Origin of the sequence: Streptomyces asoensis, assembly GCF_013085465.1 — a bacterium.
Classification (GTDB): Bacteria; Actinomycetota; Actinomycetes; order Streptomycetales; family Streptomycetaceae; genus Streptomyces; species Streptomyces cacaoi_A.
The window spans coordinates 7,145,206-7,202,876 of the sequence record NZ_CP049838.1; the positions used below are offsets into that span (position 1 = coordinate 7,145,206).

The window sequence follows — 57,671 nt, forward strand, 5'->3', positions numbered from 1 at the left end:
GTTGCCTCGTAGCCCTCGTCCAGGGACGCGAACAACTCGTCGGGGGAGTAGACGAAACCGCGGTACGGGTCGAAGGACAGACCCGGTACGGGCGGGAAGACCAGGGCGCCGGAGGCGCGGGACTTCGTGGCCGCCGCCGGGTCCATCGGGCAGCCGAGGAAGACGGCGCCCGAGGTGTCCAGGGCGAGGAGGGCGTCCGTACGGGCCGTCAGGTCGACGGACTGGACGCGATGGGGGTCCCCCCGCTCGAGCGAAGCCGAGAGTGGGGGAGGGAGAGCGTGCCGTGGGTGCGGACCACCTCGTCGAACTCGGCGAGGGACTCGATCTCACGGTCGTGGGAGCCGTCGAACGGCTGGGCGGGTGTCGTCGGATGCACCCGCCCATGCTAGGCAGCGCCGGACGGGCGGTGGGTCAGCTCTCGATGGCCGACGGGTCCATCCAGACGACCTCCCAGGTGTGGCCGTCGAGGTCGTCGAACGAACGGCCGTACATGAAGCCCATGTCCTGCGTCTCGCCGCTCGGCGAACCGCCCAGCGCGAGCGCCCTGTCGACGAGTTCGTCGACCTTCTCGCGGCTCTGGGCGCTCAGGGCGATCAGGACCTCGCTGGTCTTCGAGGCGTCCGCGATCTCCTTCTTGGTGAAGGTCGAGTAGAACGGCTTGGTGAGCAGCATCGCGACGATCGTGTCGCTGATCACCACGGAGGCCGCGTTGTCGTCGCTGAACTGCGGGTTGATCGTGTAGCCGAGCTCCGTGAAGAACTTCTTCGAGGCGCCGAGGTCGTTCACGGGCAGGTTCACGAAGATCATCTGCTGGTAGGCCGGGGTGGTCATCGGGTCTCTCCCAGGGGATTCGCGTTGCTGGTGTGTGGTGTTCGATGGGGTAGACCGGGCGGCCGCGCGGAACTCATCGCGGTGCGGGGATCTTTTTCGAGCACAGGGGCGCGGGCCGCCGGCGCGGGCGGGCTTCAGCGCGTCAGCGGGAGGGCCGCCAGTTCGGCCACGATCAGGGTGAGCGGGACGAAGAGGGCGAGCAGGGCACCGGTGCGCAGGGCGGCGGCGCTGCGCAGCGTCTTGGCCGGGGCGCCGAGGCGGAGCAGGGCGGCGGTGGTGTCGGCGCGGACCTGCCGCGCCTCCACGGCCGCGGTCAGGAGCGTGGCGACCGTGCAGCCCGCCACGACCAGGGAGCCGAGGGTGGTGAGCGGGCCGAAGGCCGGGTCGGCCGGGTCGTACAGCGCGGCCATCGTGTACGCGCCGGACGCCACCGCGCAGACCACGCCCAGCGGCTGTCCGATCCGGGCCGCCTCCTGCATCAGGCCGCGGCCCGCGAGGAGGCGGAGGGCGCCGGGGCGGGCCGACTGGAGCAGTCGGCCGCAGAGGTGGGTGAGGCCGGGGCCGGCGAGGGCGAGGCCCACGGCGGTCAGGGTCCAGCCGAGGAGGACCGCGGCGGGGCCGGTGGGAAGGCCGCCGGGGAGGGGGAGGGTGCTGGGGTTCGTGGTGCCGTTCGCGTACGCCTCCACGGCCAGGCCGGCGGCGAGGAGGGCCATGCCCCAGGGGAGGGCGGTGGGGTGGGGCGGGTGCGTCTGGGGCGGTGTCTGTGTCTGTACCTGTGTCTGTGCCTGTGTCTCAGGGGTGCCGTCGGCGGAAGTCTCCGCTGTGCCGTCGACGAGGGTGGGCGCTGAGGCCGAGGGCAGGGGCGTGGTGCCCGGTGCTGGCGGGATGCCGTCCGCCGCCGGGTCGGGAGCCGTCTCGGCGAGGCGGGCGTCCGTGGACGGGCGTGTCGGCCGGTCGCTTCTCGACCTCGCTCCGAAGCGGCCGTACTCGCCGAACCTGGCGCCCGGGCCCGTCCTGCCGAAGGCGCCGAACCGGCCGGACATCCCCGGGGCGGCCTGGGCCGCCACGCGCGTGTCCCTCGGGCGGAGCATCAGGGCCACCGCGAGGGACGAGGTCACCGGGACCAGGGACAGCAGGGTCAGGGCCGCCGGCAGCGGGAGAGGCTGGTTCGCGGCCAGGAAGTCGTCGGCCGCTCCGTCGAACGGCATGCCCCTGAGGTCGCCGCGCAGGTGCAGGAAGAGGAGCAGGGCCAGCATGGAGCCGAGCAGCGTCGACAGGGCCGTCGTCATCGCCGAGACGGCCATCAGCCGGGTCGGGCCCAGGCCGATCGCCGCCAGGCCGGGGCGCGGGCGGGTGCCGGGGTCCGTGCGGGCCACCGCCAGGGCGAAGTAGACCGTCGCCGCCAGCGGGACCGCGCACCAGGCGAGGCGGAGCACGGACGCTGCCGGGGCCTCGGGGTGGGTGAGAGCGCGGCCCAGGGTGCACAGGAGGAGGAAGCCGGTGCCCCCCGAGGCCGTCGCCACCAGGAGGCGGCGGAACTGGACGGCGGGGTGGGCGCTGCGCGTCAGACGGAGAGCGAGCACGCGGCCCCCCGGCCTTCCGGCTCCGTGACCGGCGGCAGATGGACCGTCTTCACCCGGCGTCCGTCCATCAGCGGCACCGTGCGGTCGGCGAGGGCGGCGGTCTCCGGGTCGTGGGTGGCCAGCACCACGGTGATGCCGTGGGAGCGGGCCGCCGTCGTCAGGGTGCGCAGGACATGGGCCCGGTCCGCGCGGTGGAGGGGTGCCGTCGGCTCGTCCGCGAAGAGCACCGAGGGGGCCGGGGCCAGGGCGCGCGTGATGCAGACCCGCTGGCGCTCGGCCTGGGTGAGCTCGTACGGGCGGCTCCGGGCCTTGTCGCCGATGTCCAGGCGGTCCAGCCACTCCAGCGCGGCGGCCTTGGCCCGGCGGCGGCTGGTGCCGCGCAGCATCAGAGGGAGTGCCGCGTTCTCCCAGACGTTGAGTTCGGGGACGAGGACCGGTGCCGGGTCGACCCAGCCGAAGCGGTCGCGGCGCAGCCGTTCACGGGCCATCGGGCCCATCGTGTGGACGGGGACGCTGTTGAACCAGACCTCGCCGCGTTGGGCGGGCACCAGGCCGGAAAGACAGTGCAGCAGGGTCGTCTTGCCGCTGCCGCGCGGTCCGCTGACGGCGAGGATCTCGCCCTCCCGCACGCCCAGCGAGACACCGCCGAGCGCCGGTGAGCCGTCGCGGTGCGTGAAGTACAGGGAGCGTGCCCACAGCACGTCGTTGTCCGGCGGGGCCTCCATGGGCGTACACCTCGGTTCAGATCTGTGGTTCCCGTGCGAATCCCCCGTGCGGGGGAACGAAGGCAGGGCCGATCGGTCACTCGCACGCTAGGCAGCCAGGAGGGGAAGGCCGGACAGCACACGGCCCCGGGTCGCCGTTTCTCACTCGAACGGTCGACACCGGGGCCGGTGTTGATCAGCTGATCAGGCTGACGATCACAGCTTCGTCCACGCCTCCGTCAGCGTCGCGCGCAGGATCTGCTCGATCTCGTCGAAGGTCTCCTGGTTGGAGATCAGCGGCGGGGCGAGCTGGACGACCGGGTCGCCGCGGTCGTCGGCACGGCAGTACAGGCCGTTGTCGTACAGCGCCTTGGAGAGGAAGCCGTACAGGACGCGCTCGGTCTCCTCGTCGTTGAAGGACTCCTTGGTGTGCTTGTCCTTCACGAGCTCGATGCCGTAGAAGAAGCCGTTGCCGCGGACGTCGCCGACGATCGGCAGGTCGTGCAGCTTCTCCAGGGTCGAGCGGAAGGCGCCCTCGTTGTCGAGGACGTGCTGGTTGAGGCCCTCGCGCTCGAACAGGTCGAGGTTGGCGAGGCCGACCGCCGCGGAGACCGGGTGACCGCCGAAGGTGTAGCCGTGCAGGAAGGTGTTGTCGCCCTTGTAGAACGGCTCGGCCAGCTTGTCGCTGATGATGCAGGCGCCGATCGGGGAGTAGCCCGAGGTCATGCCCTTGGCGCAGGTGATCATGTCCGGGACGTAGTCGAACTTGTCGCAGGCGAACATCGTGCCGAGGCGGCCGAAGGCGCAGATGACCTCGTCCGAGACCAGCAGGACGTCGTACTGGTCGCAGATCTCGCGCACGCGCTGGAAGTAGCCGGGCGGCGGCGGGAAGCAGCCGCCGGCGTTCTGCACCGGCTCCAGGAAGACCGCGGCGACCGTGTCCGGGCCCTCGAAGAGGATCTGCTGCTCGATCTGGTCGGCGGCCCAGCGGCCGAAGGCCTCGGGGTCGTCGCCGAACAGCGGGGCGCGGTAGATGTTGGTGTTCGGGACCTTGTGCGCGCCCGGGACGAGCGGCTCGAAGGGGGCCTTCAGGGCCGGCAGGCCGGTGATGGACAGGGCGCCCTGCGGGGTGCCGTGGTAGGCGACCGCGCGGGAGATGACCTTGTACTTGGTCGGCTTGCCGGTGAGCTTGAAGTACTGCTTGGCGAGCTTCCAGGCCGTCTCGACGGCCTCGCCGCCGCCGGTGGTGAAGAAGACCTTGTTCAGGTCGCCGGGGGCGTGGTCCGCGAGGCGCTCGGCGAGCTCCACGGCCTTCGGGTGGGCGTAGGACCACACCGGGAAGAACGCCAGCTCCTGCGCCTGCTTGAACGCCGCCTCGGCGAGCTCCACGCGGCCGTGGCCGGCCTGGACCACGAACAGGCCCGCGAGACCGTCGAGGTAGCGCTTGCCCTTGTCGTCGTAGATGTAGGTGCCCTCGCCCCGGACGATGGTCGGGACGGGGGAGTTCTCGTACGAGGACATGCGGGTGAAGTGCATCCACAGGTGGTCGTACGCGGTGCGGCTGAGGTCCTTGGTGCTCACGGTTATCGGGTCCTCACGATTATCGGGTTCCCCACATGTAGGTCTGCTTCTTCAGCTTCAGGTAGACGAAGCTCTCGGTCGAGCGCACGCCCGGCAGGGCACGGATGCGTTTGTTGATGACGTCCAGCAGGTGGTCGTCGTCCTCGCAGACGATCTCGGCGAGGATGTCGTACGAGCCCGCGGTCATCACCACGTACTCGACTTCCGCCATGTCCGTCAGCGCTTCCGCTATGGACTCGACATCGCCCTCGACGTTGATCCCGACCATCGCCTGTCGGCGGAAGCCCACGGTCAGCGGGTCCGTGACGGCGACGATCTGCATCACGCCCTGGTCGAGCAGCTTCTGGACGCGCTGGCGCACGGCCGCCTCGGAGAGGCCGACGGCCTTGCCGATCGCGGCGTACGGCCGACGGCCGTCCTCCTGGAGCTGCTGGATGATGGCGAGGCTGACGGCATCCAGGTGAGGGGTGCTGCCGTTCCTGGACTCGCGGGAGTCCCTGTGCTCTGCGCTTCGACTGGCCACGGGCTCACTGTGCACGACGTCTCGACAGTTCCGCAAGGCCGGGGCGATGAAATTCGTTGTTTACGTAAGGGAGATCTGCGGATTCCGCAGCCTCGACGGGATCAGGGGTGTTGAAAACGTCGGGGCAAGGATTAGTGTGGGTGTCTCAGTCAATGGACACCGAACCTGGAGGGCCGGCAGTGAGCACCGAGCTGGGACGGCTGCGCAAGCTACGCAACTACATCGCCGGCGAGTTCCGGGACGCCGCCGACGGACGGACCACCGAAGTGGTCAACCCCGCGACGGGCGAGGCCTACGCGACCGCGCCGCTGTCCGGCCCCGCGGACGTCGACGCCGCGATGGCGGCCGCCGCCGAGGCGTTCCCGGGCTGGCGCGACACGACGCCCGCCGAGCGCCAGAAGGCCCTGCTGAAGATCGCGGACGCGTTCGAGGAGCGGGCCGAGGAGCTCATCGCGGCCGAGGTGGAGAACACGGGCAAGCCGATCGGGCTGACCCGCTCCGAGGAGATCCCTCCCATGGTCGACCAGATCCGCTTCTTCGCGGGCGCGGCCCGGATGCTGGAGGGGCGCAGCGCCGGCGAGTACATGGACGGGATGACCTCGATCATCCGCCGTGAGCCGGTCGGCGTCTGCGCGCAGGTCGCGCCGTGGAACTACCCGATGATGATGGCCGTGTGGAAGTTCGCCCCGGCGATCGCGGCCGGCAACACGGTGGTGCTCAAGCCGTCCGACACCACGCCGGCCTCCACCGTCCTGATCGCCGAGATCATCGGTTCGATCCTGCCCAAGGGCGTCTTCAACGTCGTCACCGGCGACCGTGACACCGGCCGGCTGATGGTCGAGCACCCGACCCCGGCGATGGCCTCCATCACCGGTTCGGTGCGCGCGGGCATGTCGGTCGCCGAGTCGGCGTCGAAGGACCTCAAGCGCGTCCACCTGGAGCTGGGCGGCAAGGCGCCGGTCGTGGTCTTCGAGGACACCGACATCGCCAAGGCCGTCGAGGACATCTCCGTGGCGGGCTTCTTCAACGCCGGCCAGGACTGTACGGCGGCCACCCGCGTCCTCGTCCAGGAGGGCATCCACGACGAGTTCGTGGCGGCGCTCGCGAAGGCCGCGGCGGAGACCAAGACCGGCCAGCCGGACGACGAGGACGTGCTCTTCGGCCCGCTGAACAACCCCAACCAGCTCCAGCAGGTCACCGGCTTCATCGAGCGGCTGCCCGCCCACGCCAAGGTCGAGGCGGGCGGACAGCGGGTCGGTGACAAGGGCTACTTCTACGCCGCGACCGTCGTCTCCGGGCTGAAGCAGGACGACGAGATCATCCAGAACGAGGTCTTCGGGCCGGTCATCACCGTCCAGTCCTTCACGGACGAGGAGCAGGCGGTCGAGTGGGCCAACGGCGTCGAGTACGCCCTCGCCTCCTCGGTGTGGACCAAGGACCACGGCCGCGCGATGCGGATGTCCAAGAAGCTCGACTTCGGCTGCGTGTGGATCAACACCCACATTCCGCTGGTCGCCGAGATGCCCCACGGCGGGTTCAAGAAGTCCGGCTACGGCAAGGACCTGTCGGGCTACGGCTTCGACGACTACACGCGCATCAAGCACGTCATGACGTCCCTCGACGCGTAGCGCTCCGCTGGGTTGGGCGATCTGTGCGGGTCCGGGGCCGGTTCGCTGTGCCGGTGCCGGTGCCGGTGTCGGTGTCGGTGCCGGTGCCGGTTGCCGGGTGCGGGTTCGCTGTGGCTGGTCGCGCAGTTCCCCGCGCCCCTTGGGGAGTTGGGCTGGTCGTGTGGTTTCCCGCGCCGCCCCTTGGGGGGTTGGGGTGGGCGCGCAGTTCCCCGCGCCCCTTGGGGGGTTGGGCTGGTCGTGTGGTTTCCTGCGCCGCTCCTTGGGGAGTTCGGCCCTCGGTTCTTGGACCGGGGGCCGTTCCGTTCGCCGCTCGCCGGACCGGTGGTCGACAAGGTGTCGGTTCGCGCGTGGTGTGTTCGACGCTGCGTCGATTGTCCGGGGGGCGTCCCCACGGCATGCTGACGGCGTGCTCCAGACTCCCTCGCTCTCCCGCGCCGTGTCCCGCCGTTCCCTGCTGCGCGCGCTCGGGGGCACCGCCGCTCTCGGCGGGCTCGCCGGCTGCGGGGTGCCCGCCGCGTATGTGCGGCCCGGTGACCGCGCCGGGGCCGACCTCTCCGCCGACGACAAGCGGCTGACCTGGTCGAACTGGCCGCTCTACATCGACACGGACGACGACGACCCCGACCGGCGGCCCACGCTCGACGCCTTCCGCAAGAGCACGGGCATCTCCGTCGACTACGTCGAGGAGATCAACGACAACGACGAGTTCTTCGGCAAGATCAGCCCCGCGCTGATGAACCATCAGCAGACCGGCCGCGACCTGATCGTCATCAGCGACTGGATGTGCGCCCGGTTCGTACGGCTCGGCTGGGTGCAGGAGATGGACCGGGCCGCGCAGCCCCACGTCACCGAGAACCTCGACCCGCTGCTGCGTTCACCCGCCTTCGACCCCGGACGCGCGTGCACCGTGCCGTGGCAGTCCGGCATCACCGGCATCGCCTACAACCGGCGGAAACTGGGCCGGGAGATACGCAGCGTCTCGGAGCTGTGGGCCGACGACCTCAAGGGGCGGGTGACGCTGCTGTCCGGCCTGGACGAGGCGTTCGCGCTGCTGATGCAGGGCAACGGTGTGGACGTCACGAAGTGGACGGCCGACGACTTCCACCAGGTCTGCGACGAGGTGGAGAAGCAGGTCGACCGCGGCCAGATACGCCGTTTCACCGGCAACGACTACACCAAGGACCTGGTCAGCGGCGATGTCCTGGCCTGTCAGGCGTACTCGGGCGATGTCATCCAGCTCCAGGCCGACAACCCCGACATCCGCTTCGTCGTGCCCGAGGAGGGCGCCGAGCTGTGGGCGGAGTCCCTGATGATTCCCAACCTCGCCCGGCACAAGGCGAACGCCGAGAAGCTGATCGACCACTACTACCGGCCCGAGGTCGCCGCCGAGCTCGCGGCCTGGGTGAACTACGTCTGCCCGGTCCCCGCCGCACAGGCGGTCCTCGCCGACTCCGACGACGAGGAGACGGCGGCCCTCGCGGAGAACCCGCTGATCTTCCCGGACGCCGAAATGCGGAAACACCTCGCGATCGCGCGCGACATCACCTCCACGGAGCGACTGGAGTTCGCCAGGCGGTGGAACGCGATCGCGGGGCTCTGACGGGGGCCGCTCCGGGTCGTGACGAGGCGGGGCGGGGTGTGTCAGCTACGGACGAGGAGACCCGTGAGCAGTGTGTGCAACGTCTGGTGCAGGGCGTCCGGGAAGTTCGAGTCCATGAACGCGAAGCGCGGGTCGGCGTCATAGACGGCGCGCACCGCGGGCGCGGGGTGTGTGTGGGTCCACAGGCCGCAGATCAAGACGATGATCAGGTTGGCGCCCTGTTCGGAACGCGGTCGGTCGAGCTCGGGAAAGAGACTCCGCAGCAGCTCGGCCAGTCCGAGCAGGCTGTCGCGGGCGCCTTCCTTGTATCGGGTCGCGACCTCGATGGAGATGTTGTGCTCCAGTACGCCGGCCTGCGCGCTGAGCAGTTCGCACAGCATCGGCCGGGCAGCGAAGGACGTGGCCAGCCCGGATGCCACGGCTTCGGTCCTGACGTCCAGAGGGTCGCGCGCGTCCACCAGTGAGCGAAGTTGTTCGCCCGCTTCTGTCAGGAAGTCACGGGCGCTCTGGTCGAGCAGGTCGAGCAGCACGGCCTCACGCGTCTCGAAGTAGCGCAGCACGTTGGACTTGGCGAGCCCGACACGGCGGCTCAGCTCATTGAGGCTCAGTGCGGAGACCGGCATCTCGGCGAGCATCGCCGCGGCTGTCCGCAGGATGGTCTGCCGTCGCGCCAGGCGCTGTTCCTCACTCCTCGCCCGCTGGAACGTGGTCATGCCCGGAGTCTACAGACTGGCAGTCTCTTGATTAGAGACCGCCGTCCTCTTGTGTTCAGACCGTCGGTCTCTTATGTTTGTGGCAATGCGAAGCCCACCCGGCCGGCGGCCCGCACGGCGGGCCTGCCACGAACAAGGGAACTCTCATGCCGAACAAGGCGAACAAGGTTGCGCTGGTCACAGGCGCCTCCTCCGGGATCGGTGAGTCCACCGCACTCCGGTTACTGAAGGCGGGATTCATCGTCTACGGCGCCGCGCGGCGCGTCGACCGCATGGGCGCGCTCGCCGCCGCGGGCGTACGCACACTGCCCCTGGACGTCACCGACGGCATGTCGGCGAAGTCCGCGATCGACAGGATCATCGAGGACGAGGGGCGTATCGACGTCCTGGTCAACAACGCCGGATACGGCTCCTACGGAGCTCTGGAGGACGTACCCCTGGACGAGGCCCGGGCCCAGATCGACGTCAACCTCTTCGGCCTGGCCCACCTCACCCAGCTCGTACTGCCCCACATGCGTGCCCAGCGCAGCGGCACGATCGTCAACATCAGCTCCATGGGCGGGCGCTTCGCCACCCCGATGGGTGTCTGGTACCACGCAAGCAAGTTCGCCGTGGAAGGGCTCAGCGACGCACTCCGGCTCGAACTGAAGCGGTTCGGCGTCGACGTCGTCCTCATCGAGCCCGGCTCGATCCACACCGAGTGGGGCGCCATCGCGGCCGACAAGCTGCGCGCCGTCTCCGGCCACGGCCCCTACGCCGAGCAGGCCGAGGCCATGGCCAAATCCCTGGAGAGCAGCTCCAGGGAGGGGGCTCGGATGACCTCTCCCCCTTCCGTGATCGCGGACGCGGTGGCCAAGGCCGCCACGGCCCGCCGCCCGCGCATCCGCTACCGCGTCGGCTTCGGCGCCGGCCCGCTGATTCTGCTCAGCCGGCTCCTGCCCGCCCGCGCCTTCGACGCACTCATCAAGCGCGGCTCCGGGGTACCGGCCTGACCCTCGGCTCCATCAACAGAAGGAAAGGCCCTCTGGTGTCCAGTCCCGCCGAGCCCCGCCCTCGAGCCCTGTTCGTCCTGTCCTCCGCCCGGACTCTGCCGCTGAGCAGACCGGCCGGCCACCCGGGGATCCCCACCGGCTTCTTCCTGGTCGAACTCGCCGCGGTCATGGCCGCGTTCGAGTACGACTACGACTTCATACTCGCCACTCCCGACGGCAACCCGCCCCAGCTCGACATCAACGGACTCGCCCTCAACTTCCACGCCGCAGGCAACCTGGGCAGCGCCACCGCCCGCACCACCATCCAGAGCGCGGCAAAGCACTCCAGCCCCCAGACGATGCGCGCCAAGAACCCCGCCCTGCTGGAACGCCGTAACGCCGAACTGGCCCTTGCGCGACGGCACCTCGGACGCATCCCGGTCTCCCAGCCCCTGCCCAGAACCGACCGTGAGGCCGCCTCCATCAGGGACGACGTCGTCGCGAGCTTCGAATCCCTGCCACAGCACCACTATCACTCGATCGCCGACCTGATCCGCCGGCACCGCGACCCGGGCGACGACTTCTCCCTCGACGGCCTCGCGTTCGTCCACATGCCCGGCGGACACGCGCCCATGGTCGACTTCCACGACAACCCGTGGATGGGCGAGCTGCTGCACACCCTCCGGGAGAGTGCCGTGCCCATCTCCCTCATCTGCCACGCGCCCGTCGCGTTGACCTCCGCCCGCTACCGCGTCGATGACGAAGGCACCGTCACCACCGATGAGCAGCACCGGTTCAAAGGCGCACGCGTCACCACCGTCCCCCGCCACGGCGAGCGCATGATGCTGGAAATGCAGTACCCCAAGGTGCCCGGCGAAGCCACCCGCCTGCCCTACTACGTCGACGTCGCCCTGGACGCGGCCGGGTACGACGTCGGTCTCACCCTGAACCCCGCCGCCGCCAAAGTCGTCTGGGACGACGAGCACACTCTGCTGACCGGCAACGGCCCCCAGTCCGTCGACGCCCAGACGGAACACCTCGTCCGGATCACACGGCGCACCCGCACACCATGACCCCGCCGGGCCGGCCGGACGCAGTCCGGCGCGTGGAAGACCCGTGCTGACCTTGGTGTCCGGTGCCCAAGCGTGACTTTGCCAGTTCTTTACAACCCGTTGCCCGGCTGTCTCGTCTCTTCGCTCGATCCGTCAACGGACCGATGAAAGAGAGCGATTCATGCGACTCATGCCGCGAACGGGCCTCGCCGCCCTGGTAGTTGCGGGCACCGCCCTGTTGGTGGGCGCGGCGCCCGCGCTGGCCGACGGCGGGACGCCGACGCCCGTCCCCTCCACCGCGGACCGGACCGCGTCCCCCACCGAGGCCGGCAGCGACGCGACCCCGGTCCCGGCACCGACCGAGGCCGGTACCGCTCCGTCCGCCGTTCCGAGCCAGGTCAGCGTCGTGCCGCGGGGTGGGGCCGACACCGGGGTCGGCGAGCCCTCCGAGGGGCATGGCGGGCTGATCGGCGGCAGCGCGGCCGCGGTGTTCGCGGCGGCCGGCACGGGCTTCTACGTCGTACGGCGCCGGAGGGCGACCGGCGCATGAGCCCGCTCTCCAGGCGCGCCCTGATCCTCTCGGCCCTGGCGGCGCCGCTGGTCGCGGGCTGTGCCGGCGACCCGGCCGACCCGGCTGCCCCGGGCGCCGCCGCACGTACGCCGGGCACCTCCTCGGCCCCCTCCGTCCGGGTGGCGCATCCCCTCGCGCGCTCGGTGCCGGTCGGGCTGCGGATTCCGGCCATCGGGGTCGACACCCCGGTCATGCGGCTGGGGCTGGCCGCCGACGGCAGCGTGCGGGTGCCTCCCGTCGAGGAGCACGACCGGGCGGGATGGTACGAGAACTCGCCGACACCGGGACAGACCGGACCGTCGGTGATCCTCGCCCATGTCACGGTCGGCACGTACGGGGACGGCGTCTTCCGGCACCTCGACCGGCTGCGCCGGGGCGACCGGATCGGGGCGCGTCTGGAGAACGGCACGACGGCCGAGTTCGCCGTCACCGAGGTGACGACCGTCGACAAGGCGGAGTTCCCGACCGAGGAGGTCTACGGGAACGTGGACCGCCCCGAACTGCGTCTCATCACGTGCGGCGGCCCGCGTACCGGCGACGGATACCGCGACAACGTGATCGTCTTCGCCGCCCTGACTCCCGCGGGAGAACGTTGAAACGGCCTGCTCGGTCCCGTGAGAGGGCGGCGTCCGCGTTGTTCGCCGCCCTCTACCCGCGCCTCGCCGGCTGGTGCCGCCGTCTCGTCGACGACGACGAGACGGCGCACGAGATCGCCTCGGAGGCGTTCACCCGGCTCTGGGCCCGCTGGACGGCCGTGGCGGAGCCCCAGGGCTTTCTCTTCGTCACCGCCGCCAACCTGGTCCGCGACCACTGGCGCAAGCTCGAACGCGAGCGCCGGGCCCTGCGCCGGGCCACCGTCGAGGCCGCCGTCGCCCCGCCCGCCGAGCAGGCCGACCCCTCGGTGCGGCTGCTCGTGCAGTCCCTGCCCGACCGGCTGCGCGTCCCGATCCTGCTGCACTACTACGCTGACATGCCGATCCGGGAGGTGGCCGTGCTGACCGGGCGCAAGGAAGGAACCGTCAAGGCCGACCTGCACGCGGCCCGCGAACTGCTCCGCGCCCACCTGAGGAGAAGCCTTGATCACACCCGCTGACGACTTCGACGACGGCCCGGACCTCGACCCCGACGACCCCCTCACCGTCATCCTGGGGCCCGTCCCGGGCCACCTCGGCCCACCGCCCGGACGCTACGAGGAGATCCGCCGCGGCGCGATCCGCCGCCGGCTGCTGCGTACCGCGGCCGGGGTCGGCGCGACCTGCGGGATCGCCGCGCTCGCCGTCCTGCTGCCGCTGCACCTGACGGCGTCCGACGCACCCGCGCGCCCGGCGGTCCCGCTCGCCCCGCCGCCGGTGAGCGGCCCGTCGACCGTGCCCCCGCCGTCGACCTCGCCCGTACCGGCCACCGAGCTCCCTACCGAGGGGGCCGCGACCCCGGCCCCGGATCCACGGACGCCGACTGCCCGCGCCGCCACCGCTGTCCCGACCATCGGCCGCGACGACCGTAACGAGTCGCCGGAACCGACCACGGCGAGCGAACCGAGCAGGTCCTCGGTGGAGCAGTCCACCCCGTCCGTCGCGCCGTCGGCGTCGAGTGCGGGCCGTTGAGATCGCCATACGCACCGCAGCCCTCGACGTGCGGTTGCCCTTGATCCGGTGATTGCTCCGTCAGACGATCCAGGGCGAGGATCGCGCTTTTTACGCCCGGTTCCGCCGTTTGGTCTCTACTTGCGCGGGTAATGATGCGCCGTGGCGCACGGTGCAGGTATCGCGACACAGGGTCGGCAGGGCGGAGGGGGAGGGTGACTTCTGTGCGGACGCGGGCGGTTTTCCGTTGGCTGGGCGCGAACGCCGAGGCGCTCATCGCACTCGTCATGGCGGTGATCGTCGGTATTCTGGGGATTACCGGTTCCGTCTCGGCTGCCGTGGTCAACAGCGCGATCCTGGCAACTCTCGCCGCTCTGGCACTTTCGGTATTGCGCAACAGGTGGGACTTCGGCGCAGAGCCCGATGCCCGCGCAAGATTACGTTCGGCCCAGCAGTCGTTGGACGAACTGCCGCGACACATCGGGCGGCTCAGCCAGATCGACGAGATGGTCACGGACTTCAGGGCGACCCTGGACGAGGAGTCCGCCATCAGAATCCTCCGGGGGAATGAGATCACGCAGTCTCTGACGGAGGCGCGGGTCGACGCCAGGGAATGGATATTCCGCGGCGGTACCGCGACGTTCGTCAGGGCCGTGGTGCTCCCGGAGTGCATCCAGCGGGCTCGGCGGGCTCGTCGTTCCCTGAACGTCCGCCTGGAAATTCTCGATCCGCGCAGCCTGACGCTCTGCGACCGCTACGCGAACTTCTTTCGCCACGGCATGTCGGATCCCAACGAGGACGAGCAGACATGGACCGGCGAAGGGACTCAGTTGGAGCTGTACGCGACGATTTTCTCGGCTTGTTGGTGGAAACAGAACTACCCACCGCTCAGGATCGAGGTTGCCCTTTCGTCGACCGTGACCCTTTTCCGCTGGGACATGACGCAGAATTGTCTGTTCATAACGGAGCGCGGGCCCCGGTTCCCCGCGATGATGATCAGAGAAGGGCGCTTCTATTACGACTATTGGCGCAATGAGCTGGATGAACACTTCGATCAGTCGCACAAGGTCCCTCTGGGGGACGCGCCAAGGTTGAGCGAGGACCCCACGCCGGCCGAGACGCGAGAGCTCTTTACCAGGCTGGATTTGGATCTCCCCGATCACGTCACCGACGACGATGTCAAACTCATCATCAGGCAAGCGATCAATGCCCAGAATCCATATGCGTGAACGTGAAGTCGTTAAAGCCCTGAGTGACGGCTGTGTCCGGACCATCCAAGGATGGGTGCGGACGATACTGCCGAGAATCGATTCCGAACAACTTCCCGGAGCGGTTGTCCTGCATCCACTCGACTTCGTCTGCATGCCGCTGTGGCGAAAAGGTGGACTAGGTCTTTGCTTGCATGTCTGGCCATGGAGCGAAGAAAAATCGTCTCCCATCATCCATGCGCACAGCTGGGATCTGTGGAGTTATGTGATCTGCGGCACGATACTCAATGATGTCATGAGCGTCCGAGACGAGGGCGAGCGCCCGGAATTCGCCCTCTACGTCGTGACCAGCAGGGGCCGGGTCGACGAATTCCAGGAAACGGGGCGGCTGGTCACCTGTGCGCGCAGAGAACGGCAGGAGATCCAGGCCGGACAGATCTATCGGCTTTCGTCGGGTCGGTTTCACCGCAGCGGTCACCGGGGTTTCACGGCGACTCTCGTCCTGGGCGAACAGCGTGAGGGCCTCGACAACCTCGTCCTCGGCTCGGTGGGCGGCTATCAGGGCAGTGACCTACCGCGTGAGACGTGTTCGGCCGACGATGCGCGGGCTCTGATCGAACGCATCGCCACACAGGTCCGATGAACTTCTTCGTCAGCTACTCGCCCGCCGACGAACGCTGGGCGTCCTGGATCGCCTGGACGCTGGAGGAAGTCGGCTACCGGACCGTCCTCCAGGCGTGGGACTTCGTTCCGGGCACCAGCTTCGTGGACTTCATGGACCGCGGGGTCAGCGAGTCGGTGGCCGTCATCGCCGTCCTCTCACGTAACTACGAGCGGTCCTCCTACTGCCGTATGGAGTGGCAGGCCGCGCTGCGGGCCGACCCGGACGCTCCGGAGCGGCGACTGCTCACGGTCCGCGTCGAGGACATCTCGGTGGAGGGGCTGCTCGCCACCATCACCTACGTCGACCTGGTGCCGGTGGCCGACGCGTCCGCCGCTCGTGACCTGCTCCTCACCCGGGTCCGGCAGGCCCTCGACGGGCGGGCCCGGCCCAGCCTGCGTCCCGGCTACCCCGGCAGCGGCCCGTTCTCGCCCACCCCCGCCGTGCCGGTCGCGCCCGCCGTTCCGCCCGCCCCCGCCTCCGGCCGACCGCTCGGGAGGCCCGGCTGGGCCGGACGGCGCAGGCCCGCCGCGCCGCCGGCGTACCCGAGGGTCTGGGGGGACCCGGCGACCCGCGAGGCGGTCACCGTGCTGCACCTGGCCGGGCCCTCCTTCGGCCGCGGTCAGGATCCTGCCGAATTACAGGCCGCGATCTGGGGCGATCTCGTCGAGCTCACCGACGCCGGGGCACCCTCGCCCGATCTGTTGGTCGTCACCGGCGACCTCACTGCCTCCGGCAGCCCCCGCGAGTTCGACCGGGCGCTGGCCTTCCTCACCGGACTGCGGGCGCTGCTCGGCCTCGAACCGCACCGGGTCGCCCTGGTCCCCGGCGGCCACGACGTCAACCAGGCTGCCTGCCGGGCCTACTTCAATACCTGCGAGGCCGACGAGATGCCGCCCCGGCCGCCCTACTGGCCCAAGTGGCGGCACTCCGCACGGCTGTTCCAAGAGCTCTACCAGGGCCTCGACACCGTCTTCGACAGTGATCAGCCATGGACGCTCTTCCCGGTGCCCGAACTGCACACGGTCGTCGCCGGGCTCAACTCCTCCATGGCGTACAGCCATCGGCCCGACGACCAGTACGGCTGGGTCGGGCCGGATCAGGCTGCCTGGTTCGCGCAGGCACTGCGGCCGTACGAGGAGGAGGGGTGGCTGCGCATCGGTGCGCTCCGGCACGCTCCCGCAGCCGCCCGGGCCGCTGTGCCGCGCGGTGCCACCCAGGACGGCCCGGGGCCGCTGGGCGACACCGACGTGCTGGCCCGGCTGACCGCGCCCCGGTTGCATCTGCTGCTGCACGGCCCGACCGGCCCCGGCGCGCAGGCCGCCCTGTCCACCCCCTCCGGCGAACTGCCGTTGCTCTGCGCCGACGGACCCGCCCGGCACATCCTGCTGCGCATGGGCCGCGACGGGCTCGCGGCCTGGCCGGGTCCTGGCGAGCCGCGCCGCAGTCGCGTCGAGTGGCGGCGGGCCCACCGGGCCTTCGCCCCCGGTACCCCCGGCGGCACCGGGACCGCCGGCGGCACCGGTACCCCCGGCGGCACCGGGACCGCCGGCGGCACCGGGACCGCCGACGGCGCTCCGGGCATCGGCACGGCCCCCGAACCCGAGCCGCGCGCCGCACAGCCGTAGCCGACTGGGCCTGCTCGCCGTCGAGTTCCTGTGCGATCTGGCCGACCCTCGGGCCTGCCAGGAGTGGGCCGAGCAGGCGCTGGGTGCCGGGGACCTCGAGGGCGCGGACGTGTCCCGCGCCAACGCCGTGAAGATCCTCGCCCGGCTGCGGGTGCCCGCCCACACCGACCTGCGGGGCGTTGTTCTCGCCGGGGAGGATCTGTCCTACCGTGACTTCTCCGGCGTCGACCTCACTCGCGCCGACCTCACCGACGCGCTTCTCATCGGCGCCGACCTCTCGGGTGCCGTTCTGCGCGATGCCCGGCTGGCCGGCGCCCGGCTCGACGGTGCCGACCTGACCGGCGCCGACCTGCGCGGGGCCGACATGCGGCGGGCCCGGCTGATCCGCACCGACCTGACCGGCGCCAGGGTCGGGGGCGGCCACTGGCGGCGGGCAGCGCTCATCGGCGCGACCACCGGACCAGGGCTGCCGGGCACCCCGGAACTGGCCACTGCCGCGTTCGCGCCCGGCATGGCCGTCGACTTCGGCTTCCGGCCCTCCGCGGTCGGTGTGCCGTACGGCTTCGACATGCGCACCAGCCGGCTGCCCGAACCCCTCTCCTGGAGCCCGGACGGCGAACTCCTCGCCGTCGGCGGCGAGGACGGCGGGGTGCTGGTCTGCGACGCCGCCACCGGCACCGTCCTGCGTACCCTCCAGGGCCACACCGCCCGCGTGTACGCCGTCAAGTTCCGCGAGCGGGTGCTGGCCACCGGCAGCGCCGATGGCACGGTACGGCTGTGGGACCCGGTGTCCGGCGCGTGCCGTCAGGTGCTCCGCGTTCACGAGAGCGGTGTCTGGCCGGTCGCCCTCGACGCGGTCCTGGCGACCGGCTGCGACGACCGCAAGGTACGCGTCTGGGACCTGGCCCGACGCCGGGTCACCGCCGTCCTCGAGGGGCACGCCGACCGGGTGTACGCCGTGGCGTTCGCGGCCGACGGCTCCTGGCTGGCCAGCGCCTCGTGGGACGGCCGAGTGGTGATCTGGCGGGACGGCACGGCCGCGCACCGGCTCACCGGCCACACCGGCAAGGTGTGGACGGCCGCCGCCCATCCGCGCCGCCCGCTGCTGGCGACCGCCGGCGACGACCGGACCGTCCGCCTCTGGGACGCCCGCACGGGCCGTGAGCTCGCCGCGCTGACCGGCCACACCGGCCGTGTGCTGGCGGTCGCCTTCAGCCCGGACGGCGCCCGGCTGGCGAGCGGCGGCGAGGACGGCACAGTTCGGCTCTGGGAAGTCCCTGCCGACGGTCCGGCCGCGCTGCGCGCCACCCTGGTCGGACTGCCGGGGGGCTGGGCGGCGCTCGCGCCGTCCGGCGGCTACAAGTACGAGGGGGACGTCACCGGCGAGTTCTGGCACGTGGTGGGCATGTGCCGGTTCGAGCCGGGAGAACTGGACGGTCATCTGAAGGGAGTGCGCAACGTGCCGTCGGCGGACCCGCTGGAGTAGGGCCCGCGCGCCGTCACTTGAGTGCGGCCATGGCGATGCGCTGGGCCACCGGGTTCATGTCCTCGCCCTTCGCGTCCGTGGAGTTGACCGAGTAGACGAGGGTGCGGCTGAGGTCGCGGGTGCCGGCGATCAGCGCGCTGTAGCCGTACCGGGCGCCCGACTTGAGCCAGTAGACCTTCCCCTCGTACACGAAGCGCTGGAGGCCCGCGCTGTAGGTGGCGCCGTCGATGTGCGCCGGGAGCGTGAACATCTCCCGCAGTTGGGGCCCCGGCACGAGGCGGCCCCGGAAGAGGGAGGTGAGGAGGCGCTCCAGGTCGGCGGTGGTGGAGATCATGTCGCCTGCCGCGAACCGGTCCGCCTGGTTCCACTCGGTGACGTCCACGAGCTCCGTCGTCCCGTCCGCCTTCTTCGCCGCCTGGTAGCCGCGGTTGTGCGGGCCGGCGATGCGCGGGTCGGTACCGGGGAAGTACGTGTCCCGCATGCCGGCGGGCCTCAGGACGAGCCGGTTGGTTTCCGAGGCGTACGAGCGGCCGGTCACCTTCTCGATCAGCAGGCCCAGGATCGTGTAGTTGATGTTCAGGTAGTGCTGTTGCGTGCCCGGGCGGAACTCCGGCTTCTTCGCCGCCGCCGAGGCCACGACCTGCTGCGGTGTGAGCGTGTCGAAGCGGTGCGCGTACACCTCCTCGAAGGTGTCCCCGAGGCCGTCGCCCGCCGGGATGCCGCTGGTGTGGTTGAGCAGCTGCCGTACGGTGATCGGCCGGAACTGCCCGCCGAGCAGGCCGGGCAGGTAGTGCTGGATCGGCGTGTTCAGGTCGATACTCCGCTCGGCCGCCAGGCGCAGGACGGCCGCCGCCGTCACCACCTTCGTCGTCGAACCGGCCCGGAAGCGGGCGTCGGGGTCGGCCGGCGCGGCGCTCGGCAGGTCGTGCACGCCCGCGCTGCCGCGCCAGGTGCCGTCGGTGCCGCCGACCCGGACGAGGGCGGCGGTCGCGTCCTGGTCCGGGAGTCCGGTGAGCGCGGCGGTCAGGGCTTCGACGGCGAGGGCGTGCGCGGGGTGGGCCGAGGTCGAGGCCGGAGTCGAGGCCGAGGTCGGCGCGGGCGCCGCGAAGGCGGGCGCGGCCAGCGGGCCCGCGGCGAGGACGGCCACCAGGGAGGTGGCGAGGACGGCGGTGCGACGGCGAGCGTGCATACGGGGGCTCCAGAGGGAGGGGGCGGAGGAAGGGGGCCGGAGGAGAAGGGGGCCGGAGGATTCGACACGATCTTCCGCCGGGGTGCGGCCGCCGCGGATCGTCGCCGAGGAGGGTGCCCGACCCTGGTGAAACCCTGAGCAACTACCGTGCGCGCTAGGGGAGTTGCCCGGGAATCCCCCTACGGGTGCTGGACCGGGTGTGGACCGGGTGCTGGTCCGGGTGGCGAAAAGTGTTATCCGTGGGCCGTCCCGGCCGTCTCCCTGGATGTGATCTCCGACATTGCCAACAGCGGGGTCCCGGCTGAGAGGGTGCGGGCATGAGGACGTACGCCGAGGCCGGCCGGCACTGGCGGGCCACCATCGCCGACGCACAGGCCGGCGACCGGCGCGCGCTGGACGAGTTGGTGGCGGGCTGGCTGCCGCTGGTCTACAACATCGTCGGCCGCGCCCTGAACGGCCACGCCGACGTCGACGACGTCGTGCAGGAGACCATGCTGCGCGCCGTCGACAACCTCGGCTCGCTGCGCGACCCCGACAGCTTCCGCTCCTGGCTGGTCGCGATCGCCATGCGGCAGATCCGGGACCGCGCGCGCCGCAGGACACCGCAGCGCCTCGACGAGAGCGTGCCGCCCGGCGAAGCCGCCGACTTCGCCGAACTCACCGTGCTCCGGCTCCAGTTGGAGGGGCAGCGGCGCGAGGTCGCGGAGGCGGCACGCTGGCTCGACGACGAGGACCGGCAACTGCTGTCCCTGTGGTGGCTGGAGGTCGCGGGCGAGCTCACCCGACGCGAGCTGGCCGCGGCCGTCGGCATCAGCCGGCAGCACGCCGCCGTGCGCGTCCAGCGGGTGAAGGAGCGACTGGAGGTCTCCCGGGGCATCGTGCGCGCCCTCGACGGCGCCTGCCCCGACCTGCGCGAACTGAGCACCCGCTGGAACGGCCGGCCGGACTCCGTGTGGCGCAAGCGGCTGGCCCGGCACATCCGCGGCTGCGGCTACTGCGGCGACACCCGTGAGTCCGTCGTACCGGCGGAACGGCTGCTCGTCGGGATCGCGCTGGTCCCGGTGCCGGCCGGCTTCACGATCTCGCTGGCCCTCGGCGGCAAGACGGCCGCCGCGGCCACCGGCACGGCCTCCGCCGGCTGGTCCGCGAAGGTGCTGACCGCGCTCAGCAAGCCGGCCGTCGCGGTCACGGCCGGCGCGACACTCGCCGCGGGCGGCGCCTATGTCGTCGTGCAGACCCCCGACGACCCGCCCGCACGCGCCGCCGTGGTCCCCACGGCGGCGAGCACACCCGCCACCGCACCGTCCGCGCCCGGCCCCGCCGCTTCCCGCTCGGTTTCCCCGTCGCTGTCCCCCTCACCGTCGGCGAGCGAGCGGCGGACGGCCCGGTACGGGAGTGTCGTCGACGCCGTCGACAGTGCGCCCGGCCCGCACACGCCACCCGCCGCCCTGCCGGAGCGGCCCGCGTCCGGCGTCACCAGCAGCGGCGGCGCGCACGCCACCATGAACCACCGCGGGGACGGTGTGACGCTCAGCGGCCAGGGCTATGTCCTCGTGCGCTGGCAGATATCGCCGCAGTACCGGTCCGGCGCCCTGGTGATGCCGAGCTGGACGGGGCTGAAGGGCAAGCTCTTCCATGTGGCCTCCGGCGGCGGCCGCCGCATGGACGACCCCGTCAGCGCCACGGACGCCACCGCCACCGGCATGGGCAGCACGGCCACCGGCTACATCGTCCTGCCGTCCGGCACCCAGCAGATGTGGCAGAACGAGTACTTCTACCTCGCCGGCAGCGTCACCCTCACCGTGAACGAGAGGGGCGCCGACTACGGCCTCAACGTGTTCCCGACGACCTGGGACGCCGTGGAGAAGGACGTCACGAGCGGCCCCGGCCAGGGCGCAAAGCGCTACGGCCTGGTCCGTGACACCGGCGAGGACGACACACCGGTCCCGCAGTACGTCACCCGCGAGACGCCGGCCGACCCGGCGACGGTCCCTCAGGCCTCGCGCGTGTAGCGGTCCTGGGCCTCGGTCACCTCGTCCCCGTGGTCATGCGCCCAGACGCCGAAGGCCTGGATCGGCGGGAGCAACGTCCGTCCCAGGGCGGTGAGTTCGTACTCCACCCGCGGCGGCGACCCGCCGTACGCCTGTCGCGTGACGAGCCCGTTGGACTCCAGTCTGCGCAGCGTCTCCGTCAGTACCTTCTGGCTGATTCCGCCGATGCGTGCCCGCAGCTCACCGGGGCGTCCGGGCCCGTCCTTGAGGGCCCAGATCACCACCGGGTTCCAGGTGTGGGAGACGAGGTCGAACGCGAGCCGGGTCCGGCAGTCGGCGAGGAACGCGAGGTCGGTGTCCACGTACCGAATGGTGCCTGAACGGCTTCCTACTGTCGTGGGAGATCCGTGGAGCGGAGATCCGTGGCACAGCAGGAGGAGGAATCATGCGCGTGGGAATTCTCGGTACGGGCGCAATGGCGGATGCGCTGGGCACCCAGTGGCGGCGGGCCGGACACGAGGTGGTCGTCGGCGGCCGCTCGGGAGGGCTGCGGGAGGCGGCGGAGGCCGGGACGGACGCGGTGCTGCTCGCGGTGCCGTACGAGGCAGTGGTCGAGATGGTCGGCGGGCTGGAGAAAGCCTTGCGCGGACGGGTGTTGATCGACTGCACCAATCCGGTGGGCCCGGATTTCGGCCTGCTCACGGCGGCCGGCCCGTCGGCGGCCGAACGCATCGCGGCCGCCGCGCCCACCACGCACGTCGTGAAGACCTTCAACCTGTGCCACGTCGACGTCTGGCGCCTGAACCCGCCCGTCTTCGACGGCCGCCCCCTGGCGGTCCCGCTGTGCGGGGACGACGAAGCGGCCCTGTCCGTCGTACGCCGGCTCGTCCGCGACCTGGGCTGCGCGCCGCTGAACGCGGGGGGACTCGACAGGGCCGGTCTGCTGGAGGCGACGGCGGCGCTGCTGATCCGGCTGTGGCTGGGGGAGGGCGCGGACGCCCAGGCGATCGCCCCGCCGCTGGCGTACGCGGCGGGTTAGGCCTGCCACCGGTCCGCGCGGTCAGCCCTGCTTGCGCAGGGCCGTCAGCACCTCGATCCGGTTGGTGGTGATGGAGTCGACGCCCAGGTCGATGAGCCGGCGCATGGAACGGCGGGTGTCGGGGGTCCAGACGGAGAGCAGGTGACCGTCGTGGTGGACGCGGGCGGCCAGGTCCCGGTCCACCAGGGAGAAGCGGTAGTTGAGCCAGCGCGGCTTCACCGCGTCGAGCAACGCGGGCCGCGGCGGCGCCAGGCTGGTGCAGGTCAGGGCGATCTCGGCGGACGGATCGGCGGCACGCACGGCCAGCATCGCGGTGGCGTCGGCGCAGTAGTAGACCCGGTCCGCCGCCCCGGCCTCGCGGACGGCGTCCACGATCCGCCGTGCCGTGCGCACCTCCCGCGTCCCCGGCAGATCGAGCATCAGCCGGCTGCCCTCGGTCGCCGCGAGCGCCTCCGCGAGGGTCGGCACCGCGCCGGCCGTCAGCCCGCGCACCTCGGCGGCGGACAGCGACAGCAGCGGCCGGTCCTGCTCCCACAGCCGCTTCAACGTCGCGTCGTGCAGCAGGACGGGCACGCCGTCCCGGGTGAGCCGTACGTCGAACTCGACGGCGTCCGCGCCCTGGTCGAGCGCGGAACGCAGCGAGTCGACGGTGTTCTCACGGAAGCGGTAGGGGTCGCCGCGATGGGCCACGGCAGTCACGTTGCGCATGGGCCCATTGTGGCGGCCGCCGGTCCTCAGGGGGCGAGCCAGCCCGCCGTGTAGGTCTCGATCTCGTCCTTGATACGGGCCTTGCCGGCTTCGTCCAGGAAGGACGCGTCGACCGCGTTACCGGCCAGGGCGGCGAGGCCCCGCTCGTCGAGGTCGAGGAGGCGGGCGGCGACCGCGTACTCGTTGTCGAGGTCGGTGCCGAACATGGGCGGGTCGTCGGAGTTGATCGTGACCAGGACGCCGGCCTTCACGAACTCCTTGATCGGGTGCTCGTCGAGGGTGCGGACCGCGCGCGTGGCGATGTTCGAGGTCGGGCACACCTCCAGGGCGATGCGGTGCTCGGCGAGGTGCGCGAGCAGCTTCTCGTCCTGCGCGGAGCTGGTGCCGTGGCCGATGCGCTCGGCGCGCAGGTGGGTCAGCGCGTCCCACACCGTCTGCGGTCCTGTGGTCTCGCCGGCGTGCGGCACCGACCGCAGCCCGGCGGCGATCGCCCGGTCGAAGTAGGGCTTGAACTGCGGGCGCGGTACGCCGATCTCGGGCCCGCCGAGCCCGAAGGACACCAGCCCCTCGGGGCGGATCCGGTCGTCGGTGGCGAGCCGCGTCGTCTCCTCGGCGGCCTCGAGGCCGGCCTCACCGGGGATGTCGAAGCACCAGCGCAGCACGGTCCCGAACTCCGCCTCGGCCGCCTTGCGGGCGTCCTCGATGGCGTCCATGAAGGCGAGCTCGTCGATGCCGCGCCGGGTCGAGGAGAACGGGGTGATGGTCAGCTCGGCGTACCGCACCTGCTGGCGGGCCAGGTCCCGGGCGACCTCGTACGTCAGCAGCCGGACGTCCTCCGGGGTGCGGATGAGGTCCACGACGGACAGGTACACGTCGATGAAGTGGGCGAAGTCGGTGAACGTGAAGTAGTCGACCAGCGCCTCGGGGTCGGTGGGCACCTTGGAGTCGGGGTGCCGGGCGGCCAGCTCGGCGACGATACGCGGGGAGGCGGAGCCGACGTGGTGGACGTGCAGTTCGGCCTTGGGCAGCCCGGCGATGAAGGCGTGCACGTCACGGGCGCCTGCCGCGGCGGCCGCGGTGGGACCGGCGGGTGCGCCGGAGACGGGGGAGCCTTGGACGGGGGAGCCGGGGACTGCGGCGGATGCGTCGAAGCGGTCGGTCATGGGGTCCTCCCCGGGACGGCGCCCCGGGCCGAGCGGGCCGGACGGGACGTGGGTGATCGGCTGATCGATGAGTCGGGATCATCGTAGGCGGAGCGGGCGGGAGACGGCCGTCGGCCTCGCTCCCGGCACAGGCCGCCCCCATCGCACCGATCACCGCCCATCGCACCGACCGCCGCCCAACGCACCGGCCGCGGGCCGTAGCATGACGGAACGTACGCAGGGTGGAACGGCGTACGGATGACGGAACGCAAGCGGGAACGCGCGGGACGGTACGCGCGAGACCGAACGCCTGGCGGAACGCGGGGCAGAGGGCGACAGAGGGGATCCACGCATGTCCGACGACGCGCCGACTCCGGCCGGTGACGCCGCCCGAGACCCGTGGCCCGCGCCCGCTTCCGACGGGCCGGACGGTCCGCAGGACGCGGCTCCCAAGGTGCCGTTGGACAAGGGCACGACGGACACGGGCACGGGTACGACGGGCACGGGTACGGGTACGACGGGCACGGGTACGACGGGTACGGGTACGACGGGTACGACGGGCACGGGTACGACGGAAAGCGGTACCGGCTCCGCCGGTTTCCCGGCCGCGCCGAACCCCTGGGCCGCCCCGGGCGACAGCGCGCAGAGCGGGGCCGGCTACACCGTCGCCGCGAACGAACCGCTGACCCCCGCCCCAGCCCCTGCCCCCGTCCCCCAGGACCAGGTGCCGCCGGGCGTTCACGACCAGCGGACGGTCTCCGCGCTGCCCGCCGTGCCCCCGCCGCCTGCGGACGGCACCCCGCAGCCCTGGGCCACCCCCTTCGGGAACCCGCCCGTGAACGGCGGCCCGCTCGGTTCCTTCCCGCCGCCGCACCCCGGCACGGCGGCGGCCGGTGGCCCGCCCGTCCACCCCGTCAACCCCTTCGCCCCTCCCGGCCCGGGCGGGACGGTCCCCCCGCCGCCCCTCGCGCCCCACGGGCCCGGCCAGATCCCGTACGGGTATCCGGGCGGCTACGGCTACCCCTCCCAGCCCCACTACGGGGGCGGCGCTCCGGGCCCCTACGGCTGGCCCGGCGGGGCGGGGGACAGCAACGGCATGGGCATCGCCGGGATGGTCCTCGGGATCGTCTCGGCCGTCGGCTTCTGCATGTGGCCGCTGGCCGTCGTGCTCGGCATCCTCGGCATCACCTTCGGCGCGGTCGGGCGCGGGAAGGCCCGGCGGGGCGAGGCCTCGAACCCCGGTCAGGCGCTGGCCGGGATCATCTGCGGAAGCGTGGGCATCGTGCTCGCGATCGGACTGGGCGTGCTGCTGATCGTGCAGCCCTGAGGCCCCGGCAGGCGCGGGCGGCGGCCACGACCGCGACTCAGGCCGCCGCGCGCACTCTCTCCCGGGCCTCCATCAGCGCGAACCCCAGCAGGTTCGGCCCCCGCCAGCGCTGCGGATCCATCGCCGCCTCGTCGTCCGCCGCCAGGCCGATGCCCCACACGCGGTCCACGGGGCTCGCCTCCACCAGCACCCTCTCGCCCGTGTTCAGCAGGAACGCCCGCAGCCCGGGCGTCGAGGCGAACTTGTGGACGCTGCCCTCGACCACGATCCGGAACCGCTCCCGCCGCCAGGTCTCCTCGTCGAAGCCGCGCACCAGCCGCCCCTCCTTCTTCGCCTGGGCGGGGGACGCCGCGGCCAGCGCCCGCTTCTCCGCTTCCGCGTCCTCGAAGAGGCGGGCCTTCCCGGCCATCATCCAGTGCTCGGCCGTCGCATAGGTGACCCCGTCGACCACGAAGGGTGACGGCCACCACTGGCTCAGACAGCTCGAGCCCAGTCGGCCGTCGGGCCGCGGCCGGTGCCCCCAGAAATGCAGATACTTGATCCTCGCCCCGGCCTGGACCTGCCTGACCAGGGCCTCCCGGCAGTCGATCTTCTCCATGCACGCGAGTGTGGCACGCGCCACTGACAGTGCGTCCCGCCTTTTCCGCTCCGACTCGACACCTGGTCGACCCGCCGTCGACAGATTCCGTCGCGTAACCAAAAGGCAACAACGGAATCCCTTGTTGGAGTGCCCTTGCTCTGTCAGGATCGGCAATCAAATCAAGCTGGAGCTACGCCAGCCGCCGCCGCGCACAGCGGGGCGAAGGCGGAGGAGAGCGACATGCAGGACCGGTTCCCCGCACAGGAACGTTTCGCGGACGGCGCTCAGTACATCGGGGGCCGTCTCAGACACGGCACATCCGGCCGGACCCATTCCGTGGTCGACCCCGCCACCGGCGAGGAGGTCTTCACCTACGAGCTGGCCGGCGCCGACGACGTCGACGCGGCGGTCGCCGCCGCCCGCGCCGCCTTCCCGGGCTGGGCCGGCAGCACGCCGGGCGAGCGCTCCGACGCGCTGCACCGGTTCGCCGCCGTCCTCGCCGAGCGTGCCGAGGAGTTCGCCCGCGCCGAGTCCCTCCAGTGCGGCAAGCCGCTGAAGCTGACCCGCGAGTTCGACGTGCCGGGCACCATCGACAACACCGCGTTCTTCGCCGGCGCGGCCCGCCACCTCGCGGGCCAGTCCGCCGGTGAGTACTCCGGCGACCACACCTCCTACGTCCGCCGTGAACCCATCGGCGTCGTAGGCTCCATCGCGCCCTGGAACTACCCCCTCCAGATGGCCGCCTGGAAGATCCTCCCGGCGATCGCGGCGGGCAACACCGTCGTGCTCAAGCCCGCCGAGCTCACCCCGCTCACCTCGCTGCTCTTCGCCCAGGCGGCGACGGAGGCCGGGCTCCCCGACGGCGTGATCAACATCGTCACCGGGACCGGACAGGAGGCCGGTGAGCGGCTCGTCGGGCATCCCGACGTCGCCATGACCTCCTTCACCGGCTCCACCGCCGTCGGCAAGCGCGTCGCCGAGGTCGCCACCGCGACCGTCAAGCGGCTCCACCTGGAGCTGGGCGGCAAGGCGCCCTTCGTCGTCTTCGACGACGCCGACCTGGAGGCCGCGGCCAACGGAGCGGTCGCGGGGTCGCTCATCAACACCGGGCAGGACTGCACGGCCGCCACGCGTGCGTACGTGCAGCGACCCCTCTACGAGGCGTTCGTCGAGCGGACGGCCGCCCTGATGGAGACCGTCCGGCTCGGCGATCCCTTCGCCCCCGGCACCGACCTCGGCCCGCTGGTCTCGCACGTCCAGCGCGACCGGGTCGCCGCCTTCGTCGACCGGGCGCGTGCCTACGCGCGCGTGGTGACCGGCGGCGAGGTTCCACAGGGGGATCTCAAGAACGGCGCGTACTATCGCCCCACCCTGATCGCGGACGCCGCGCAGGACAGCGAGGTCGTCCAGTCCGAGATCTTCGGCCCGGTCCTGGTGGTGCTGCCCTTCGACAGCGACGACGAGGGCATCGCGCTCGCCAACGACACCCCGTACGGACTGGCCGCCTCCGCGTGGAGCCGGGACGTCTTCCGGGCGAACCGGGCGACGCGCGAGATCAAGGCCGGGTGCGTGTGGGTCAACGACCACATCCCGATCATCAGCGAGATGCCCCACGGCGGCTACAAGGCCTCCGGCTTCGGCAAGGACATGTCCGTGTACTCGTTCGAGGAGTACACACAGGTAAAGCACGTTATGTTCGATAACACGGCGGTGGCCCGCAAGCCCTGGCACCGCACTGTCTTCGGGGACTGTTAGAGCGACGACGACCGGCCGCCGACCACGGCCGACTCTCCCGAAAGGGCACCACGCGCATGGAGCAGTACGAGCCCGACCGCCTGAGCCCGGCCCAAGTGGCCGCCATGCGGCGCAGCCTCCGCAACGGCAGGGCGGCCATGACCCGCCGGTCGCTGCTGCGCGCCTCCACGGGAGGCGCCCTGGCGCTGGGCGGCCTCGGCGCGCTCAGCGCCTGCGGGATCCCCGCGGCCGGCAAGACCGAGGGCGGCACGTCCGCCGACGACCACTCGGCGAAGGAGAAGACCGTCAGCTTCTCCAACTGGACCGAGTACATGGACGTCGACGAGAGCGGCAAGCACCACCCGACGCTCGACGCCTTCACGAAACGCACCGGCATCAAGGTCAAGTACACCGAGGACATCAACGACAACAACGAGTTCTTCGGCAAGATCAAGCCGCAGCTCGCCGCGGGCCAGGACACCGGCCGCGACATCATCGTCCTCACCGACTGGCTGGCCGCCCGCCTCATCCGCCTCGGGTGGGTCCAGAAACTGGACCCGTCCAACCTGCCGCACGCCTACGCCAACCTGTCGGCCCAGTTCCGCACGCCCGACTGGGACCCGGGTCGGGCGTACTCGTACCCCTGGCAGGGCATCTCCACGGTGATCGCCTACAACAAGAAGGCGCTCGACGGCGTCGAGGTGAAGTCGGTCTCCGACCTGCTCGACAACCCCAAGCTCAAGGGCCGCGTCGGCTTCCTCACCGAGATGCGCGACAGCATGGGCATGACGCTGCTGGACATGGGCAAGGACCCGGCGAAGTTCACCGACGACGACTACGACGCCGCCATCGCCCGCCTCCAGAAGGGCGTCGACAGCGGCCAGATCCGCCGCTTCACCGGCAACGACTACACCTCCGACATCACCAGCGGTGACTTCGCGGCCTGCATCGCCTGGGCCGGTGACGTCGTGCAGCTGAAGGCGGACAGTCCCGACGTCGACTTCGTCATCCCGGACAGCGGCTATCTGACGTCCAGCGACAACATGCTGATCCCCAACAAGGCGCGTCACAAGACGAACGCCGAACGGCTCATGGACTACTACTACGAGCCGGAGCCGGCCGCCGAACTCGCCGCGTACATCAACTACGTCTGTCCCGTGGACGGCGTGAAGGACGCGCTGGCGAAGATCGACGAGGATGCGGCGAACAACCCGCTGATCATCCCTGACAAGGCCATGCAGGCGAAGTCCCACTCCTTCCGCTCACTGAGCTCGAAGGAAGAGACCGCCTACGAGGCGAAGTTCGCGAAGCTCACAGGGGCATGACGACGATGAAGACGACCAACAGCGGCAGCGGCGACGTCCGCCTGACCGGCATCAGCAAGACCTACGGCTCCTTCACCGCCGTCCACCCGCTCGACCTGACCGTCCCGCAGGGCTCCTTCTTCGCCCTGCTCGGTGCCTCCGGCTGCGGCAAGACCACCACTCTGCGCATGATCGCCGGCCTGGAGGAACCCTCCTCCGGGACCGTCCACCTCGGCGACCAGGACGTGACGGCACTCCCGCCGTACAAGCGGCCGGTGAACACCGTCTTCCAGTCCTACGCCCTCTTCCCGCACCTCGACATCTTCGAGAACGTCGCCTTCGGTCTGCGCCGGCGCGGCATCAAGAGCGTCAAGAAGCAGGTCGAGGACATGCTGGAGCTCGTACAACTCGGCGAGCAGGCCCGTAAGAAGCCGCACCAGCTCTCCGGCGGCCAGCAGCAGCGGGTCGCGGTGGCCCGCGCCCTGATCAACACCCCCAAGGTGCTGCTGCTCGACGAGCCCCTCGGCGCCCTCGACCTCAAGCTGCGCCGCCAGATGCAGCTGGAGCTCAAGCGCATCCAGACCGAGGTCGGCATCACCTTCGTGCACGTCACGCACGACCAGGAGGAGGCCATGACGATGGCCGACACGGTCGCCGTGATGAACGCGGGCCGGGTCGAGCAGCTGGGCTCGCCGACCGACCTCTACGAGAACCCGAACACCACCTTCGTCGCCAACTTCCTCGGCACCTCGAACCTCATCGAGGCCGAGGTCGACAGCAAGAGCGGCGACGACATCGTGCTGAAGGCGGGCGGCGGCAAACTCGTCCTGCCCGAGTCGCGCTGCTCCGCGCCCACGACGACCGGCGGCAAGGTGCTGGTCGGCGTCCGCCCGGAGAAGATATCCCTCACCCACGCCGACGACGCCGGTGAGATTCCCGAGGGCCGCAACCGCATCACCGGGAGGATCGCCAACTCGTCGTTCATCGGCGTCTCCACCCAGTACGTCATCGACAGCACGGTCTGCCCCGAGTTCGAGGTCTACGCCCAGAACATCGACCGTGACGCCCGGCTCGCCCCCGGCGCCGAGGTCGTCCTGCACTGGAGCCCCGCCCACACCTTCGGCCTGGACGCGGCCCAGGACATCGACGCGGGCATCCAGGAAGAGGCAGCGGTCTGATGGCGACGCTCACCGAGGCGCCCCCGCCTCTCTCCCCGACGGCACCGACGACGAAGCCACCCCGCAAGCGCGGGCGCTGGACGCCGTACTGGCTGCTGCTGCCCGGTCTGCTCTGGCTGTTCGTGTTCTTCGCGCTGCCGATGATCTACCAGGCCTCCACGTCCGTGCAGACGGGCTCCCTGGAGGAGGGCTACAAGGTCACCTGGCACCTCGCGACCTACTGGGACGCGCTGAGCGAGTACTGGCCGCAGTTCCTGCGCTCGGTCCTCTACGCGGCCGCCGCGACGATCCTGTGCCTGGTGCTCGGCTATCCGCTGGCCTATCTGATCGCCTTCCGGGCCGGCCGCTGGCGGAACCTGATCATGATCCTGGTGATCGCGCCGTTCTTCACCAGCTTCCTGATCCGCACCCTCGCCTGGAAGACGATCCTCGCGGACGGCGGCCCGGTCGTCGGCGCCCTCAACACCCTGCACGTCCTCGACGTCACCAGCTGGCTCGGCTGGACCGCGGGGGACCGGGTCCTGGCCACCCCGCTCGCGGTGGTCTGCGGTCTGACGTACAACTTCCTGCCCTTCATGGTCCTGCCGCTCTACACCTCGCTCGAGCGCATCGACGGGCGGCTGCACGAGGCGGCCGGGGACCTGTACGCCAGGCCGGCCACCACCTTCCGCAAGGTCACCTTCCCGCTCTCGATGCCGGGCGTGGTCTCCGGGACGCTGCTGACCTTCATCCCGGCGGCCGGCGACTACGTCAACGCGGAACTCCTCGGCTCGACGGACACCCGCATGATCGGAAACGTGATCCAGACGCAGTTCCTGCGAGTGCTGGACTATCCGACGGCGGCGGCTCTCTCCTTCATCCTGATGGCCGCGATCTTGTTCATGGTCACTCTCTACATCCGCAGGTCCGGGACGGAGGATCTGGTCTAAATGCCTCTCGTCAACTGGCTCAAGCGCCATTTCGTGGTCATCGCGGGACTTCTCACGCTCGCGTATCTCCTGCTGCCGAACGTCGTCGTCACGGTGTTCTCCTTCAATAAACCGAAGGGGCGCTTCAACTACCAGTGGCAGCAGTTCTCCACCGACGCCTGGAAGGACCCGTGCGGGGTCGCCGGGCTGTGCGGGTCGCTGTCGCTCAGCCTCCAGATCGCCGTCTGGGCGACCATCGGCGCGACCGCCCTCGGCACGATGATCGCCTTCGCGCTCGTCCGCTACCGCTTCCGCGCGCGGGGCGCCGTCAACTCGCTGATCTTCCTGCCGATGGCGATGCCCGAGGTCGTGATGGCCGCCTCGCTGCTCACCCTGTTCCTCAACCTGGGTGCCCAGCTGGGGTTCTGGACGATCCTCATCGCGCACATCATGTTCTGCCTCAGCTTTGTCGTGACGGCGGTGAAGGCACGCGTCATGTCGATGGACCCGCGCCTGGAGCAGGCCGCCCAGGACCTCTACGCCGGGCCGGCGCAGACGTTCCTGCGCGTCACGCTGCCCATCGCCGCCCCCGGAATCGCCGCGGGCGCGCTGCTCGCCTTCGCGCTCTCCTTCGACGATTTCATCATCACCAATTTCAACGCGGGCTCCACCGTCACCTTCCCCATGTTCGTCTGGGGTTCGGCGCAGCGCGGAACGCCCGTTCAGATCAATGTCATCGGTACGGCCATGTTCCTGATCGCCGTACTGTTCGTACTGACCTCGATGGTCATCGGGAATCGCCGCAACAAGCAAAAGGCGTAACCGGAAAAAGTTGTAGGGAGTTGAAATCATGGCCCCGAGCGCCATGAACCGGTGGATCACTTCTCTTTCCGACGCACAGCCGGTGCCGTACTGGCTGGAAGATCCCGGCAAGCCGCACCCCGAACCCGCGCTCACCGGCCCCGAGACCTGCGATCTGCTGGTCGTCGGCGGCGGCTACAGCGGACTGTGGACCGCGCTCGTCGCCAAGGAGCGCGAGCCGCAGCGGGACGTGGTGCTGCTGGAGGGCCGTGAGGTGGGCTGGGCCGCCTCGGGCCGCAACGGAGGCTTCTGCGCGGCCTCCCTCACCCACGGGCTGCCCAACGGGCTCGCCCGCTGGCCGGACGAGATCCACCGGCTGGAGGAGCTGGGGAAGCGCAACCTCGACGAGATCGAGGCGGCGATCGCCCGGCACGGCATCGACTGCGACTTCGAGCGCACCGGCGAGATCGACGTCGCCACCGAGACGTACCAGGCACGGGAACTGCGCGACTGGTACGAGGAGCTCGAAGGCAAGGGTCTCGCCGACGGGCTCGAGTTCCTCGACGCGGACGCGGTGCGCGAGCAGGTCGCCTCGCCCACCTTCCAGGCGGGTCTGTACGACCGCCGGGGCGTGGCCATGCTCCATCCCGCCAAGCTCGCCTGGGGTCTGAAGCAGGCGTGCCTGCGGCTGGGCGTCCGGGTCTACGAGCACACCCCCGCCCTGACGCTGAAGCCCTACGGCGCCGGAATGGCCGTGGGAACCCCCTACGGGCAGGTGCGGGCCCGGCAGGTCGCGCTCGGCACCAACATCTTCCCCAACCTGGTCAAGCGGGTGCGGGCGTACACCGTCCCGGTCTACGACTACGCGCTGATGACCGAACCGCTGAGCGCCGACCGGCTCGACTCGATCGGCTGGAAGAACCGGCAGGGCCTCGGGGACTCGGCCAACCAGTTCCACTACTTCCGGTTGTCGGCCGACAACCGGATCCTGTGGGGCGGATACGACGCGGTCTACCCCTACGGGGGCCGGGTGCGCGCCGAATACGACGACCGGCCGGAGACGTACGCCAGGCTCGCCGAGCACTTCTTCGGCTGCTTCCCGCAGCTGGAGGGGGTGCGCTTCACCCACGCGTGGGGCGGGGCGATCGACACGTGCTCGCGCTTCTCGGCGTTCTTCGGCACGGCGCACCAGGGGAAGGTGGCCTACGCGGCCGGGTACACGGGCCTGGGTGTCGGGGCCACCCGCTTCGGGGCCGAGGTGATGCTGGACCTGCTGGCGGGGGAGAGCACCGAGCGGACGTCGCTGGAGATGGTCCGCAAGAAGCCGCTGCCCTTCCCGCCCGAGCCCTTCGCCTGGACCGGCATCGCCCTCACCAAGTGGTCGCTGGCCCGCGCCGACGCGCACGGCGGGCGGCGCAACCTGTGGCTGAGGACGATGGACAAGCTGGGGCTGGGCTTCGACAGCTGACCGATCCGGTGAGGTGTGACCCGGTTCACTCCAACGGGTGGCGCCGACCCGCGTAATGCCCGCCGGGGACCTCCCTCTCCCTCGTGACGCGACCGCGTCCACGAGGGAAAGGGAGGTCTTCTCATGGCTGGGGCGAAGACGGCTGTCGAATGGCTGACATCCGTCGCACCGGATCCCGAGGCATGCCGCTGGGAGTGGGAGCGCAACCCCCTGGGGGTGGCGCTGCTGCCCGCGGGCAAGGCCTGGGACGTACTCATCCTGCCGGGCGCGCTCGGCTATCCCACCCTCGACGTGCTCACCCGGATCCTTCACCGGCCGGGCCCCGTGCTCGTCGACTTCGGCGACGACCGCATGGGCTTCTTCGTGGCGCCCGGCACGGCCGCCCGCTGGCTCGGCACCGGTATCCGTACGGCGGGGGCGGGCACCTGGATCGTCGTGCCGTATCCGGGCCGCTCGACCCGGGGCGTCCGCTGGCTGGTCCCGCCGGACGGCTCCGGCACCCTGACCGATGCGGCGCTGCTCGAACTGGCGATGCACGAGGCGGCGGCGGGCCTGGCCGGCGGAGAGGGCGGCTGACCGACCGGACACCTCCGCCGCGGTACCCGGCCACCGACCCGGTCGGGGCCGGCGCGCCTCCACGTCCCCCGTACCGGGAGTCACGGTGGATCCCTTTCACGTCGGCCGCCCGCGCGGCCGACGCGGACACCTTCGCCTCCGGCGCAGGGACGGCTACTTGGTACTGCTCCGCTTGCCGGTGCCCGGTGCCCGGTGCCCGGTGCCCGGTGCCTGTGCCTGTGCCTGTGCATGCTGCCGGGGACGGCGCCTTGCTCTGTCGCCCCGACCTGTCCGGCCCCGCCTTGCCCTGCCCGGCCGTCGTGCTACTTCGTCGACGGCGCCTCGCGCCTTGCTCTGTCGCCCCGACCTGTCCGGCCCCGCCTCGCTCTGCCCGGCCGGCGTGCTACTCCGTCGACGTCGCCTTCAGTGCCAGCCACAGCTCCATCCGGACGTCCGGGTCGTCCAGGGAACGCCCGAGGATCTCCTCCACCCGCCGCATCCGGTAGCGCAGGGTGTGCCGGTGGACACCCAGGTCGGCCGCCGCCGCGTCCCACTGGCCGTGACGGGAGAGCCAGGCCCGCAGCGAGGCCACCAGGTCCCCGCGGCCGGTCGCGTCGTGTTCGTGCAGGGCGCGCAGCAGGCCGTCCGCGAACGCCTTCACCGCGTCGTCCGCGAGAAGGGGCAGCACGGAGCCCGCGGCGAGCTGCTCGTGCTCCACGAAGACCCGCCCCCGGCGCCGCGCCACCGACAGTGCCTGCTCGGACTGCTTGTACGCGGCCGCCGCCGTGATCGGCCCGGCCGGCGCGGACAGGCCCACGACGAGTCCGTCCTCGTCGCCGGACTCGGGCCCGACGCCCCCGGCCGCCCGCGCACTCTCCAGCGCCGCCGTGTACTGCGCGCACGCCGCCACGGCCGCGCCCCCGTCCGAGACCAGGGCCACCAGCCGGTCGCCCTCGGGCACCACCAGCACGGCCTCCCCGGCCCGGGCGGCCGCCGACTCGACGGCCTCGGTGAGACCGTCGAAGGGGTCACCGCCCCCGTCGGCCGCGGCCGACGCCGGCGTCGCGTCGGCGACGATCACCCGGAACGGGGCGTCGAGCAGACCGCCGTACAGGTCCCCGGCGACGGCCCGCGCGTGGTCCGGTTCGCCCGCCAGCAGCATGCACAGCACCGCCGCGCCGATCCGCTGCTGCGCCGCGTGCAGCGAGCGGGAGCGTTCGGTGGTCAGGGTGAGCAGCGCGATGGCCGAGTGGACGGCGTACCGCTCGGCGGTGCCGAGAGCCGAGGCGGTGCCGACCGCGAGCGTGGCGCGCGGGCGCCGGCCGGTACCCAAAGAGTGCAGCTCGACCCGGTCGTCGTGCCGGTCGTCGGGTCCGGAGCGCTCCGGACCCCCGCCGCCGCCCACCACCGCCGAGGCCGGGGCCGGCCGTTCCCGCAGCCGCTCCACCTCCGCCGTGAGCCGTGCCGCCCGTCGGCCCGCCCACTCCGGCGCGGCCGCCACGACGGCACCCGAGGCGTCGTACAGGGCCGCCCACCCGTCGACCTGCGCGGCGAGCGCGCGGAGCAGCCCCTGCGGGCCGTCCGTCAGCGCCTGCTTCGTCAGCTCGCGCTGGGCCGCGAACCCGGCCGTGACCGCCCGGTACTGGTCGGCCGCGATCGCCGCCGACACCGCCTTGCTGATGGCGAGGAAGGGCGTGCGGCGCGGCACCTCCAGCAGGGGCAGGCCCTCCTCCTCGGCCGCGTCCAGGAGGGCCTTCGGGATGTCCTCGTAGTTGACGCCGACGGCGAAGCCCAGCCCGACCACCCCGGCCTTGGCCAGCCGCCGCACATAGCGCCGCATGGCCTCCGGGTCCTCCGCGTCCAGCTTGAGCGCGGTGATCAGCAGCAGCTCCCCGCCCTCCATGTACGGCACGGGGTCCGCGAGCTCGCTGACGTGCGCCCAGCGCACCGGCACGTCCAGCCGGTCCTCGCCGGCCCGCACGGTCAGTTTCAGCGCGGAGTGGTGGACGAGCGAGGCGAGCGTGGGAGGCATGGGGCCTTCAGGTCGGGGGAGTGATCGGCGGCGTGATCTTTTGGCCGCCGCGTATGAACGGTCTCTCCCGATTCTGCCTCACTGTACGGACCGCGGACGCGTCTTCAGCCCCGCAGGTCCACCAGCAGCGGTGGCGCGTGCTCGCCCCGCACGTCCGTCAGGGACAGCACCGCGTGGCCGGGCGGCACCTCGTGCGCCAGCCGGGACGCCGACCACCGCTCCCGCTCGACCTGGCGCACGGTCACCGCGTCCGTGGTCACCGCGTTGCCGGTCACCAGCTTGCGCAGGGCGTGGATGGCGCGGGTCATCGGCTGGTCGGCGAAGACGGTGTGCTTGGCGACCTCGGTGGTCTCCACCCACTCGGTGCCCCAGGTCTGCGCGAACCTGCTGCCGTCCCAGGTGGTGATGCCGGAGAACGCCATCCGGCAGCCGACGGCCCCGTACAGCGGTCCGTGCAGCGCCTCCGGGACGTCGCCGACCGAGCGCAGGGCGAGCACCACGCCCGCGTTCTGCGAGCGCAGCCGCTGGAGCCGGCGCACCGAACCCTCGGTGACCGTGCCCGTCGCATCGTCCAGGACCAGACACGCGAAGTGGTCGCGCCGCTCCCGTACGACGGTGTGGAACTGGGCGAGGACCAGCCGGGTGATCAGCCGGGCGGCCTCCTCGTGGCCCCGCTCGGGCAGGTCGATGCGGACCCGCAGCGGGTGGTGGGCGACGGCGCGCAGCGAGAACGCCCGGTGCGCGTTGCTGCCGCCGCCGAAGAACTCCGCGAACACCGGGCGGTTGAGCAGCGCCAGCCGGTCGGCGAGGGCCCGGCCCGCGTCGCCCGGGGTCCCGGTCTGCCGGACCCGCGCCTCCAGCTCACGGCGCATCACCTCGTCACCGGCCACGGCCTCCCGCAGCGCGGACAGCGCGGCCGGTTCGCCCTCGAGGAGCTCGCGCAGCTCGGGCAGGGTGGGGAAGCACCCGTGCGCGCTGCGGTAGGGGCCCAGCACCTGGGCGAGCGCCGTCGTCGCGCTCTGGCCGCTCACCGTGTCGAGGTCGCCGACCAGTGCCTCGGCGAGGATCGAGGCCGCCTCGTCCGGGTCCTCGGACTCCGCGTACGGGTCCAGGTCGTGCACGGAGGAAGGGTCCCCGATCCCGACGATCACGTCGAACGCGGAGTCGGAGCCGAGCGGGTCGCCTCCGGGCGACGACACCGCGACTACGGCGCACGCCCCGGTGAGGGCCTGGAGGGCCAGCGCCTCGGTGAGCGGCTCGACCAGGGTCCGGGTCTTGCCCGACCCGGACGGCCCGACCGCGAGCAGCGAGGTGCCCAGCACGTCCGGGCCGAGCGCGGCGCCCGCGTCGTGATGACCGACCGGGGTGCGTTCGGCGGCGACCCAGCGGCCGACGCGCACCTGCCCGGTGAGCAGATCGTGGCGCGCGGTGCGCCGGGGCAGGTCGCGGGCGCCGGAGGGGTGGGTCCAGGCCGCCCCGCCCTGCCGCAGCACGGTCTCCCGGAAGTCCGCGAGCCCCGCTGTCCAGGCCCGCCGTACACGCACACAGTCCACGTCGTTCATCCGGCCGGCGGCGACCTCGGCGGTCAGCAGCTCGGCCGCCTCGTACTGCCCCGCGTTCCGCAGGTCGGGCCACTGGGCGCGCGGCAGCTCGACCGCGGGCGCGGCCTGGCCGGGCCCGGCGCGCCGGGCGGCGAGTCGTTCCTGCACGTACGGCCACCAGCCGCCGACCTTCGCGAACGGCCACACCACCAGCAGCGTGATGACCGTGTACAGCGCGTTCGTGAACAGGGGAGAGGCGAACAGCTCGTAGCTGCCGGAGATCAGCACGATCAGCGAGAACAGCGGGTCGATGACGGGCAGGGCGTCCCAGCCGACCCCGAAGGCGCCGGGGAAGACGAAGCTGAGGGTGGCGAGCGCGCCCAGCAGGGCGACGAGAGCCCGCGCGGGCTGCGGCCGGCGGCCCACGAAGTGCCGCACGGCGTGCGCCCAGCTGCCCAGCCGGCCCATGGCGTAGACGAGGACCGCGAAGAACACGCCGTCGTAGACCACACGCGCCTCGGCGCCCTCCATGGACTTCGGGGACGCGATCGTGCCGCCCCACCACCAGTCGTCCGGGGTGAACAGCCGCAGCAGGGTGAACTGGTACGGCAGGCCGCCCCGGCGCCACAGCGACCACAGGACCAGCGCGACCACCAGCGGGACCAGCATGCCGACGACCGTCACCGGCGCGAGCCGCTCCGTCGCCCGGGCCGCTTTCGGCGGCCGGTACCCCAAGCGCCAGATCCCCGTCCCGGCCGCGGGGCGCGCCTCGTCGAGCCAGTCGGCGACGGCTGACGCGGCCCGTGGGGCGTGCCCGGGGGCAGGCGGTACGCCCGGCGCCCGGTCCGGCCGCGGCGGCGTCGAGGGCGGCCGCGCCGGCCCCGCCGGGCGCGGCACAGGATTCGCCTGCGTGCGCCGCGCGTCCTGCGTCCCGTCGCTGTCCATCGCCCCTGCCCCCTGACCAGCCGTTCCGTCCACCATCAGCGAGTCAATCTAACGCGCCCGCAAGGGGAGTTCACCGCTTACGCGGCCGGGCCTGTGACGATCACCGTCCGGCGGCACTGTCCATGACGGACAAGCCGCCCCGCCGACACCGCCCACATGGAGCATGCCCACCCTCCACTCCCCGTCCTAGCCTGCGAGAAAAGAACGAAAGTGTCCGCAAAACCCCAGGAGCCCCTCATGACCGCCCTTCCGCAGGAGCGCCGCATCGTCACCGCCATCCCCGGCCCGAAGTCGCAGGAACTTCAGGCCCGCCGTACCGCCGCGGTCGCGGCCGGTGTCGGTTCGGTGCTCCCCGTCTTCACCACGCGCGCGGGCGGCGGCATCATCGAGGACGTCGACGGCAACCGCCTGATCGACTTCGGCTCCGGCATCGCCGTGACGTCCGTCGGCGCCTCCGCCGAGGCCGTCGTGCGCCGGGCCACCGCCCAGCTCGCCGACTTCACCCACACCTGTTTCATGGTCACCCCGTACGAGGGCTATGTGGCGGTGGCCGAGGCCCTCGCCGAGCTCACCCCGGGTGACCACGCCAAGAAGTCCGCGCTGTTCAACAGCGGCGCCGAGGCCGTCGAGAACGCCGTCAAGATCGCCCGCTCCTACACCAAGCGGCAGGCGGTCGTCGTCTTCGACCACGGCTACCACGGCCGCACCAACCTCACCATGGCGCTGACGGCGAAGAACATGCCGTACAAGCACGGCTTCGGCCCGTTCGCGCCCGAGGTCTACCGCGTCCCGGTCGCCTACGGCTACCGCTGGCCCACCGGCGCCGAGAACGCGGGCCCCGAGGCCGCCGCGCAGGCCATCGACGAGATCACCAAGCAGGTCGGCGCGGACAACGTGGCCGCGATCATCATCGAGCCGGTGCTCGGCGAGGGCGGCTTCATCGAGCCCGCCAAGGGCTTCCTTCCGGCCATCAGCAAGTTCGCGTCCGACAACGGCATCGTCTTCGTCGCCGACGAGATCCAGTCCGGCTTCTGCCGCACCGGCCAGTGGTTCGCCTGCGAGGACGAGGGCATCGTCCCGGACCTGATCACCACGGCCAAGGGCATCGCGGGCGGTCTGCCGCTCGCCGCGGTGACCGGCCGCGCCGAGATCATGGACGCCGCGCACGCGGGTGGCCTGGGCGGCACCTACGGCGGCAACCCGGTCGCCTGCGCGGGCGCGCTCGGCGCGATCGAGACGATGAAGGAGCTCGACCTCAACGCCAGGGCGAAGCACATCGAGTCCGTCATGAAGGGCCGCCTCGCCGCCATGGCGGAGAAGTTCGAGATCATCGGCGACATCCGCGGGCGTGGCGCGATGATCGCGATCGAGCTGGTCAAGGACCGTACGACGAAGGAGCCGAACCCCGAGGCGACCGGCGCGCTCGCCAAGGCCTGCCACCAGGAGGGCCTGCTGGTCCTGACCTGTGGCACCTACGGCAACGTGCTGCGCTTCCTGCCGCCGCTGGTCATCGGCGAGGACCTGCTGAACGAGGGCCTCGACATCATCGAGCAGGCTTTCGCGCGCATCTGAGCCAGGGCGCCGCACAGCTGATTCCCAGCGCCCGCAGAGCGTGTGAAGAAGGTGTGCGAGGAGGATGGCGGGACGGGATACGGCCTGTCGTACCGCCTGTCACTGCCGTAGGTTCTCACCAGATGAGAGATACACCCCGTCCACAGGGGACTGTGGACGGACCCAGGCCGGGGCCTCCCCAGCTTCGACCTGGTCGTGCCCTCGCGCACACAACCGGAGCTTCCGGCTTCGGATCTCCACACCGATCGGACGGCCGCCCGCCCCAAACCCCCCGGGGCGGCCGGCACTCCGGTCCGGACGGCCACCCCGGAACTACCCCCCCTGTTCCGGGGTGGCCGACCTCCTTCTCTGGTGCAGACCACGGAAAGCAGACCCCGGATCCGATCCGGGGTCTTTTTTCGGGGTCCTTTTTCGATCCGGGTTCCTTTTCCGCCGTCCGGCCGCTCCTGACAAGCTGGGGCCCATGCCGTCCCGCCCGTCCCGCGCCGTCCTCGGCCTCCTGCCGCCCGCCCTGCTCTTCGCGCTGATCACCTGGCAGGTCGCCGCCGACGGCCCGCTGCTGCGCCCGGACGAGCGCCTCAGCCGTGCCCTCGTCCACCCCGACCGGGCCTCCGAGCTGCTGGCCGACCTGGGCGAGGTGCAGATCGCGCTGCCCGTCCTGGTGCTGGTCGCCGGGTTTGTGGCGTGGCGGGGAAGAGCGGCGGGTGCGAAGCGGTGGTGGGTGCCGTCCCTCGCCGCGCTGGCCGTGATGGTGCTGGTGCCGCTGATCGTCGTCCCCCTGAAGGTGTGGACCGACCGGCCCGGTACGCCCGCCGTGCCCCCGGCCACCGGCTACTACCCGTCCGGGCACACGGCGACGGCGGCCGTCGCCTACGGCGCGGCGGCGCTGGTCCTGCTGCCGTGGCTGCGCACCGTGTTCGCCCGGTGGCTGGCCCTCGCGACGAGCGCCCTCCTCGTCCTGGCCGTGTCGTTCGGGCTGGTGCGGCGCGGCTACCACTGGCCGCTGGACGTCGTGGCGAGCTGGTGTCTGTGCACGGTGCTGCTCGGTGCGCTGTGGCTCCTCCTGGAACGCGAGCGGCTGGAACGCGAGCGGTCGGCGCGGGAGCGGCTCCGGACGGCAGCGGCACGACCGTGCCAAACCGGCGCACCCCGGCCGTCCACCCGTACGACTCGGACAAGCGACCCTTCGGCCTCCCGCCCCTACCGTGGAGCACGAAAAGCACAGGACATCCCCTAAGCGGAAGGGCCGGGACTCGCTATGCCCCAGGAAAAGAATGTGGGGGCCACCCACGCCTTCTGGCTGGCCGGCCGCCAGGTCACCGGTGAGGACAGCTTCGACGTCACCTCCCCGTGGGACGGCCGGCTCGTCGGCAAGGTCAGCGTGCCGACCGACGCGCAGGTCGAGGAGGCCGTGGCCGCCGCGTACGCCGTGCGGGACGAGTTCGCCGCCACCCCGGCCCATGTGCGCGCGGCCGCCCTCGACCACGTCAGCAAGCGGCTCGTCGAGCGCACCGAGGAGATCGCCCGGCTGATCTCCGCCGAGAACGGCAAGCCGATCAAGTGGGCGCGCGGCGAGGTCGGCCGAGCCGTCTCCGTGTTCCGGTTCTCCGCCGAGGAGGCCCGGCGGTTCAACGGCGGCGAGGCCCAGCGGCTCGACACCGACGCCGGCGGCCAGGGACGTCTCGCCCTCACCCGGCGCTTCCCGAAGGGTGTCGTGCTCGGCATCGCGCCGTTCAACTTCCCGCTGAACCTGTGCGCCCACAAGATCGCCCCGGCGATCGCGGCCGGCGCGCCGATCATCCTCAAGCCGGCCCCGGCGACCCCGCTGTCCGGCCTGATCATCGGTGACCTGCTCGCCGAGACCGAGCTGCCGGCCGGCTCCTGGAGCATCCTGCCGGTCGCCAACGACCGCATGCCCGCCCTCGTCCAGGACGAGCGCCTGCCGGTCATCTCCTTCACCGGCTCCGAGAAGGTCGGCTACGCGATCATGGACTCGGTGCCGCGCAAGCACTGCACCCTGGAGCTGGGCGGCAACGGCGCGGCCGTCGTCCTCGGCGACTTCGCGAGCGACGCCGACCTCGACTGGGCCGCCGGCCGCATCGCGACCTTCTCCAACTACCAGGGCGGCCAGTCCTGCATCTCCGTGCAGCGGGTCATCGCGGACGCCTCTGTGTACGACCGGCTGCTGCCGCGGATCGTCGCCGCCGTCGAGGCGCAGGTCACCGGTGACCCCTCCGACGACAAGACCGACGTGGGCCCGCTGGTCAGCGAGGACGCGGCCAAGCGCGTCGAGACCTGGGTGGACGAGGCCGTCGCGGCGGGCGCCGCCCTCCTCGCGGGCGGCAAGCGCGACGGCGCCTCCTACGCGCCGACCGTCCTCACCGACGTACCGGCGGACACCACCCTCGCCTGCGAGGAGGTCTTCGGACCGGTCCTCACCGTGACGAAGGTGGACGGCGAGGCCGAGGCCTTCGCCGCCGTCAACTCGTCCAAGTACGGCCTCCAGGCGGGCGTGTTCACGCACGACGTCCAGGTCGCCTTCCGCGCCCACCGCGCGCTGGAGGTCGGCGGTGTCATCGTCGGCGACGTGCCCTCCTACCGTGCCGACCAGATGCCGTACGGCGGCGCCAAGCAGTCCGGCGTCGGGCGCGAGGGCGTGCGGTTCGCGATGGACGACTACACGTACGAGCGGGTGCTGGTGCTCACCGGGCTCGCGCTCTGAGGTGACCCTCTAGCTCATGGGAACCATTTTCATATAGGCTCCCCGAAGGGGTCCGGCACCGATGCCTTCCGGTGCCGGACCCCTTCTTCGTGCCGGCTTCCTCCGGACCCTCAACCGGAGAAGCCGACGTGCGCCAGCCGCAGTGGGCCGCGCAGTCCGAGGCGCAGATCGTGGACGCCGCCGGCGGTGAGGGCCGCGTCGACGGTGACGTAGTCGTACGGTCCCGGCGTGGACGCGGCGACCGTCAGCGTGGCCAGGGTCGGGCCGCCGTCGAGCGACAGTTCCACCGTGCCCGAGCCGGCCACCGTCACCGTCACGCCCGTCGTGCCGGCGCCCGTGCCGAAGTCGCAGGCCCGGTAGAGCAGTTCGCCCGTCCCGCCCGCCACCGGCGTCACCGCGTCGCCCGACACCTTCGTACGGTCGGCGATCTCGACGCCGCTCTGCTCGTCGAAGTCGGCGGCCTCCAGACCGCGGCGGCGGACCGGGCGCGGGGCGGACGGTTCGCCCTCGAGCGTGACGGTCGTCCGCAGCCGGACGTCCGTGCTGGACGCGCCGACCAGGAGGTCGTAAGGGCCGGACTCCAGACGCCATCGGCCCTGCGCCACGTCCCAGAAGGCGAAGGCGGACAGCGGGACGTCGAAGGAGAGCTCCGCGCTCGCGCCCGGGGCGAGCGTGACGCGGCGGTGGTCGAGCAGCTCGCGGCGCGGCCGGGTGACCGAGGGGTCCACGGCGCGGGTGTAGAGCTGGGCGACCTCGTCGGCCGTCAGGTCCCCCGTGTTGGTGACCGTGCAGGAGACGCGCGCCGTGCCGTCCTCGACGCGCACCGCCAGGTCCGCGTAGGAGAACGACGCGTAGGACAGGCCGTGCCCGAACGGGAACAGCGGGGTGCCCTCGAAGTAGAGGTACGTCTGCCGGGCGCCGATCACGTCGTAGTCGAGGAGGTCGGGCAGATCGGCGTCGTCGGCGTACCAGGTCTGCGGGAGGCGTCCGGCCGGGGAGACGTCACCGGCCAGGACCCGCGCGAGAGCGGTGCCCGCGGCCTGGCCGCCGTGCGCCGTCCACAGCACCGCGGACAGCGGCCCCGGCTCGATCGCGTACGGGTACGCCGACACCAGGGCCAGCACCGTGCGCGCGTTCGCCGCCCGGGCGGCCGCCAGCAGCCGCTCCTGGTGGGCCGGCAGCCGCAGCGTGGTGCGGTCCTCGGTCTCCCGGCCGTTGATGTGCGGGTCGTTGCCCGCCACGACCACGACCACGTCGGCCCCGGCCGTGACGCGGGTCACTGCGTCTTCGCCGGATTCGACGACGATGACCTCGACGACCTCGGGATTCTTCTCGTCCGGCCCGGCAACCCTGACGCCGTCGGCGGCGACACAGACAGGGCGACCCGTGCCCAGATGCAGCAGGAGGTGACCGTTCCCGTGGCTGTTCCCGTGCGTGTCCCCGTCGGCGTTCGCCTGCGGTTCCAGGCGGAACGTCTCCTGGACGACCCAGCCGCCGGGCTGGTCGGCGGAGGCGCGCAGGTAGCCGTCCTCGGCGACGGAGAGGTAGCGCCCGTCGGGCGCGCGCAGCGTCAGCACGCCCTCGCCCCAGTCGACGAGCGCGAGCTCCGTACCGGTCGCGTCCGTGGTCAGCGGCGGGAGGTCGGTGCGGCCCGCGAGCAGCGCCGGGTCGAGGGCGCCCTCGGCGCCGCGCACCTCGTCGGTGGCCTCGGGGGCGGTGGGGACCTTCAGGAACGTCCCCGCGGAGGTCTTGAGCAGGACCCGGTCCACGCCCTCCGCGAACTCCACGCGCTCGGCGCCGAACCGCTCGTACAGGCCCTCCAGAGGGGTGGAGCGGTGCAGCAGCGTGCCGCTGTACCAGTCGAGCTTGCACTCGTCGGCCAGCAGGCCGACCACCGCGATCCGGGTGTCGGCGGCCAGCGGCAGCACACCGTCGTTGCGCAGCAGGACGATCGCCTGCTCGGCGGCCTCCCCGGCGAGGGTGCGATGGGCCGGGGAGTCGAACTCGCCGGTGCCGGCGTGCGGGTCGTAGTGCGGGTCGAACTCGCCCAGCCGGAACCGGACCGAGAGCTGGCGGCGGACCGCCGCGTCGACGTCGGCCCGGGTCAGCAGGCCCTGCTCCAGGGCGCCCTCGACCCGGGCGACGATCTGCGAGCTGTCCGTGCCGTGGTCGGTGAAGCTGTCCACGCCGGCCACGAGCGCGGCCGCCGTCGCCTCCTCGTGGGTGTCGAAGTAGTGCTCGGAGTCCACCAGGTTGGAGGGCGCGCCCGCGTCCGAGCAGACCAGCAGCTCCTCGTCGGTCCAGGCGCGCAGCTGCTCGCGCAGATACGGCGAGACATGGTTGGGGCGGCCGTTGACCAGGTTGTACGCCGGCATCACCCCGGCCACCGCGCCCGCCTCGACGCAGCCGCGGAAGGCGCGCAGATCGTACTCGTGCAGCACGCGCGGGCGGACCGAGGACGAGGTGACGTCCCGGCCGGTCTCGTTGTTGTGGGCCAGCCAGTGCTTGAGGACCGGGGCTGTGCGCCAGTACGTCGGATGATCGCCACGCAGACCGTGCGTGTAGGCGGTGGCGATGGCGGAGGTCAGCCGGGGGTCCTCGGAGTAACCCTCCTCGTTCCGGCCCCACAGGGGGTGGCGCAGCAGGTTGACGGTGGGCGACCAGACGTTCAGGCCCACCCGCTCGTCGCGGGCGCGCATCGCCCGGACCTCCTTGGACACCGCCTCGCCGACCCGGCGTACCAGGTCGGTGTTCCAGGTCGCGCCCAGGCCCACGGCCTGCGGGAACACCGTCGCCGGGCCCATCCAGGCGACGCCGTGCAGCGCCTCCTGGCCGGTACGGAAGGCGGCGATGCCGAGCCGCTCGACGGCGGGTGCGAACTGGTGCAGGAAGGAGACCTTCTCCTCGGGGGTCAGCCGGGACAGCAGATCGTCGATGCGCTTCGCGAACGGCAGCTGCGGATCGCGGAAAGGCGGCGTGGGCGGCGTGTGTGCGGTCACGTGGGGATCCCTTTGCGGTGGAGCGGGGAGGCTCTTTCGAAGCGCTTCGATGCTCATTCGACGGTGGGGCGGGTGTCAAGGGGACTTCACTGCTATTTCAAGCAGCACATACGGAGAGGTCGCCCCTGATACCTCGGAGGAATGTTGGGAGCGACCCTTGTGCACCCCAGGGTGTTCACTTAACCTCGCAGCAACATCGAAGCGCTTCGACTGGAAATCCTCGAGACATTCGTCGGAGGACCGCTTCAGCTCAGCCAGTTCCACTCGAGACACCGCAGCCGACGGCCACCGCCGGGTGTCCTGGTGCGCCATGAAGGGTTGACGCAATGACGCCGAACGCCGCTTCCCTCTCTTCTGGTCCTTCCGGGCCCAGCCGGAGAAGCTTCCTCGCCTCCACCGCGGTCGCCACCGCAGCGGTGGCGGGAGGGATGCCGCTGCTAGCCGCCTGCGGCGGCACGGACAGCGGCTCGCGCGACGGCACCACCTCGGGCAAGGACGCGAACAAGCTGCTGCCGACGTACGTCGCCAGCACGGTCGCCCAGCCGGACATTCCGTCGAAGAACGGTTCGTCCGCCGGCTACACCGGCAAGGTCGACCTCGCGACCCTGACCGCCTCGGTCCCGAAGAAGCTCGGCACCGGCGCCTCCTTCAAGATCATGTCCCCGTTCTGGGGCTCCCCGCCGAAGGCCGGCTGCGCCTACTACACGGCGCTCGACGCCGCAGCGGGCACCAAGATCACCTGGCAGAACCAGGACGGCAACACCTACGGCCAGAAGCTGGGCGCCGTCCTCGCCTCCAGCTCCATACCCGACATGGTGGTCGTGCCCGGCTGGGAACTGGTCGGCAAGATCGCGAACGCGGTCACCGCGAAGTTCATGGACCTGGGCCCCTACCTGGCGGGCGACAAGGTCAAGAAGTACCCGAACCTGGCCGCGATCCCCTCCGACGCCTGGCGCATGGGCATCTTCGGCGGCGCGCTGCGCGGCATCCCGATGCCGGCCGCCACCGCGTCCTTCATCGTGCCCTACTACCGCAAGGACATCTTCGACAAGAAGGGCTACTCCGTACCCAAGTCGCCCGACGAGTTCCTCAGCTGGGCCAAGGAGGCCACCAGCGCCAAGGCCAAGGTGTGGGCCTGCGGGGACATGAACTGGACCGCGTGGAACATCTTCGGTGTCCGCCCCTCCGGGACGCTCGGCTGGAACATCGGCTCCGACGGCAAGCTGACGTACCGCGTCGAGCAGCCCGAGTACCTCGAGGCTCTGGAGTGGACGCGCAAGCTGTTCGACGCGGGCGTGGTCCACCCCGACGACAAGGCGCGCTCGGGCGACGCGGGCCAGCGGTTCACCGCCGGGCAGATCCTGGTCTTCAACAACGACATGTCCACCTGGTACGGCAAGACCGCCGAACAGGCCGCGGCCAACCCGGACTTCGTGATCGAGGGCATGGACATCTTCGGCGCGGACGGTGGCGACCCGTCGCTGACGGCGGCCCAGCCCGCCGGCATCTGGTCGATGATCCGCAAGGGCGCCTCGAAGACGACGATCGAGAACGCGCTGGCCGCCGCCGACTTCGCGGCCGCGCCCTACGGCACCAAGGAGCGGATGCTCGTCGACTACGGCGTCGAGGGCACCCACTACACGGTCAAGGACGGCGTCCCGGTCAAGACCGACCTGGGCAACTCCGAGGTCATCAACGCCTGGGTGATGCTGTCCGCGCCGGCCGCCTACTACGCCCACCCCGACTACCCCGAGATCGCCCGCAAGCAGGTCGAGTGGCAGCAGCGGATGGGCGCCTTCATGAAGAAGACGTCCACGTACGGCATGAACATCGTCGAGCCGACCCGGTACGCGAACCTCTCCAGCCAGTTCGAGCAGCTGGAGATCGACTACGTACGCGGCAACAGGAAGCTGTCCGACGTGCAGGCCGCCATCTCCACCTGGAAGTCCTCCGGCGGCGAGAAGCTGCGCGACTGGTACAAGCAGCTTCTCGACAAGAACGGCAGTGGCAACTGATGTCTCTCACGGCCGGGAGCAGACCCGAAGGGACCCGTCCCCCCGCGGCCGTCGAGGAACCGACGGCCGCGGTCGCCACAGCTGTGGTGAAGGAGCGGGTGCCGCGCAAGGCGGGCAAGGCCGGCAAGGTCCCCTGGCGGATCCGGCTGCGCCGCGACCGCGCGCTCATCCTGATGACGCTGCCCGTCATCGTGCTGCTCCTGCTCTTCAACTACATCCCGTTGCTCGGCAATGTCGTCGCCTTCCAGGACTACGACCCGTACGTGTCCAGCAACGGCGTCACGGCGATCTTCCACAGCCCCTGGGTCGGTGTGGAGCAGTTCTCGCGGATGGTCGACGACCCGCTGTTCTGGAGCGCCGCGAAGAACACCCTCCTTCTGTTCTCCCTCCAACTGGTGCTGTTCTTCCCGATCCCCATCGCCCTCGCGCTGCTCATCAACAGCGTGATCCGGCCCCGGGTCCGGGCCGTGGCGCAGGCGATCATGTATCTGCCGCACTTCTTCTCGTGGGTCCTCGTGGTCACCGTGTTCCAGCAGGTCTTCGGCGGCGCGGGCATCATCGCGCAGACCCTCGAGGACCACGGCTGGAGCGGCTTCGACCTGATGACCGACGCCGACCTCTTCAAGTATCTGGTCACCGCGCAGGCCGTGTGGAAGGACGCCGGCTGGGGGATCATCGTCTTCCTCGCCGCGCTGGCCGCCGTCAGCACCGATCTGTACGAGGCCGCCGCCATGGACGGCGCGGGGCGCTGGCGGCGCATGTGGCATGTGACGCTGCCCGCGCTGCGCCCGGTGATCGCGCTGCTGCTGGTCCTACGGGTGGGCGACGCGCTGAGCGTCGGATTCGAGCAGTTCCTGCTCCAGCGGGACGCGGTCGGCGTGGGGGCCAGCGAGGTCCTCGACACATACGTGTGGAACATGGGTATCCAGAACGGCGACTTCAGCTACGCGGCTGCGGTCGGCCTCGTCAAAGGCGTCATCGGAGTCTGTCTCGTCCTGGGCGCGAACAAGTTCGCGCACCTGCTCGGCGAGCAGGGGGTGTACCAGAAGTGAGCCTCAACACGCAGCTCGTCCGCAGCCTCAAGGCGCCCGCCCGCCCCGCGTGGGAGGAGCCGCCGGGCAGGACCGGACTCACCGCGAAGGGCGGCCTCCTCGTACTCTGCTGCCTGGGGGTGCTCGGTCCGCTGTGGATCGTGATCGTCACCAGTCTCTCGCCCAAACCGGTGATCGACCGGGTCGGCGGCCTCGTCGTGATCCCTCAGGGCATCACCTTCGTCAACTACACCGAACTGCTCAGCGGCGGCCAGGTCAGCCGGGCGATCATGGTCTCGCTCGGCGTCACGCTCTTCGGCACGCTGTTCTCGATGACGGTGTCGGTGCTCGCGGCCTACGGCCTGTCCCGGCCGGGCAGTCTGGGCCACCGGTTCCTGCTGATGACCATGATGGCGACCATGTTCTTCGGGGCCGGCCTCATTCCGACGTACCTTCTGGTGCAGTCGCTGGGCCTCACCGACACCTATCTGTCCCTGATCCTGCCGAGCGCGGTCAGCGTCTTCAACATCCTCGTCCTGCGGGCCTTCTTCATGGGGATCTCCCCCGAACTCACCGAGTCCGCGCGCATCGACGGGGCCAGTGACCTGCGCATCCTGCTGACCATCATCATGCCGCTGTCGCGGGCGGTGCTGGCCGTCATCTCCCTGTTCTACGCGGTGGGGTACTGGAGCGCCTGGTTCAACGCCTCCATCTACCTCACCGACCAGCAGATGATGCCGCTTCAGAACGTGCTCATCCAGCTGGTCCAGAAGAACACCGAGGCGCCGACCGGCCTCCAGCAGGCGGTTCGCACCGGTCAACTCTCCGCCCTGGGACTACAGATGGCTGTCATGGTGCTTGCCCTGATCCCCGTCGCGATCGCATCCCCCCTCGTCCAGCGGCACTTCAAGAAGGGCATGCTCACGGGGGCGGTCAAGGGCTGACGCCCGGCGCCGGGGGGCGGGGACCGGCACAGTACGTCGGCGTACTTCGGCTGCGGGTCCGTCGTGGCCGATCGCGCAGTTCCCCGCGCCCCTGGGGGCAGTCATCCGGCGCCCCACCCTCCCCCAGCTGTCGGCAGTCGTACCGGTGGGGCGGCACGGGTGGGCGCGGCGGCACCCCGCGAGCGCGGGCGAGTGACCCCATCCCCGGCCGACACCAGCACACGGCACCGAACGAACCCAGGTCCACCACCCCCTGCGAGGTACCTCATGCACACGCCCTCCCCAAGCCGCCGCACGCTCCTCGCCGGCACCGCAGCCGCCGTGGGCGTGGTCGCGCTGCCCGCCGGGCAAGGCCTCGCCCGGGCCGCCGGGACCGCCGCCCCCGCCTACCGCTGGCGCAACGCCGTGATCGGCGGCACCGGATTCGTCACCGGCGTTCTCTTCCACCCCGCCGTCCGGGGCCTCGCCTACGCCCGTACCGACATCGGCGGTGCCTACCGCTGGGACGACCGCGCGGCCCGCTGGACCCCGCTCACCGACCACCTCGGCTGGGACGACTGGAACCTCCTCGGCGTGGAGGCCCTCGCCGTCGACCCCGCGCACCCGGACCGGCTCTACCTCGCCCTCGGCACCTACGCCCAGTCCTGGGCCGGCAACGGCGCGGTCCTGCGCTCCGAGGACCGCGGCGCCACCTGGACCCGTACCGACCTCTCCGTGAAGCTCGGCGGCAACGAGGACGGCCGGGGCACGGGGGAGCGGCTGCTGGTCGATCCGCGGGACAGCGACACCCTGTGGCTGGGGACCCGGCACGACGGGCTCCTCAGGTCCACCGACCGGGGCGCCACCTGGGCGGCGGTCACCGGCTTCCCCGGCACCCCGAGCGCGAGCGGCCAGGGCGTCACCCTCCTCGTCGCCGCCGGCCGCACCCTCTACGCGGGCTGGGGCGACTCCGACGGGACGAGCGCCAACCTGTACCGGACCGCCGACGGCACCACCTGGGAGGCCGTCCCCAGCCGGCCCACCGGCACCTCCGCCAAGGTGCCCGTCCGCGCCGCCCACGACCGTCACACCCGTGAGCTGTACGTGACGTACGCCGACGCGCCCGGCCCCAACGGCCAGGCCACCGGCAGTGTGCACAAGCTGGCCACGGTGAGCGGCAAGTGGACCGACGTCACGCCGGTGAAGCCGGGCGGCACCACCGGCGACGGTTCCTCCGACACCTTCGGCTACGGCGGCGTCGCCGTGGACGCCCGGCGCCCCGGCACCGTCGTCGTCTCCACCAACAACCGCTGGGCGGCGGTCGACACCCTGTACCGGACCACGGACGGCGGCCGCACCTGGACGTCCCTCAAGGACACCGCCGTCCTCGACGTGTCCGAGACGCCCTACCTGAAGTGGGGTGAGCAGCAGCCCAAGTTCGGCTGGTGGATCCAGGCCGTCGCCGTCGACCCGTACGACGCGAAGCACGTCGTCTTCGGCACCGGCGCCACGCTCTACGGCACCCGGGACCTGAAGCACTGGGCCCCGCAGATCCGCGGCCTGGAGGAGACCTCCGTACGGCAGCTGATCTCGCCCCCGACCGGGGAGGCGCACCTGATCAGCGGCCTCGGGGACGTCGGGGTGATGTACCACGAGCGGCTCACGGCCTCGCCGTCCCGGGGCATGGCGACGAACCCCGTGTTCGGGACGGTGACGGGACTCGCGCAGGCCGCGGACAGGCCGTCGTACGTCGTCCGCACCGGCTGGGGCGACCACGGCAACGGCGCCTGGTCGACCGACGGCGGCAGGTCGTGGGCGCCCTTCGCCGCCCAGCCCGCCCTCGCCAAGGACGCACCGGGGCCCATCGCCACCAACACCGACGGCAGCGTCCTGCTGTGGACCCTCGTGCACTGGGACGGCACCAAGTACCCCGCCCAGCGCTCCACTGACAACGGGGCGACCTGGTCCGAGGTCTCCTCCTTCCCCAAGGGCGCCACCCCGCTCGCCGACCCGGCCGACCCGACACGCTTCTACGCGTACGACAGCGACACGGGAACCCTGTTCGCCAGTACCGACGCCGGCCGCACCTTCACCGCGCGGGCGAGCGGACTGCCCTCCGGCGACAGCCAGTTCCAGCTGGCCGCGGCCCCGGGGCGGTCCGGCGACCTGTGGCTGAGCACCAAGTGGAACGGCCTGTACCGATCCACCGACGGCGGCGCGGGCTTCACCAAGCTGACCACCTGCTGGGCCTCGTACACCGTGGCCTTCGGCAGGGCCGCCGACGGCGCCGGGTACCCGGCGGTCTACCAGGTCGGCTCCACGGAGGCGATCACCGCCGTGTACCGCTCCGACGACGGCGGTGAGACCTGGGTGCGGATCAACGACGACCGGCACCAGTGGGGCTGGATCGGCGCGACCATCGCCGCCGACCCGCGGATCCACGGCCGGGTGTACATCGCCACCAACGGCCGGGGCATCCAGTACGGGGAGCCCGTCTGATGGCCGCCGTCGACCGGCCCGGTCTCGCCGACGCCACCCGCGGCCGCATCCTCTTCGGCGGCGACTACAACCCCGAGCAGTGGCCCGAGGAGACCTGGCACGAGGACGTCCGGCTGATGCGGGACGCCGGCGTCAACTCGGTCACCCTCGGTGTCTTCTCCTGGTCCCGGCTCGAACCCGAGCCGGGAGCACGGGAGTTCGGCTGGCTCGACACGCTGATGGACCTGATGCACGCGAACGGCATCGGCGTCGTCCTCGCCACCCCCACCTCCGCCCCGCCCCCGTGGCTGGGCCGGCTGTACCCGGACACCCTGCCCCGCGACGAGAACGGCGACGTCGAGTGGTGGGGCGGACGTCAGCACTTCTCGCACTCCAGCGCCACCTACCGCCGGCACGCCGCCGCCATCACCGAGGACCTGGCCGCCCGCTACGCCGGCCATCCCGCCCTCACGATGTGGCACATCAACAACGAGTACTGCACGGCCGATCACGGCGACGAGGCGGCCGTCGCCTTCCGCCGCTGGCTGCGCGCGAGGTACGGCACCCTGGACGCCCTCAACATCGCCTGGGGCACGGACTTCTGGAGCCAGGGCTACGACAGCTGGGACTCCGTCCTGCCCGCCCGCCGCCCCCACTACATGAAGAACCCCGGTCAGGTGCTGGACTTCAGGCGCTTCACCTCCGACATGCTCCTGGAGTGCTACCTCGCCGAGCGTGACATCGTCGCCCGGCACACCCCGCACATCCCGGTCACCACCAATTTCATGCCGCTCTTCTTCGGCCAGGACGCCTGGCGCTGGGCCGAGGAGGAGGACGTCGTCTCCGTCGACCTCTACCCCGATCCGCGCGACCCGCTGGGTTCCCAGCACGGGGCACTGGTGCAGGATCTGACCCGGTCCCTGGCGCGCGGCCCCTGGATGCTGATGGAACAGGCGGCAGGACCGGTCAACTGGCGCGGGGTGAACCACCCCAAGCCGCGTGGTCTCAACCGGCTCTGGTCCCTCCAGGCCGTGGCCCGCGGCGCGGACGCCGTCTGCTACTTCCAGTGGCGCCAGTCCCGGCAGGGCGCCGAGAAGTTCCACTCCGGCATGGTCAGCCACGCGGGGGAGCGGGGCCGCACCTTCCAGGAGGTCAAGCAGTTGGGCGCCGAACTCGCCCGGATCGGACCCGAGGTGACGAACAGTCACATCGAGGCGGAGGTCGCGATCCTGCACGACTGGCACGCGTGGTGGGCCGGCGCCCAGGACGGCCGCCCCTCCACCCACGTCGACCATTCGGCCGTCCTCCACGCCTGGCACCGCGCCCTGTGGGAGAGCCGGCTCACCACCGACTTCGCCCACCCCGAACACGACCTCAGCGGCTACCGGCTGGTCGTCGTCCCCCAGCTGTACGCGATGACGGACGCGGCGATCGACAATCTCCTCGCCTACGTCCGCGGCGGCGGCACCCTCGTGGCCGGCTTCCTGACCGGGGTGGCCGACGAGGACGACCGGGTCCGTCCCGGCGGCATGGACGCCCGGCTGTGCGAGCTGTTCGGTATCCGTACCCTGCACGAGTGGTGGCCGCTGGAGGCGGGGGAGCACGTCGAGACCGACGGCTTCCGCGGGACCCTGTGGTCGGAGGAGCTGGAAACCGAACCGGACGTGGTGGAAACCGTCTACAAGGGCGGCGAACTCGACGGACTGCCCGCCGTCCTGCGCAACGACCGCGCCTGGTACGTCTCCACCCTTCCCGAGCCCGAGGCCTTCCGCGCGCTGCTCGCCCGCATCGCCGCCGACGCGGGCGCCCGGCCCGTCCTCGAAGGCCTCCCGCCGGAAGTCGAGGCCGTGCGCCGGGGTGAGCTGCTGTTCCTGCTCCATCACGGCCGCGAGCCGGTGACCGTCGAACTCCCGGGCACCCACCACGACCTGCTGACCGGGACGGCCCGCACGGACGAGATCACGCTGGGCCGCTACGGAGTGGCGGTGCTGCGCTCATGACCAAAGCCTCCTCCCGTGCGCACCCCGACCTCCCGAGCACCGACCGTCCCGTGCACGGAACCCATGAGTACCGGCCCGCCGCCCGCTGGGAGGACGCCTTCCTCAGCGGCAACGGCCGGCACGGCACCCTCACGTTCGGCGATCCGTACGACGACCGGGTCATCGTCACCCACCACACCCTGGTCCGGCCCAACGGCGCCGAACACGCCCGCCCGCCGGAGCTCGCCGCCGAACTCCCCGCCCTCCAGGACAAGTTGCTGGCCGGGGAGTGGGAGGCCGCCGAGAGCTTCACCGACCACCGGCCCCTGCAATGGGTCCAGCCCTTCCACCCGGCGTTCCAGATACGGCTGAGAGCGCCCTCGGACGAGCCGCGCCGCCACCGTCTGCGGACCGTCGACTTCACCACCGGCGAGGCCACCGCGACCTGCGCGGACGGCACCAGCCGGGTCTTCGTCTCCCGCGCCGACGACGTGATCGTCCAGCAGGTCACCGGCCTCGACCTGGACATCTCCCTGGACCACCGGCTGCCGGGCGCACCCGCCGACCTCGCCGTCGGCCAGGGGTCCGTCCTCACCCCGGACGGTGCCCTGCTCACCCTGCGCGCCCGCTACCCCGACAGCGACCGCGCCTACACGGGCGTGACCCTCGTCGTCGTCACCGGCGGCCGCACCGAGCTCACCCACCCCGGCGTACGGGTCACCGGCGCGGAGTGCGTGCTGCTGCTCACCCGCGTCCGCAGGCACACCGGCGAACTGGACGTCACCGGGGAACAGCGCGCCCTGAGCGAGCTGCCGCACCTCTACGACGAGCTGCTCGGCCGCCACCTCCCCCTCCACCGCACCGCCTACGAGCGCGTCACCCTCGACCTCCACGCGGAGCCGGACGAGCGCGGTCTCCCCGGCTCCGAGCTGCTGGAACGCCCCCGCAGCCCGGCGCTGCTCGAACGCCTCTTCGCGGCGGGGCGCTACCACCTCCTCTCCTCCTCCGGCCTCAACCCGCCCCGCCTGCCCGGACTGTGGACCGGCGACTGGGACACCGCCTGGTCCGGGGCGTTCACCAATGACGCCAACCTCAACCTCCAGACGGCCTCCGCCGCGGCCGCCGCCCTCCCCGAAGTCACCGAAGCGCTGGCCTCCCTGATGCACCGGCAGCTCGACGACTGGCGGGAGAACGCCCGCGCGGTCTTCGGCGCCCGGGGCGCGGTCGCGCCGGCGCACACCGACGGCGAGTCCGGGCTGACGTACCACTTCAGCCGCGAATACCCGCTCCACCTGTGGACCGCCGGCGCCGACTGGCTGCTCAAACCCCTCGTCGACCACGACGAGACACGCGGCGAACGCGACCCGCGCACCGCCGCCGCCCTCGCCGAAGTCGCCCGGTTCTACGAGGACTTCCTCACCCGCACCGACCCCGACGACCCCGAGGGGCCGCTCGTCGTCGTCCCCTCCTACTCGCCGGAGAACCGGCCCACGGGCGGCAGCTGGGGCGCCGTGAACGCGGCCATGGACCTCTCGGCGGCCCGGCACGCGCTGCTGACGGCCGCCGACCACCACCCGGGCTCCGCCGAGGCCGCACGCTGGCGTGCCCTCGCCGACCGCCTCCCGCCGCACCGGATCAACTCCGACGGCGCCCTCGCCGAATGGGCCAGGACCGGCCTCGACGACACCTACGACCACCGCCATCTGAGCCACCTCTACGGCGTCTGGCCCCTCGACGAGATCAACCCCTACGACACCCCGGGGCCGGCCGCCGCCGCCCGTCGCGCACTCGAACTGCGCGGCGCCGAGAACGACTCCGCGCACGGCCACCTGCACCACGCGCTGATCGCGGCCCGGCTCCGGGACGGCCGGCGGGTCGCCCACGCCCTCGGCGAGGTCCTGGACGGCGACTTCTTCCACGCCTCCCTGATGAGCGCCCACTACCCCCGCCGCGACGTGTACAACGCCGACGCCGCGCACACCCTCCCCGCCGTGCTGATCGAGATGCTCGTCCAGTCGACCCCCGACCGGCTGGTCCTGCTGCCCGCGCTCCCCCCGGCGCTCACGTCGGGCGAACTACGGGGCGTGCGGACCCGGTTCGGCGCCGAACTCGACCTCTCCTGGGGCCCCGACGGCACCAGGGCCGTCCTGCGGCCGCGGCGCGGTCACCGCATCGAAGTACGGACTTCCTCCGGCGGCGCATCGCCGCTCGACCTGGTCGCCGGAGAAGACCACGTCCTCACCTCGGGGACGTGGTGACTCCCCCCACCCATGGAAGGGACACCATGGCAACACGTACGTTGAGCAGGGTAGGCAAGGCCCTGCTGGCCCCGGCGCTCGCACTCGGCGCGACCGTCGGACTCGCCGCCGCCCCCGCCCAGGCCGCCGTCTGGAACTCCTGCGACCAGTGGGGCAACACCAGCCTGAACGGCTACACGCTCTACAACAACATCTGGGGCTCCGGCGCCGGCAGCCAGTGCGTCTGGGCCAACTCCGGTACCAACTGGGGTGTCTGGGCCAACCACCCGAACACCGGCGGCATCAAGTCGTACCCCAACTCCAAGAAGGTGATCAACAAGACGATCACCTCGCTCGGTTCGCTGTCCAGCAGCTACAACGTCACGGTCCCGTCGTCCGGCGCCTACAACACGTCGTACGACATCTGGGACACCGACTACGACTACGAGATCATGCTCTGGGTGAACTACAACGGCGCCGTCGGCCCGCTCGGCACCTCCCAGGGCAACGTCACCCTCGGCGGCCACACCTGGACCGTCTACAAGGGCACCAACGGCGCGAACGAGGTGTTCTCGTTCCTGCGCACGTCCGACTCGTCGTCCGGCACCGTCAGCATCCTGCCGATCCTCAAGTGGATCAAGGACACGAAGGGCTGGTTCGGCAACGAGACCATCGGTGACGTGCAGTTCGGATACGAGATCACCTCGTCCTCCGGCGGGCTGGACTTCGTGACCAACAACCTCACCGTCAGCAGCAGCTGACCTCGGGGCCGGGGCCGGCCGGCGTTCCTACGCCCGGTCGACCTCGGCCCGCAGCACGTTGTAGTCGGCGAAGGCCGAGTCGACGTCGGCGCGGGTCAGGCCGTACCGGGACAGGTCGTAGCTGTGCGGCCGGGCGCCCCTGGGACGGGAGGCGATCGCGGGGAGCCGGGCCGCGTCGGCGTCGGTCCA

General features: G+C 71.4%; 46 protein-coding genes and 3 pseudogenes (2 of these 49 only partly in view). 33 read left to right on the top strand and 16 right to left on the bottom strand.

Annotation, left to right across the window (positions count from 1 at the left end; translation table 11 throughout):
- From G9272_RS32265 to G9272_RS32290, 6 genes and pseudogenes are all read right to left on the bottom strand, one after another.
- Positions 1–376 (bottom strand): annotated as a pseudogene (locus tag G9272_RS32265) (LOG family protein) (it extends 787 nt beyond the left edge of the window).
- 35 nt (positions 377–411) lie between these two features.
- Entirely contained in the window at positions 412–831 is a 420-nt protein-coding gene (locus G9272_RS32270) for a VOC family protein (protein WP_171399769.1), read from the bottom strand.
- A 134-nt stretch (positions 832–965) separates the two neighbouring features.
- Positions 966–2,414 carry a hypothetical protein gene (locus tag G9272_RS32275; protein ID WP_171399770.1) on the bottom strand — a complete coding sequence of 483 codons (1,449 nt, stop codon included), beginning with the start codon at positions 2,412–2,414 and terminating at the stop codon, positions 966–968.
- Complete coding sequence (locus G9272_RS32280) at positions 2,396–3,139, bottom strand: ABC transporter ATP-binding protein (RefSeq protein WP_171399771.1); 744 nt, start codon at positions 3,137–3,139, stop codon at positions 2,396–2,398. Before G9272_RS32280 ends, G9272_RS32275 begins: the two co-directional genes overlap by 19 nt.
- 195 nt (positions 3,140–3,334) lie before the next feature.
- A complete protein-coding gene (locus G9272_RS32285) occupies positions 3,335–4,699 on the bottom strand; it encodes an aspartate aminotransferase family protein (protein WP_171399772.1) in 1,365 nt (454 codons plus the stop codon).
- A gap of 19 nt (positions 4,700–4,718) precedes the next feature.
- A complete protein-coding gene (locus tag G9272_RS32290) occupies positions 4,719–5,237 on the bottom strand; it encodes an Lrp/AsnC family transcriptional regulator (RefSeq protein ID WP_171399773.1) in 519 nt (172 codons plus the stop codon).
- 164 nt (positions 5,238–5,401) lie between these two features.
- On the opposite strand from G9272_RS32290, the gene G9272_RS32295 reads away from it, so the two are divergent.
- Together G9272_RS32295 and G9272_RS32300 are read left to right on the top strand one after the other, a co-directional pair.
- A complete protein-coding gene (locus G9272_RS32295; protein WP_171399774.1) occupies positions 5,402–6,850 on the top strand; it encodes a gamma-aminobutyraldehyde dehydrogenase in 1,449 nt (482 codons plus the stop codon).
- Between the two features lie 406 nt (positions 6,851–7,256).
- A complete protein-coding gene (locus tag G9272_RS32300; protein ID WP_171399775.1) occupies positions 7,257–8,450 on the top strand; it encodes an ABC transporter substrate-binding protein in 1,194 nt (397 codons plus the stop codon).
- 41 nt (positions 8,451–8,491) lie between these two features.
- On the opposite strand, the gene G9272_RS32305 is transcribed toward G9272_RS32300, so the two are convergent.
- Positions 8,492–9,163 carry a TetR/AcrR family transcriptional regulator gene (locus G9272_RS32305; protein WP_171399776.1) on the bottom strand — a complete coding sequence of 224 codons (672 nt, stop codon included), beginning with the start codon at positions 9,161–9,163 and terminating at the stop codon, positions 8,492–8,494.
- A 146-nt stretch (positions 9,164–9,309) separates the two neighbouring features.
- Between G9272_RS32305 and G9272_RS32310 the strand changes: the two genes are divergently transcribed.
- The 9 genes and pseudogenes from G9272_RS32310 to G9272_RS46455 all read left to right on the top strand — a co-directional run bounded on the left by G9272_RS32310 (position 9,310) and on the right by G9272_RS46455 (position 18,323).
- Complete coding sequence (locus tag G9272_RS32310) at positions 9,310–10,155, top strand: oxidoreductase (RefSeq protein ID WP_171399777.1); 846 nt, start codon at positions 9,310–9,312, stop codon at positions 10,153–10,155.
- A 35-nt stretch (positions 10,156–10,190) separates the two neighbouring features.
- Complete coding sequence (locus G9272_RS32315; RefSeq protein ID WP_171399778.1) at positions 10,191–11,207, top strand: hypothetical protein; 1,017 nt, start codon at positions 10,191–10,193, stop codon at positions 11,205–11,207.
- 169 nt (positions 11,208–11,376) lie between these two features.
- Complete coding sequence (locus G9272_RS32320; protein WP_171402261.1) at positions 11,377–11,736, top strand: Tat pathway signal sequence domain protein; 360 nt, start codon at positions 11,377–11,379, stop codon at positions 11,734–11,736.
- On the top strand, positions 11,733–12,353 hold the full coding sequence (locus G9272_RS32325) for a class F sortase (protein WP_171399779.1): 621 nt from the start codon (positions 11,733–11,735) through the stop codon (positions 12,351–12,353). The genes G9272_RS32320 and G9272_RS32325 overlap by 4 nt, the downstream gene beginning before the upstream one ends.
- Entirely contained in the window at positions 12,350–12,850 is a 501-nt protein-coding gene (locus G9272_RS32330) for an RNA polymerase sigma factor (protein ID WP_171399780.1), read from the top strand. The genes G9272_RS32325 and G9272_RS32330 overlap by 4 nt, the downstream gene beginning before the upstream one ends.
- A complete protein-coding gene (locus G9272_RS32335) occupies positions 12,834–13,361 on the top strand; it encodes a hypothetical protein (protein ID WP_253268001.1) in 528 nt (175 codons plus the stop codon). The genes G9272_RS32330 and G9272_RS32335 overlap by 17 nt, the downstream gene beginning before the upstream one ends.
- 194 nt (positions 13,362–13,555) lie before the next feature.
- Positions 13,556–14,569: a hypothetical protein gene (locus tag G9272_RS32340; protein WP_171399781.1), complete on the top strand. Its 1,014-nt coding sequence runs from the start codon at positions 13,556–13,558 to the stop codon at positions 14,567–14,569.
- A gap of 55 nt (positions 14,570–14,624) precedes the next feature.
- Positions 14,625–15,191 (top strand): hypothetical protein, encoded by a 567-nt coding sequence (locus tag G9272_RS32345; protein ID WP_171399782.1) that lies wholly within the window; start codon positions 14,625–14,627, stop codon positions 15,189–15,191.
- Positions 15,188–18,323: pseudogene (locus G9272_RS46455) on the top strand (TIR domain-containing protein). Before G9272_RS32345 ends, G9272_RS46455 begins: the two are co-directional and overlap by 4 nt.
- A 13-nt stretch (positions 18,324–18,336) precedes the next feature.
- Here the strand turns inward: G9272_RS46455 and G9272_RS32360 are convergent.
- Complete coding sequence (locus tag G9272_RS32360) at positions 18,337–19,512, bottom strand: serine hydrolase domain-containing protein (protein ID WP_171399785.1); 1,176 nt, start codon at positions 19,510–19,512, stop codon at positions 18,337–18,339.
- A gap of 317 nt (positions 19,513–19,829) precedes the next feature.
- Here G9272_RS32360 and G9272_RS32365 point away from each other — a divergent pair, with 317 nt between their 5' ends.
- Complete coding sequence (locus tag G9272_RS32365) at positions 19,830–21,524, top strand: sigma-70 family RNA polymerase sigma factor (RefSeq protein ID WP_171399786.1); 1,695 nt, start codon at positions 19,830–19,832, stop codon at positions 21,522–21,524.
- On the opposite strand, the gene G9272_RS32370 is transcribed toward G9272_RS32365, so the two are convergent.
- Positions 21,506–21,865, bottom strand: a complete 360-nt coding sequence (locus tag G9272_RS32370; protein WP_171399787.1) for a winged helix-turn-helix transcriptional regulator — start codon at positions 21,863–21,865, stop codon at positions 21,506–21,508. The two genes, G9272_RS32365 and G9272_RS32370, sit on opposite strands and share 19 nt — an antisense overlap.
- 83 nt (positions 21,866–21,948) lie before the next feature.
- On the opposite strand from G9272_RS32370, the gene G9272_RS32375 reads away from it, so the two are divergent.
- Entirely contained in the window at positions 21,949–22,542 is a 594-nt protein-coding gene (locus tag G9272_RS32375) for an NADPH-dependent F420 reductase (protein ID WP_171399788.1), read from the top strand.
- 21 nt (positions 22,543–22,563) lie between these two features.
- Here the strand turns inward: G9272_RS32375 and G9272_RS32380 are convergent, their stop codons facing one another.
- Complete coding sequence (locus tag G9272_RS32380) at positions 22,564–23,250, bottom strand: glycerophosphodiester phosphodiesterase (protein ID WP_171399789.1); 687 nt, start codon at positions 23,248–23,250, stop codon at positions 22,564–22,566.
- A 26-nt stretch (positions 23,251–23,276) separates the two neighbouring features.
- Complete coding sequence (locus G9272_RS32385; protein ID WP_253268002.1) at positions 23,277–24,413, bottom strand: adenosine deaminase; 1,137 nt, start codon at positions 24,411–24,413, stop codon at positions 23,277–23,279.
- 331 nt (positions 24,414–24,744) lie between these two features.
- Between G9272_RS32385 and G9272_RS44805 the strand changes: the two genes are divergently transcribed.
- On the top strand, positions 24,745–25,719 hold the full coding sequence (locus G9272_RS44805; protein WP_216377842.1) for a DUF4190 domain-containing protein: 975 nt from the start codon (positions 24,745–24,747) through the stop codon (positions 25,717–25,719).
- 37 nt (positions 25,720–25,756) lie between these two features.
- On the opposite strand, the gene G9272_RS32395 is transcribed toward G9272_RS44805, so the two are convergent.
- Entirely contained in the window at positions 25,757–26,317 is a 561-nt protein-coding gene (locus G9272_RS32395; protein WP_171399790.1) for an NADAR family protein, read from the bottom strand.
- A gap of 222 nt (positions 26,318–26,539) precedes the next feature.
- Here G9272_RS32395 and G9272_RS32400 point away from each other — a divergent pair, with 222 nt between their 5' ends.
- From G9272_RS32400 to G9272_RS32430, 7 genes are all read left to right on the top strand, one after another.
- The gene (locus G9272_RS32400) at positions 26,540–28,054 is read left to right on the top strand and encodes a gamma-aminobutyraldehyde dehydrogenase (RefSeq protein WP_171399791.1); all 1,515 of its coding nucleotides are present in this window, start codon (positions 26,540–26,542) and stop codon (positions 28,052–28,054) included.
- A gap of 56 nt (positions 28,055–28,110) precedes the next feature.
- The gene (locus tag G9272_RS32405; protein WP_171399792.1) at positions 28,111–29,358 is read left to right on the top strand and encodes a polyamine ABC transporter substrate-binding protein; all 1,248 of its coding nucleotides are present in this window, start codon (positions 28,111–28,113) and stop codon (positions 29,356–29,358) included.
- Complete coding sequence (locus tag G9272_RS32410; protein WP_171399793.1) at positions 29,355–30,515, top strand: ABC transporter ATP-binding protein; 1,161 nt, start codon at positions 29,355–29,357, stop codon at positions 30,513–30,515. The genes G9272_RS32405 and G9272_RS32410 overlap by 4 nt, the downstream gene beginning before the upstream one ends.
- Entirely contained in the window at positions 30,515–31,444 is a 930-nt protein-coding gene (locus G9272_RS32415; RefSeq protein ID WP_171399794.1) for an ABC transporter permease, read from the top strand. Before G9272_RS32410 ends, G9272_RS32415 begins: the two co-directional genes overlap by 1 nt.
- The gene (locus G9272_RS32420) at positions 31,445–32,245 is read left to right on the top strand and encodes an ABC transporter permease (protein ID WP_171399795.1); all 801 of its coding nucleotides are present in this window, start codon (positions 31,445–31,447) and stop codon (positions 32,243–32,245) included.
- A 28-nt stretch (positions 32,246–32,273) separates the two neighbouring features.
- Positions 32,274–33,692 (top strand): NAD(P)/FAD-dependent oxidoreductase, encoded by a 1,419-nt coding sequence (locus G9272_RS32425; protein WP_171399796.1) that lies wholly within the window; start codon positions 32,274–32,276, stop codon positions 33,690–33,692.
- Between the two features lie 123 nt (positions 33,693–33,815).
- On the top strand, positions 33,816–34,268 hold the full coding sequence (locus G9272_RS32430) for a hypothetical protein (RefSeq protein ID WP_171399797.1): 453 nt from the start codon (positions 33,816–33,818) through the stop codon (positions 34,266–34,268).
- A gap of 382 nt (positions 34,269–34,650) precedes the next feature.
- On the opposite strand, the gene G9272_RS32435 is transcribed toward G9272_RS32430, so the two are convergent.
- Positions 34,651–36,279 (bottom strand): PucR family transcriptional regulator, encoded by a 1,629-nt coding sequence (locus G9272_RS32435; protein WP_171399798.1) that lies wholly within the window; start codon positions 36,277–36,279, stop codon positions 34,651–34,653.
- A gap of 104 nt (positions 36,280–36,383) precedes the next feature.
- Positions 36,384–38,489 (bottom strand): ATP/GTP-binding protein, encoded by a 2,106-nt coding sequence (locus G9272_RS32440; protein WP_253268003.1) that lies wholly within the window; start codon positions 38,487–38,489, stop codon positions 36,384–36,386.
- On the opposite strand from G9272_RS32440, the gene G9272_RS45530 reads away from it, so the two are divergent.
- The 5 genes and pseudogenes from G9272_RS45530 to G9272_RS32455 all read left to right on the top strand — a co-directional run bounded on the left by G9272_RS45530 (position 38,488) and on the right by G9272_RS32455 (position 43,059).
- The gene (locus tag G9272_RS45530) at positions 38,488–38,781 is read left to right on the top strand and encodes a hypothetical protein (protein WP_253268004.1); all 294 of its coding nucleotides are present in this window, start codon (positions 38,488–38,490) and stop codon (positions 38,779–38,781) included. The two genes, G9272_RS32440 and G9272_RS45530, sit on opposite strands and share 2 nt — an antisense overlap.
- 221 nt (positions 38,782–39,002) lie before the next feature.
- A complete protein-coding gene (gene gabT / locus G9272_RS32445) occupies positions 39,003–40,337 on the top strand; it encodes a 4-aminobutyrate--2-oxoglutarate transaminase (protein WP_171399800.1) in 1,335 nt (444 codons plus the stop codon).
- 122 nt (positions 40,338–40,459) lie between these two features.
- Positions 40,460–40,678, top strand: a pseudogene (locus tag G9272_RS46460) (phosphatase PAP2 family protein); the annotation flags it as partial.
- Between the two features lie 122 nt (positions 40,679–40,800).
- A complete protein-coding gene (locus G9272_RS32450; protein WP_171399801.1) occupies positions 40,801–41,574 on the top strand; it encodes a phosphatase PAP2 family protein in 774 nt (257 codons plus the stop codon).
- 39 nt (positions 41,575–41,613) lie between these two features.
- A complete protein-coding gene (locus G9272_RS32455) occupies positions 41,614–43,059 on the top strand; it encodes an aldehyde dehydrogenase family protein (protein ID WP_171399802.1) in 1,446 nt (481 codons plus the stop codon).
- 110 nt (positions 43,060–43,169) lie between these two features.
- On the opposite strand, the gene G9272_RS32460 is transcribed toward G9272_RS32455, so the two are convergent.
- Positions 43,170–46,058 (bottom strand): glycoside hydrolase family 3 C-terminal domain-containing protein, encoded by a 2,889-nt coding sequence (locus tag G9272_RS32460; protein WP_171399803.1) that lies wholly within the window; start codon positions 46,056–46,058, stop codon positions 43,170–43,172.
- Positions 46,059–46,384: 326 nt separating this feature from the next.
- Here G9272_RS32460 and G9272_RS32465 point away from each other — a divergent pair, with 326 nt between their 5' ends.
- The 7 genes from G9272_RS32465 (at position 46,385) to G9272_RS32495 (ending at position 57,482) form a co-directional block, all read left to right on the top strand.
- Positions 46,385–48,073, top strand: coding sequence for an extracellular solute-binding protein (locus G9272_RS32465; protein ID WP_171399804.1), 1,689 nt, complete (start codon positions 46,385–46,387; stop codon positions 48,071–48,073).
- The gene (locus G9272_RS32470; RefSeq protein ID WP_171399805.1) at positions 48,073–49,125 is read left to right on the top strand and encodes an ABC transporter permease; all 1,053 of its coding nucleotides are present in this window, start codon (positions 48,073–48,075) and stop codon (positions 49,123–49,125) included. The genes G9272_RS32465 and G9272_RS32470 overlap by 1 nt, the downstream gene beginning before the upstream one ends.
- Complete coding sequence (locus tag G9272_RS32475) at positions 49,122–50,048, top strand: carbohydrate ABC transporter permease (protein ID WP_171399806.1); 927 nt, start codon at positions 49,122–49,124, stop codon at positions 50,046–50,048. The genes G9272_RS32470 and G9272_RS32475 overlap by 4 nt, the downstream gene beginning before the upstream one ends.
- 267 nt (positions 50,049–50,315) lie before the next feature.
- Positions 50,316–52,526, top strand: a complete 2,211-nt coding sequence (locus tag G9272_RS32480) for a sialidase family protein (protein WP_171399807.1) — start codon at positions 50,316–50,318, stop codon at positions 52,524–52,526.
- Entirely contained in the window at positions 52,526–54,505 is a 1,980-nt protein-coding gene (locus tag G9272_RS32485; RefSeq protein WP_171399808.1) for a beta-galactosidase, read from the top strand. Before G9272_RS32480 ends, G9272_RS32485 begins: the two co-directional genes overlap by 1 nt.
- Positions 54,502–56,742 carry a glycosyl hydrolase family 95 catalytic domain-containing protein gene (locus tag G9272_RS32490; protein WP_171399809.1) on the top strand — a complete coding sequence of 747 codons (2,241 nt, stop codon included), beginning with the start codon at positions 54,502–54,504 and terminating at the stop codon, positions 56,740–56,742. The genes G9272_RS32485 and G9272_RS32490 overlap by 4 nt, the downstream gene beginning before the upstream one ends.
- 26 nt (positions 56,743–56,768) lie before the next feature.
- Positions 56,769–57,482, top strand: coding sequence for a glycoside hydrolase family 12 protein (locus G9272_RS32495; RefSeq protein ID WP_171399810.1), 714 nt, complete (start codon positions 56,769–56,771; stop codon positions 57,480–57,482).
- A gap of 27 nt (positions 57,483–57,509) precedes the next feature.
- Here G9272_RS32495 and G9272_RS32500 read toward each other — a convergent pair whose 3' ends face one another.
- On the bottom strand, positions 57,510–57,671 hold the 3' end of the coding sequence (locus tag G9272_RS32500) for a sulfotransferase family protein (RefSeq protein WP_171399811.1). Its footprint extends 1,026 nt past the window's final position; the window shows 162 of its 1,188 coding nt (coding positions 1,027–1,188); its start codon lies beyond the right edge, outside the window; the stop codon is at positions 57,510–57,512.

Bases quoted from the DNA above. Each gene is read 5' to 3' on its own strand.
- G9272_RS32415 (WP_171399794.1), top strand. From the start codon at position 30,515: ATGGCGACGCTCACCGAGGCGCCCCCGCCTCTCTCCCCGACGGCACCG.
- G9272_RS32385 (WP_253268002.1), bottom strand. From the start codon at position 24,413: ATGACCGACCGCTTCGACGCATCCGCCGCAGTCCCCGGCTCCCCCGTC.
- G9272_RS32365 (WP_171399786.1), top strand. From the start codon at position 19,830: ATGAGGACGTACGCCGAGGCCGGCCGGCACTGGCGGGCCACCATCGCC.
- G9272_RS32420 (WP_171399795.1), top strand. From the start codon at position 31,445: ATGCCTCTCGTCAACTGGCTCAAGCGCCATTTCGTGGTCATCGCGGGA.
- G9272_RS32485 (WP_171399808.1), top strand. From the start codon at position 52,526: ATGGCCGCCGTCGACCGGCCCGGTCTCGCCGACGCCACCCGCGGCCGC.
- G9272_RS32490 (WP_171399809.1), top strand. From the start codon at position 54,502: ATGACCAAAGCCTCCTCCCGTGCGCACCCCGACCTCCCGAGCACCGAC.
- G9272_RS45530 (WP_253268004.1), top strand. From the start codon at position 38,488: ATGCCGACGACCGTCACCGGCGCGAGCCGCTCCGTCGCCCGGGCCGCT.
- G9272_RS32325 (WP_171399779.1), top strand. From the start codon at position 11,733: ATGAGCCCGCTCTCCAGGCGCGCCCTGATCCTCTCGGCCCTGGCGGCG.
- G9272_RS32440 (WP_253268003.1), bottom strand. From the start codon at position 38,489: ATGCTGGTCCCGCTGGTGGTCGCGCTGGTCCTGTGGTCGCTGTGGCGC.
- G9272_RS32495 (WP_171399810.1), top strand. From the start codon at position 56,769: ATGGCAACACGTACGTTGAGCAGGGTAGGCAAGGCCCTGCTGGCCCCG.
- G9272_RS32380 (WP_171399789.1), bottom strand. From the start codon at position 23,250: ATGCGCAACGTGACTGCCGTGGCCCATCGCGGCGACCCCTACCGCTTC.
- G9272_RS32435 (WP_171399798.1), bottom strand. From the start codon at position 36,279: ATGCCTCCCACGCTCGCCTCGCTCGTCCACCACTCCGCGCTGAAACTG.
- G9272_RS32400 (WP_171399791.1), top strand. From the start codon at position 26,540: ATGCAGGACCGGTTCCCCGCACAGGAACGTTTCGCGGACGGCGCTCAG.
- gabT (WP_171399800.1), top strand. From the start codon at position 39,003: ATGACCGCCCTTCCGCAGGAGCGCCGCATCGTCACCGCCATCCCCGGC.
- G9272_RS32270 (WP_171399769.1), bottom strand. From the start codon at position 831: ATGACCACCCCGGCCTACCAGCAGATGATCTTCGTGAACCTGCCCGTG.
- G9272_RS32470 (WP_171399805.1), top strand. From the start codon at position 48,073: ATGTCTCTCACGGCCGGGAGCAGACCCGAAGGGACCCGTCCCCCCGCG.
- G9272_RS32480 (WP_171399807.1), top strand. From the start codon at position 50,316: ATGCACACGCCCTCCCCAAGCCGCCGCACGCTCCTCGCCGGCACCGCA.
- G9272_RS32405 (WP_171399792.1), top strand. From the start codon at position 28,111: ATGGAGCAGTACGAGCCCGACCGCCTGAGCCCGGCCCAAGTGGCCGCC.
- G9272_RS32305 (WP_171399776.1), bottom strand. From the start codon at position 9,163: ATGACCACGTTCCAGCGGGCGAGGAGTGAGGAACAGCGCCTGGCGCGA.
- G9272_RS32310 (WP_171399777.1), top strand. From the start codon at position 9,310: ATGCCGAACAAGGCGAACAAGGTTGCGCTGGTCACAGGCGCCTCCTCC.
- G9272_RS32395 (WP_171399790.1), bottom strand. From the start codon at position 26,317: ATGGAGAAGATCGACTGCCGGGAGGCCCTGGTCAGGCAGGTCCAGGCC.
- G9272_RS32425 (WP_171399796.1), top strand. From the start codon at position 32,274: ATGGCCCCGAGCGCCATGAACCGGTGGATCACTTCTCTTTCCGACGCA.
- G9272_RS32465 (WP_171399804.1), top strand. From the start codon at position 46,385: ATGACGCCGAACGCCGCTTCCCTCTCTTCTGGTCCTTCCGGGCCCAGC.
- G9272_RS32375 (WP_171399788.1), top strand. From the start codon at position 21,949: ATGCGCGTGGGAATTCTCGGTACGGGCGCAATGGCGGATGCGCTGGGC.
- G9272_RS32450 (WP_171399801.1), top strand. From the start codon at position 40,801: ATGCCGTCCCGCCCGTCCCGCGCCGTCCTCGGCCTCCTGCCGCCCGCC.
- G9272_RS44805 (WP_216377842.1), top strand. From the start codon at position 24,745: ATGTCCGACGACGCGCCGACTCCGGCCGGTGACGCCGCCCGAGACCCG.
- G9272_RS32360 (WP_171399785.1), bottom strand. From the start codon at position 19,512: ATGCACGCTCGCCGTCGCACCGCCGTCCTCGCCACCTCCCTGGTGGCC.
- G9272_RS32430 (WP_171399797.1), top strand. From the start codon at position 33,816: ATGGCTGGGGCGAAGACGGCTGTCGAATGGCTGACATCCGTCGCACCG.
- G9272_RS32280 (WP_171399771.1), bottom strand. From the start codon at position 3,139: ATGGAGGCCCCGCCGGACAACGACGTGCTGTGGGCACGCTCCCTGTAC.
- G9272_RS32320 (WP_171402261.1), top strand. From the start codon at position 11,377: ATGCCGCGAACGGGCCTCGCCGCCCTGGTAGTTGCGGGCACCGCCCTG.
- G9272_RS32410 (WP_171399793.1), top strand. From the start codon at position 29,355: ATGACGACGATGAAGACGACCAACAGCGGCAGCGGCGACGTCCGCCTG.